The 57,671-nt window shown below is 33.8% G+C and carries 48 protein-coding genes, 2 tRNA genes and 3 rRNA genes (1 of these 53 running past the window's edge); 34 read left to right on the plus strand and 19 right to left on the minus strand.

Features of this window, described 5'->3' with window-relative positions; genetic code table 11:
• The first annotated feature begins 847 nt into the window (after positions 1–847).
• From ACEN92_RS00005 to rrf, 5 genes are all read left to right on the plus strand, one after another.
• A 16S ribosomal RNA gene (locus ACEN92_RS00005) occupies positions 848–2,361 on the plus strand.
• Positions 2,362–2,483: 122 nt separating this feature from the next.
• Positions 2,484–2,557 (plus strand) — tRNA-Ile (locus ACEN92_RS00010).
• A 137-nt stretch (positions 2,558–2,694) separates the two neighbouring features.
• Positions 2,695–2,768 (plus strand) — tRNA-Ala (locus ACEN92_RS00015).
• Positions 2,769–2,950: 182 nt separating this feature from the next.
• Positions 2,951–5,833 (plus strand): 23S ribosomal RNA (locus ACEN92_RS00020).
• 141 nt (positions 5,834–5,974) lie between these two features.
• A 5S ribosomal RNA gene (gene rrf, locus ACEN92_RS00025) occupies positions 5,975–6,084 on the plus strand.
• Together the 16S, 23S and 5S rRNA genes with 2 tRNA genes alongside form the textbook arrangement of a ribosomal RNA operon.
• Before the next feature lie 448 nt (positions 6,085–6,532).
• Here rrf and ACEN92_RS00030 read toward each other — a convergent pair.
• The 3 genes from ACEN92_RS00030 to htpG form a co-directional block, all read right to left on the minus strand.
• Positions 6,533–7,639, minus strand: a complete 1,107-nt coding sequence (locus tag ACEN92_RS00030) for a hypothetical protein (protein WP_495640324.1) — start codon at positions 7,637–7,639, stop codon at positions 6,533–6,535.
• Entirely contained in the window at positions 7,636–8,052 is a 417-nt protein-coding gene (locus ACEN92_RS00035; protein WP_495640325.1) for a hypothetical protein, read from the minus strand. The genes ACEN92_RS00030 and ACEN92_RS00035 overlap by 4 nt, the downstream gene beginning before the upstream one ends.
• A gap of 169 nt (positions 8,053–8,221) precedes the next feature.
• Complete coding sequence (gene htpG / locus ACEN92_RS00040) at positions 8,222–10,105, minus strand: molecular chaperone HtpG (protein ID WP_495640326.1); 1,884 nt, start codon at positions 10,103–10,105, stop codon at positions 8,222–8,224.
• A 182-nt stretch (positions 10,106–10,287) separates the two neighbouring features.
• Between htpG and ACEN92_RS00045 the strand changes: the two genes are divergently transcribed.
• The 3 genes from ACEN92_RS00045 (at position 10,288) to ACEN92_RS00055 (ending at position 12,548) form a co-directional block, all read left to right on the plus strand.
• Positions 10,288–10,788, plus strand: coding sequence for a hypothetical protein (locus ACEN92_RS00045; RefSeq protein ID WP_495640327.1), 501 nt, complete (start codon positions 10,288–10,290; stop codon positions 10,786–10,788).
• A 13-nt stretch (positions 10,789–10,801) separates the two neighbouring features.
• The gene (locus ACEN92_RS00050; RefSeq protein ID WP_495640328.1) at positions 10,802–11,497 is read left to right on the plus strand and encodes a YiaD family glycine zipper/OmpA-like lipoprotein; all 696 of its coding nucleotides are present in this window, start codon (positions 10,802–10,804) and stop codon (positions 11,495–11,497) included.
• Positions 11,498–11,600: 103 nt separating this feature from the next.
• On the plus strand, positions 11,601–12,548 hold the full coding sequence (locus ACEN92_RS00055) for an ABC transporter ATP-binding protein (protein WP_495640329.1): 948 nt from the start codon (positions 11,601–11,603) through the stop codon (positions 12,546–12,548).
• Here the strand turns inward: ACEN92_RS00055 and ACEN92_RS00060 are convergent.
• The 4 genes from ACEN92_RS00060 to ACEN92_RS00075 form a co-directional block, all read right to left on the minus strand.
• Positions 12,545–12,829 (minus strand): GNAT family N-acetyltransferase, encoded by a 285-nt coding sequence (locus ACEN92_RS00060; protein ID WP_495640330.1) that lies wholly within the window; start codon positions 12,827–12,829, stop codon positions 12,545–12,547. The genes ACEN92_RS00055 and ACEN92_RS00060 overlap by 4 nt on opposite strands.
• Before the next feature lie 6 nt (positions 12,830–12,835).
• Positions 12,836–13,231, minus strand: a complete 396-nt coding sequence (locus tag ACEN92_RS00065; protein WP_495640331.1) for an OsmC family protein — start codon at positions 13,229–13,231, stop codon at positions 12,836–12,838.
• Between the two features lie 3 nt (positions 13,232–13,234).
• On the minus strand, positions 13,235–14,116 hold the full coding sequence (locus ACEN92_RS00070; RefSeq protein WP_495640332.1) for a pirin family protein: 882 nt from the start codon (positions 14,114–14,116) through the stop codon (positions 13,235–13,237).
• A gap of 182 nt (positions 14,117–14,298) precedes the next feature.
• Positions 14,299–15,399: a DNA alkylation repair protein gene (locus tag ACEN92_RS00075; RefSeq protein ID WP_495640333.1), complete on the minus strand. Its 1,101-nt coding sequence runs from the start codon at positions 15,397–15,399 to the stop codon at positions 14,299–14,301.
• 193 nt (positions 15,400–15,592) lie between these two features.
• On the opposite strand from ACEN92_RS00075, the gene nadC reads away from it, so the two are divergent.
• Genes nadC through priA form a run of 5 tightly spaced genes read left to right on the plus strand, consistent with a single transcriptional unit; the run spans position 15,593 to position 21,086 of the window.
• Positions 15,593–16,450 (plus strand): carboxylating nicotinate-nucleotide diphosphorylase, encoded by an 858-nt coding sequence (gene nadC / locus ACEN92_RS00080; protein ID WP_495640334.1) that lies wholly within the window; start codon positions 15,593–15,595, stop codon positions 16,448–16,450.
• Positions 16,451–16,489: 39 nt separating this feature from the next.
• On the plus strand, positions 16,490–17,410 hold the full coding sequence (locus ACEN92_RS00085; RefSeq protein ID WP_495640335.1) for a YihY/virulence factor BrkB family protein: 921 nt from the start codon (positions 16,490–16,492) through the stop codon (positions 17,408–17,410).
• A gap of 5 nt (positions 17,411–17,415) precedes the next feature.
• On the plus strand, positions 17,416–17,847 hold the full coding sequence (locus ACEN92_RS00090) for a DUF2147 domain-containing protein (protein WP_495640336.1): 432 nt from the start codon (positions 17,416–17,418) through the stop codon (positions 17,845–17,847).
• 18 nt (positions 17,848–17,865) lie between these two features.
• Complete coding sequence (gene bla-B1-FLAV / locus ACEN92_RS00095) at positions 17,866–18,612, plus strand: subclass B1 metallo-beta-lactamase (RefSeq protein WP_495640337.1); 747 nt, start codon at positions 17,866–17,868, stop codon at positions 18,610–18,612.
• A 26-nt stretch (positions 18,613–18,638) separates the two neighbouring features.
• Positions 18,639–21,086: a replication restart helicase PriA gene (priA, locus tag ACEN92_RS00100; protein ID WP_495640338.1), complete on the plus strand. Its 2,448-nt coding sequence runs from the start codon at positions 18,639–18,641 to the stop codon at positions 21,084–21,086.
• A 5-nt stretch (positions 21,087–21,091) separates the two neighbouring features.
• Here the strand turns inward: priA and ACEN92_RS00105 are convergent, their stop codons facing one another.
• The gene (locus ACEN92_RS00105) at positions 21,092–21,790 is read right to left on the minus strand and encodes a LytR/AlgR family response regulator transcription factor (protein WP_495640339.1); all 699 of its coding nucleotides are present in this window, start codon (positions 21,788–21,790) and stop codon (positions 21,092–21,094) included.
• A 176-nt stretch (positions 21,791–21,966) separates the two neighbouring features.
• On the opposite strand from ACEN92_RS00105, the gene rpsF reads away from it, so the two are divergent.
• The 6 genes from rpsF (at position 21,967) to ACEN92_RS00135 (ending at position 26,647) form a co-directional block, all read left to right on the plus strand.
• Positions 21,967–22,308 (plus strand): 30S ribosomal protein S6, encoded by a 342-nt coding sequence (gene rpsF, locus ACEN92_RS00110; RefSeq protein WP_007810575.1) that lies wholly within the window; start codon positions 21,967–21,969, stop codon positions 22,306–22,308.
• Between the two features lie 5 nt (positions 22,309–22,313).
• Positions 22,314–22,610: a 30S ribosomal protein S18 gene (gene rpsR, locus ACEN92_RS00115; protein WP_007138295.1), complete on the plus strand. Its 297-nt coding sequence runs from the start codon at positions 22,314–22,316 to the stop codon at positions 22,608–22,610.
• A 66-nt stretch (positions 22,611–22,676) separates the two neighbouring features.
• Positions 22,677–23,117: a 50S ribosomal protein L9 gene (gene rplI / locus ACEN92_RS00120; protein ID WP_495640340.1), complete on the plus strand. Its 441-nt coding sequence runs from the start codon at positions 22,677–22,679 to the stop codon at positions 23,115–23,117.
• A 121-nt stretch (positions 23,118–23,238) separates the two neighbouring features.
• Entirely contained in the window at positions 23,239–23,712 is a 474-nt protein-coding gene (locus tag ACEN92_RS00125) for a DUF6495 family protein (RefSeq protein ID WP_495640341.1), read from the plus strand.
• A gap of 249 nt (positions 23,713–23,961) precedes the next feature.
• Complete coding sequence (ligA, locus tag ACEN92_RS00130) at positions 23,962–25,968, plus strand: NAD-dependent DNA ligase LigA (RefSeq protein WP_495640342.1); 2,007 nt, start codon at positions 23,962–23,964, stop codon at positions 25,966–25,968.
• Positions 25,955–26,647 carry a hypothetical protein gene (locus ACEN92_RS00135; RefSeq protein WP_495640343.1) on the plus strand — a complete coding sequence of 231 codons (693 nt, stop codon included), beginning with the start codon at positions 25,955–25,957 and terminating at the stop codon, positions 26,645–26,647. The genes ligA and ACEN92_RS00135 overlap by 14 nt, the downstream gene beginning before the upstream one ends.
• Here ACEN92_RS00135 and ACEN92_RS00140 read toward each other — a convergent pair.
• Positions 26,637–27,578, minus strand: a complete 942-nt coding sequence (locus ACEN92_RS00140) for a bifunctional metallophosphatase/5'-nucleotidase (protein ID WP_495640344.1) — start codon at positions 27,576–27,578, stop codon at positions 26,637–26,639. The two genes, ACEN92_RS00135 and ACEN92_RS00140, sit on opposite strands and share 11 nt — an antisense overlap.
• Positions 27,579–27,625: 47 nt before the next feature.
• Positions 27,626–28,405 carry a 5'-nucleotidase C-terminal domain-containing protein gene (locus tag ACEN92_RS00145; protein ID WP_495640345.1) on the minus strand — a complete coding sequence of 260 codons (780 nt, stop codon included), beginning with the start codon at positions 28,403–28,405 and terminating at the stop codon, positions 27,626–27,628.
• A gap of 46 nt (positions 28,406–28,451) precedes the next feature.
• Between ACEN92_RS00145 and ACEN92_RS00150 the strand changes: the two genes are divergently transcribed.
• From ACEN92_RS00150 to ACEN92_RS00210, 13 genes are all read left to right on the plus strand, one after another.
• Entirely contained in the window at positions 28,452–28,958 is a 507-nt protein-coding gene (locus ACEN92_RS00150) for a DUF6913 domain-containing protein (RefSeq protein ID WP_495640346.1), read from the plus strand.
• 16 nt (positions 28,959–28,974) lie between these two features.
• Positions 28,975–29,862, plus strand: a complete 888-nt coding sequence (gene dapA / locus ACEN92_RS00155; protein ID WP_495640347.1) for a 4-hydroxy-tetrahydrodipicolinate synthase — start codon at positions 28,975–28,977, stop codon at positions 29,860–29,862.
• Between the two features lie 130 nt (positions 29,863–29,992).
• Positions 29,993–30,787, plus strand: a complete 795-nt coding sequence (locus tag ACEN92_RS00160; RefSeq protein ID WP_495640348.1) for an outer membrane protein assembly factor BamD — start codon at positions 29,993–29,995, stop codon at positions 30,785–30,787.
• Between the two features lie 8 nt (positions 30,788–30,795).
• Positions 30,796–31,113 carry a DNA-directed RNA polymerase subunit omega gene (locus ACEN92_RS00165; protein WP_495640349.1) on the plus strand — a complete coding sequence of 106 codons (318 nt, stop codon included), beginning with the start codon at positions 30,796–30,798 and terminating at the stop codon, positions 31,111–31,113.
• Between the two features lie 9 nt (positions 31,114–31,122).
• Positions 31,123–32,334, plus strand: a complete 1,212-nt coding sequence (gene coaBC / locus ACEN92_RS00170; protein ID WP_495640350.1) for a bifunctional phosphopantothenoylcysteine decarboxylase/phosphopantothenate--cysteine ligase CoaBC — start codon at positions 31,123–31,125, stop codon at positions 32,332–32,334.
• Positions 32,327–33,211 (plus strand): type IX secretion system protein PorD, encoded by an 885-nt coding sequence (gene porD / locus ACEN92_RS00175; protein ID WP_495640351.1) that lies wholly within the window; start codon positions 32,327–32,329, stop codon positions 33,209–33,211. Before coaBC ends, porD begins: the two co-directional genes overlap by 8 nt.
• Positions 33,212–33,262: 51 nt before the next feature.
• A complete protein-coding gene (gene recN / locus ACEN92_RS00180; protein WP_495640352.1) occupies positions 33,263–34,915 on the plus strand; it encodes a DNA repair protein RecN in 1,653 nt (550 codons plus the stop codon).
• A 13-nt stretch (positions 34,916–34,928) separates the two neighbouring features.
• Positions 34,929–35,450: a hypothetical protein gene (locus ACEN92_RS00185; RefSeq protein WP_495640353.1), complete on the plus strand. Its 522-nt coding sequence runs from the start codon at positions 34,929–34,931 to the stop codon at positions 35,448–35,450.
• Positions 35,451–35,468: 18 nt separating this feature from the next.
• Positions 35,469–36,659 carry an enoyl-ACP reductase FabV gene (fabV, locus tag ACEN92_RS00190; RefSeq protein WP_495640354.1) on the plus strand — a complete coding sequence of 397 codons (1,191 nt, stop codon included), beginning with the start codon at positions 35,469–35,471 and terminating at the stop codon, positions 36,657–36,659.
• Between the two features lie 123 nt (positions 36,660–36,782).
• Positions 36,783–37,775, plus strand: a complete 993-nt coding sequence (locus ACEN92_RS00195) for a glycosyltransferase family 2 protein (RefSeq protein ID WP_495640355.1) — start codon at positions 36,783–36,785, stop codon at positions 37,773–37,775.
• Between the two features lie 4 nt (positions 37,776–37,779).
• Positions 37,780–38,376, plus strand: coding sequence for a dephospho-CoA kinase (gene coaE, locus ACEN92_RS00200; RefSeq protein ID WP_495640356.1), 597 nt, complete (start codon positions 37,780–37,782; stop codon positions 38,374–38,376).
• Positions 38,377–38,435: 59 nt separating this feature from the next.
• The gene (locus ACEN92_RS00205; RefSeq protein WP_495640357.1) at positions 38,436–40,022 is read left to right on the plus strand and encodes a sensor histidine kinase; all 1,587 of its coding nucleotides are present in this window, start codon (positions 38,436–38,438) and stop codon (positions 40,020–40,022) included.
• 4 nt (positions 40,023–40,026) lie between these two features.
• The gene (locus ACEN92_RS00210) at positions 40,027–40,746 is read left to right on the plus strand and encodes a response regulator transcription factor (RefSeq protein ID WP_495640358.1); all 720 of its coding nucleotides are present in this window, start codon (positions 40,027–40,029) and stop codon (positions 40,744–40,746) included.
• Positions 40,747–40,848: 102 nt separating this feature from the next.
• Here the strand turns inward: ACEN92_RS00210 and ACEN92_RS00215 are convergent, their stop codons facing one another.
• The 7 genes from ACEN92_RS00215 to ytxJ all read right to left on the minus strand — a co-directional run bounded on the left by ACEN92_RS00215 (position 40,849) and on the right by ytxJ (position 49,587).
• On the minus strand, positions 40,849–41,265 hold the full coding sequence (locus ACEN92_RS00215) for an OsmC family protein (RefSeq protein WP_495640359.1): 417 nt from the start codon (positions 41,263–41,265) through the stop codon (positions 40,849–40,851).
• Positions 41,266–41,454: 189 nt separating this feature from the next.
• Positions 41,455–43,437: a DUF349 domain-containing protein gene (locus ACEN92_RS00220; RefSeq protein WP_495640360.1), complete on the minus strand. Its 1,983-nt coding sequence runs from the start codon at positions 43,435–43,437 to the stop codon at positions 41,455–41,457.
• Between the two features lie 306 nt (positions 43,438–43,743).
• Positions 43,744–44,493, minus strand: a complete 750-nt coding sequence (locus ACEN92_RS00225; RefSeq protein WP_495640361.1) for a shikimate dehydrogenase family protein — start codon at positions 44,491–44,493, stop codon at positions 43,744–43,746.
• Entirely contained in the window at positions 44,493–45,890 is a 1,398-nt protein-coding gene (locus ACEN92_RS00230) for a tetratricopeptide repeat protein (RefSeq protein WP_495640362.1), read from the minus strand. Before ACEN92_RS00230 ends, ACEN92_RS00225 begins: the two co-directional genes overlap by 1 nt.
• Before the next feature lie 241 nt (positions 45,891–46,131).
• Positions 46,132–47,325: an aspartate aminotransferase family protein gene (locus tag ACEN92_RS00235; RefSeq protein WP_495640363.1), complete on the minus strand. Its 1,194-nt coding sequence runs from the start codon at positions 47,323–47,325 to the stop codon at positions 46,132–46,134.
• A gap of 48 nt (positions 47,326–47,373) precedes the next feature.
• Positions 47,374–49,065, minus strand: coding sequence for an OstA-like protein (locus tag ACEN92_RS00240; protein WP_495640364.1), 1,692 nt, complete (start codon positions 49,063–49,065; stop codon positions 47,374–47,376).
• Between the two features lie 132 nt (positions 49,066–49,197).
• Positions 49,198–49,587 (minus strand): bacillithiol system redox-active protein YtxJ, encoded by a 390-nt coding sequence (gene ytxJ, locus ACEN92_RS00245; protein WP_495640365.1) that lies wholly within the window; start codon positions 49,585–49,587, stop codon positions 49,198–49,200.
• A 212-nt stretch (positions 49,588–49,799) separates the two neighbouring features.
• Here ytxJ and clpB point away from each other — a divergent pair, with 212 nt between their 5' ends.
• Positions 49,800–52,400, plus strand: a complete 2,601-nt coding sequence (gene clpB / locus ACEN92_RS00250; protein ID WP_495640366.1) for an ATP-dependent chaperone ClpB — start codon at positions 49,800–49,802, stop codon at positions 52,398–52,400.
• 179 nt (positions 52,401–52,579) lie between these two features.
• Here the strand turns inward: clpB and ACEN92_RS00255 are convergent, their stop codons facing one another.
• Positions 52,580–55,192: a T9SS type A sorting domain-containing protein gene (locus ACEN92_RS00255; protein ID WP_495640367.1), complete on the minus strand. Its 2,613-nt coding sequence runs from the start codon at positions 55,190–55,192 to the stop codon at positions 52,580–52,582.
• Between the two features lie 642 nt (positions 55,193–55,834).
• Here ACEN92_RS00255 and ACEN92_RS00260 point away from each other — a divergent pair.
• Positions 55,835–56,716 (plus strand): DUF808 domain-containing protein, encoded by an 882-nt coding sequence (locus tag ACEN92_RS00260; protein ID WP_495640368.1) that lies wholly within the window; start codon positions 55,835–55,837, stop codon positions 56,714–56,716.
• Positions 56,717–56,784: 68 nt separating this feature from the next.
• On the opposite strand, the gene pheT is transcribed toward ACEN92_RS00260, so the two are convergent.
• Positions 56,785–57,671, minus strand: partial view of a phenylalanine--tRNA ligase subunit beta gene (gene pheT / locus ACEN92_RS00265; RefSeq protein ID WP_495640369.1) — the 3' portion only. The gene runs 1,534 nt beyond the window's last position; only the last 887 of its 2,421 coding nucleotides appear in the window; its start codon lies beyond the right edge, outside the window; its stop codon occupies positions 56,785–56,787.

Raw genomic sequence — 57,671 nt, forward strand, 5'->3', positions numbered from 1 at the left:
AGCAAAAGGATTTCCGTTTTCGATCGGGGCTATGGCGCTAGTTTCCAAAAGGAACCCCCGGTATGGCGGGAAACTCAGCGCCTTTAGGGGAACCAGGAAAACATAGCAAAAATCCGCCACAGCACCTTTTCGGGCACCATTTCAAAGATAAATCCCCAAAACCTGGCCTGATTGGCCCCGTGCAAGGCTCACAGAAAAGAAAGCGCTGCTGTGTGGAGTCCGTAAAAGCCGCACTTCCGATAGGGGCTGACTGCGGCAAGGACAGAGTGATGCTGAAAATTCCTATAAATGCCAAAAAAGAGGGAAGCGTAAGTTTTGTGTTATCAGCGAGTTAAGAAAAAGATTGAAAAAAGGTGGAAAATATATAATAAAAAGTCTTGCAAATGTAAATAAAGGTGCTACTTTTGCACCCGCAACAGCGACAGACGTTCCTTTAAATACTGACAAGCATACGAATTGATACTGAAAAATTTTTTCAAAAAAAGATTCAAAAAAGCTTGTGGGATTTGAAAACGGATGTTACCTTTGCACCCCGCAAAACATCGGAAGTTCCTTGATAGATTGGTGAGAATTATAAAGAAATGAGGCGAAAAAAAAGTTTCAAAAAAAACTTTAAAAAGTTCTTGCTAATTAAAAAAGAAGTTGTAGTTTTGCACCCGCTTTGAGGGATAAACGAAAAGCGAAACAAAAAAGAAATACACGTTCGTAGACATATTGAATTGACAGCCGTTTTGAGAGAGATTTCAAAACACAAGAATAAAGAGTAAGATAATCGAGAGATTGAAAAGAACCGATAGAGACTGATTCGAATAACAATACGATTTGATGCAAATCAAATCAACAATATACGATGAAGAGTTTGATCCTGGCTCAGGATGAACGCTAGCGGCAGGCTTAACACATGCAAGTCGAGGGGTATTTGTCTTCGGGCAGAGAGACCGGCGCACGGGTGCGTAACGCGTATGCAATCTACCTTTCACAGAGGGATAGCCCAGAGAAATTTGGATTAATACCTCATGGTATTATGAAATGGCATCATTTTATAATTAAAGTCACAACGGTGAAAGATGAGCATGCGTCCCATTAGCTAGTTGGTAAGGTAACGGCTTACCAAGGCTACGATGGGTAGGGGTCCTGAGAGGGAGATCCCCCACACTGGTACTGAGACACGGACCAGACTCCTACGGGAGGCAGCAGTGAGGAATATTGGACAATGGGCGCAAGCCTGATCCAGCCATGCCGCGTGCAGGATGACGGTCCTATGGATTGTAAACTGCTTTTATACGAGAAGAAACACTCCCTCGTGAGGGAGCTTGACGGTATCGTAAGAATAAGGATCGGCTAACTCCGTGCCAGCAGCCGCGGTAATACGGAGGATCCAAGCGTTATCCGGAATCATTGGGTTTAAAGGGTCCGTAGGCGGTTTGGTAAGTCAGTGGTGAAAGCCCATCGCTCAACGGTGGAACGGCCATTGATACTGCCAGACTTGAATTATTAGGAAGTAACTAGAATATGTAGTGTAGCGGTGAAATGCTTAGAGATTACATGGAATACCAATTGCGAAGGCAGGTTACTACTAATGGATTGACGCTGATGGACGAAAGCGTGGGTAGCGAACAGGATTAGATACCCTGGTAGTCCACGCCGTAAACGATGGATACTAGCTGTTGGGAGCAATCTCAGTGGCTAAGCGAAAGTGATAAGTATCCCACCTGGGGAGTACGTTCGCAAGAATGAAACTCAAAGGAATTGACGGGGGCCCGCACAAGCGGTGGAGCATGTGGTTTAATTCGATGATACGCGAGGAACCTTACCAAGGCTTAAATGTAGATTGACCGTTTTGGAAACAGAACTTTCGCAAGACAATTTACAAGGTGCTGCATGGTTGTCGTCAGCTCGTGCCGTGAGGTGTCAGGTTAAGTCCTATAACGAGCGCAACCCCTGTTGTTAGTTGCCAGCGAGTCAAGTCGGGAACTCTAACAAGACTGCCAGTGCAAACTGTGAGGAAGGTGGGGATGACGTCAAATCATCACGGCCCTTACGCCTTGGGCTACACACGTGCTACAATGGCCGGTACAGAGAGCAGCCACTGGGCGACCAGGAGCGAATCTACAAAACCGGTCACAGTTCGGATCGGAGTCTGCAACTCGACTCCGTGAAGCTGGAATCGCTAGTAATCGGATATCAGCCATGATCCGGTGAATACGTTCCCGGGCCTTGTACACACCGCCCGTCAAGCCATGGAAGCTGGGGGTGCCTGAAGTCGGTGACCGCAAGGAGCTGCCTAGGGTAAAACTGGTAACTAGGGCTAAGTCGTAACAAGGTAGCCGTACCGGAAGGTGCGGCTGGAACACCTCCTTTCTAGAGCCCCAATTGTTAGTGCTTGCACACGATGGGGAAAAAAGAAGAAGCTTTAAAGGTTTTGATTTTGAGAATATTTTACTCTTGCTGTTAGTTCAAATAATAAATTTTAAGTAAAACAGAGTCTCGTAGCTCAGCTGGTTAGAGTACTACACTGATAATGTAGGGGTCGGCAGTTCGAGTCTGCCCGGGACTACTATTTTAGCGTTATGAGTCATAAGTTATGAGTTATAAGTTAAAAAAGACTGTAAGCTTAAAAAAAAGGAAATTCTAGGGTTGAGACCTTATGAGCTGAAAATTCATAACTCATAACTAATAACTCATAAGAAAATTGGGGGATTAGCTCAGCTGGCTAGAGCGCCTGCCTTGCACGCAGGAGGTCAACGGTTCGACTCCGTTATTCTCCACAAAGGCCGTAAGCTATAAGCTGTAGGCCATAAGCTAAAAGCTTAAAGCGTATTGCTTAAAGCCTAAAGCTGTAAAGTTCATTGACATATTGAGATAAGAAAATAATAAAAAGTAGAAAGCGTTTTTTGCTATTTATAGCAAGAGACAAAAAAAACGGTCTTAATTAATTTTAAGATTGGTACAATAAGCAAAATAAGGGCGTATGGGGGATGCCTTGGCTCTCAGAGGCGATGAAGGGCGTGATAAGCTGCGAAAAGCTGCGGGGACAAGCACACATTGATTGATCCGCAGATACCCGAATGGGGCAACCCACTATGTTGAAGACATAGTACACCGATAGGTGGGCAAACCCGCTGAACTGAAACATCTAAGTAGGCGGAGGAGAAGAAAACAAAAGTGATTCCGTAAGTAGTGGCGAGCGAACGCGGATTAGCCCAAACCAGTGATGTTACGGCATGGCTGGGGTTGTAGGACCACGAGATTTTATGCACAAGGAACCGGAATTAGCTGGAAAGCTGAGCCATAGAGGGTGATAGCCCCGTATGGGTAACGAGTGTAATGGATAGTGGTATCCTGAGTAGGGCGGGGCACGTGAAACCCTGTCTGAATTTGGCGGGACCATCCGCTAAGGCTAAATACTCCTGAGAGACCGATAGTGAACCAGTACCGTGAGGGAAAGGTGAAAAGAACCGTGAATAACGGAGTGAAATAGATCCTGAAACCATACGCTTACAAGCGGTCGGAGCCCTTTCGTGGGGTGACGGCGTGCCTTTTGCATAATGAGCCTACGAGTTAACGTTGCTGGCAAGGTTAAGTGGTTAAGCCACGGATCCGTAGCGAAAGCGAGTCTGAATAGGGCGCTTTAGTCAGTAGTGTTAGACGCGAAACCGTGTGATCTACCCATGGGCAGGATGAAGCTGTGGTAACACACAGTGGAGGTCCGAACCGGTTGACGTTGAAAAGTCTTCGGATGACCTGTGGGTAGGGGTGAAAGGCCAATCAAACTCGGAAATAGCTCGTACTCCCCGAAATGCATTTAGGTGCAGCGCTGAATTTAAGTTATATAGAGGTAGAGCTACTGATTGGATGCGGGGGCTTCACCGCCTACCAATTCCTGACAAACTCCGAATGCTATATAATGTTTCTCAGCAGTGAGGGCTTGGGTGCTAAGGTCCAAGTCCGAGAGGGAAAGAACCCAGACCATCAGCTAAGGTCCCCAAATATACGCTAAGTTGAAAGAACGAGGTTTGTCTGCCCAGACAGCTAGGATGTTGGCTTGGAAGCAGCCATTCATTTAAAGAGTGCGTAACAGCTCACTAGTCGAGCGGACGAGCATGGATAATAATCGGGCATAAGCGTATTACCGAAGCTATGGATTTACAGTTTACTGTAAGTGGTAGGGGAGCATTCCAGCAGGGTTGAAGGTGTATCGTAAGGTATGCTGGACCGGCTGGAAAAGAAAATGTAGGCATAAGTAACGATAATGCGGGCGAGAAACCCGCACACCGAAAAACTAAGGTTTCCACAGCTATGCTAATCAGCTGTGGGTTAGTCTGGTCCTAAGGCGAACCCGAAAGGGACAGTCGATGGCCAACGGGTTAATATTCCCGTACTACTAATTACTGTGATGGGGTGACGGAGTGATGAAAGCGCCGCGAACTGACGGAATAGTTCGTTGAAGTACCTACCTATAAGCTGCGCAGGCAAATCCACGCGGCTTGGGGAAATACGATAGTACTCGGAGTCTTCGGACAAAGAGATAGTGCGCCTAAGGGCTTCCAAGAAAAACCTCTAAACTTCAGGTAATTAGTACCAGTACCGTAAACCGACACAGGTAGTTGAGGAGAGAATCCTAAGGTGCTCGAGAGATTCATGGCTAAGGAATTAGGCAAAATAGACCCGTAACTTCGGGAGAAGGGTCGCCAGCAGCAATGCTGGCCGCAGTGAAGAGGTCCAGGCGACTGTTTATCAAAAACACAGGGCTCTGCAAAATCGTAAGATGAAGTATAGGGCCTGACACCTGCCCGGTGCTGGAAGGTTAAGAGGAGATGTTATCTTCGGAGAAGCATTGAATTGAAGCCCCAGTAAACGGCGGCCGTAACTATAACGGTCCTAAGGTAGCGAAATTCCTTGTCGGGTAAGTTCCGACCTGCACGAATGGTGTAACGATCTGGACACTGTCTCAGCCATGAGCTCGGTGAAATTGTAGTAACGGTGAAGATGCCGTTTACCCGCAGTGGGACGAAAAGACCCTGTGCACCTTTACTATAGCTTAGTATTGACCTTGGATAAATGATGTGTAGGATAGGTTGGAGACTTTGAAGCGGCGTCGCCAGGCGTTGTGGAGTCATTGTTGAAATACAACCCTTTGTTTATCTGAGGCCTAACCCCGTTTTGCGGGGGACATTGCTTGGTGGGTAGTTTGACTGGGGTGGTCGCCTCCAAAAGAGTAACGGAGGCTTCTAAAGGTTCCCTCAGTACGCTTGGTAACCGTGCGTAGAGTGCAATGGCATAAGGGAGCTTGACTGAGAGACATACAGGTCGATCAGGTACGAAAGTAGAGCATAGTGATCCGGTGGTTCCGCATGGAAGGGCCATCGCTCAAAGGATAAAAGGTACGCCGGGGATAACAGGCTGATCTCCCCCAAGAGCTCATATCGACGGGGGGGTTTGGCACCTCGATGTCGGCTCGTCACATCCTGGGGCTGGAGAAGGTCCCAAGGGTTGGGCTGTTCGCCCATTAAAGTGGCACGCGAGCTGGGTTCAGAACGTCGTGAGACAGTTCGGTCTCTATCTACTGTGGGCGTTAGAAATTTGAGTGGATCTGATTCTAGTACGAGAGGACCGAATTGGACAAACCTCTGGTGTATCTGTTGTTCCGCCAGGAGCATCGCAGAGTAGCTACGTTTGGAAGGGATAAGCGCTGAAAGCATATAAGCGCGAAACCCACCACAAGATGAGATTTCTTTTAAGGATCGTGGAAGATGACCACGTTGATAGGCTATAGATGTAAAGGCAGTAATGTCATAGTCGAGTAGTACTAATAATCCGTAAGCTTATGTACACCCTTTTCTCCCCGGTGCAAACCGGGGGGAAGAAACTTTCTAAAATATAAAAACTTTCTTTATCTCAGTATGTTAAGATATTGTTTTAATTATCAATTGTCAATTGTCAATTAAAAAGTTACCTCAAGTAACAACGACCTTAAGGTGGTTATTGCGGCGGGGCTCACCTCTTCCCATCCCGAACAGAGTAGTTAAGCCCGCCTGCGCAGATGGTACTGCAGTTATGTGGGAGAGTATGTCGTCGCCTTTCTTTTAAGAATCCTCATCATGTATTTGATGGGGATTTTTTTTATTGGAACAACGTATTGGCCTAAACCAATCCGTCGTCACCTTGTTCCATAAAGCCTCAGGTCTTTTTGTTTATGAATCTTTTGGAATTTCAAAATGAGATATAGATATTTTATAGAATTAATTCCAAACTTATAGTATAAAAATTATGCATGATAATAAGTATAAAAGAAAGAATTTATATTTCTTACACCACTTAATTCGAACCTAAACGTTTTATTCTTGCATTGAAAAGAATTAACAGTTTGTTTGTTTATATAAGAAGAACTTGAATTCATTTTTATCAAATAATTCAAGATTGTTGATACTGTCAATCATAGCAAGGATAGAAACAGTATTTTTTTATATAACAATTTCAAAATGGATTTAGGAATGTTCTAAAAAGAAAATCGGATTATATTGTAAAAGAATTATTTTTCAACAATATCTAATTCATTATTAGCCGCTATACCCCAACTTATTCCTAAAAATGAGACCAGATTATCTGTTTTTTCAAAATTTTTACCAAACCCTCCGGTTATGGTAAACCTTTCATTTATCTTATATTTAAGATTACCAACTGATCTATAATTGTCCTTTTGATTCGTTCGATTAATATATTCGTAACCAATGGCAAAATCATTCAATTGTAATTCAATTTTTGCACCTATATCAAAGTTTTTTTCTTTTTTATAAGATAATAGATTGCTATTATAAGTCATTTCATCAATTAAATATCGGGAATATTGATAAATGTTAAGATAATTGTTATTGGTTTTACTTAATTTAAAATTTGCATTCAATGTAAGCCATGCGCCATATCGTCCAAATTTTCCGGATTTAAATTCATTTTTATCAAAAAAATGATTATAAGCCGTAGCAATGTCTGCAGTGAATATTGGTTTTAATGCTTCTAATGTATCAACTACAGCATAAATGTCAGTAGTCAGTTTTTTATATTCCTCCAGTTTTGATAATTTATTAATCTGATTTAAATTCCATTGATTGTACTCAGCTGTTCCGGATTCATATGGGTTTTGGTCAAGAGTTAATTTTTGATCTGTAATTTCCTTAAATCTTCCCAATTTCAAAAGTAACTTATCAATAGATTCCTGTCTCTCTTTTCTGTTTACCGTTAAAAGGTTGGCTCGGACCCCAATAGATACATTTTGAATTGTATCTTTTTTTACTGAAGCCAATGAAAACGAAAGATTCTTATAAGGCTTAGAATAACTTTTTTGATTTTCCTTAATGACATAATCAGTTAAATTTCTTCCTTTGTTGGCAAACACCCAATAAGGTGTAAATTCTAATGCATAATCGGTAGGGAATCCTTTACTTGAGTTGACACTATTAATTAAACTCAAGGTAAAAGCCTGAGTTGTAGATGGAGTACTTATAATAGTAGGTGAATAATCCAGTATTGTAAAAGCAGGAGCATTAGGTAACTCTAAATCAGTTATTTTAATAGTATTTGATTCTTGCGAAAAGATTTTTAAAGTAACTAAAAACAAGACTATTATTAATTTCGTTTTCATTTGATTTCAATTATTTTGGTTACTAACAGAATTGTTTTATCATCTGAAATAATGATTTCTTCTTTCACGCACTTGTATATTTTGCTGACATAAAAACTTCCGGGTTGGTCATCATCTTCCACCAAATGATAATGTATTTTTAATTTTTGTATAAAATCATCCGTATCTTTTACTTTCTGCAAATCAAAGTATGTTATTATGATGATTCTTTGTTTATCTTTAAAATCTATGGTTTTTCCAACTTCAAAAAAATTGATATTGCCATCACCAGGATTCGAATCATTTATAGTGGTTTTTTTCCATGTTCCAATTTTTTCCTTCTCTACCCAGGTTCGCGATAAATATTTATAATCAAAATTAACTTCTAAAAATAATTTTGATTGTTTGGCTTCTTTGGTTTCGAAAGTTTCCATGATGCTTAAATAAGATTTTACATGATTTTTATACAGAATAAAGTTACACAAATACTTCAAATTCAGTGCAGATACATGTAATTTATTTTTCAATTAATATGAAAATAATAATAACAAAAAACCTGCAAATTTGCATTTGCAGGTTTCATAAATCGCATAACAAAAATGTCTATTTAATCAAATCAAAACTTCTCTTTACGAAAGCAGTAAGTTCTTCTCCTTTTAATAGATTTTGAGATAATTTTGCCAAATCTAAAGCCTGTTTAACCAAACTTTCTTGTGTTGCCTTATCTTCGGTATTCAAAATATTAGATGCCAGATCTGAATTGGTATTTACAACCAGATTGTACATTTCCGGCATATTGCCCATTCCAAACATTCCGCCACCGCCTGATTGGCTCATTTCTTTCATTCTGCGCATGAATTCCGGCTGAGTGATGATAAATGGAGCAGCTTGACTATCCATGGCTTGCAATTGTACACTATAAGCTTTTGGAATATAAGCCTCTAATGAAGTTTTTAGACTTTCTTTTTCTTCATCTGATAATTTTGAAATGGTATTTTCGTCTTTTTTAATCAAGTTATCAATATGATCAGAATCGACACGAACAAAAGTCAAGTCTTTATTGTCACCTTCAATTTTTTGAATCAAATGCGAGATAATAGGAGAGTCTAAAAGTAATACTTCGTAACCTTTTTCTTTTGCTGTCTCAATATAAGAGTGCTGTGCATCTTTATTTCCTGCATATAAAACAACTAATTTTCCGTCTTTATCAGTTTGATTCTCTTTTATTTTCTCTTTTAATTCCTCAAGAGTAAAATAAGTATTGTCAACGGTTGGGTATAATACAAATGCACCCGCTTTTTCGTAGAATTTATCTTCTGAAAGCATTCCGTATTCCAAAACGATTTTAATATCATTCCATTTTTGTTCAAAATCAGTACGGTTTTCATTAAATAAAGCTTTCAATTTATCAGCTACTTTACGAGTGATATAGTTTGAAATTTTCTTAACTGCCCCATCAGCCTGTAAACCGGAACGAGAAACATTCAACGGAATATCCGGGGAATCGATAACACCTTTTAGCATTGTTAAAAATTCAGGGACGATTCCTTCTACGTTATCTGTAACGTAAACCTGGTTTTGGTACAATTGAATTTTATCTTTCTGAATTTGCATGTCAGAACCCAATTTTGGAAAATACAGGATACCAGTAAGATTAAAAGGGTAATCAACATTCAAATGAATATTAAACAATGGCTCTTCGAACTGCATTGGATACAATTCTCGGTAGAAGTTTTTGTAATCTTCATCAGATAATTCTGTTGGCTGTTTTGTCCACGCCGGGTTTGGATTATTGATGATATTATCTATTTCAACAGTTTCGTTTACATAATCCTCAGGAGCATCTTCCGGTTTCGGAAGTGTTTCTGTTCTTGTTCCGAATTTAATCGGAATAGGCATAAACTTGTTGTATTTATTTAATAGACTACTGATTTTAGAATCTTCCAGGAATTCAAGAGAATCTTCGGCAATATGAAGAATAATTTCAGTTCCGCGTGAAGTTTTGTCAGCTGGCTCTAAAGTAAATTCAGGGCTTCCGTCACATGTCCAGTATGCTGCAGGCTCGTCCTTGTATGATTTTGTAATGATTTCTACTTTTTCAGCAACCATAAATGCAGAATAGAAACCAAGACCAAAATGACCAATAATTCCCGAATCTTTGGCTGAATCTTTGTATTTGTCCAAAAATTCCTCAGCTCCTGAAAAAGCTACCTGATTAATGTATTTTTCTACTTCATCAGCTGTCATACCCAATCCCTGATCAATAATGTGGATTTTTTTGCCTTCTTTGTCAACCTTGATTTCGATAACGGGATTTCCGTATTCTACTTTTGCTTCGCCAATACTAATAAGGTGTTTTAATTTTAAAGTAGCATCAGTACCATTTGAAACCAACTCACGCAAGAAAATTTCGTGATCGCTGTATAAGAATTTTTTGATTAAAGGGAAGATGTTTTCTACCGAAACATTAATTTTACCTGTTGTCATATTTTAAAAATTTAGTTTAAAGTTATGCCTTTCAGTTGTTCAAATAGAGTACCATTTTTATAGAAGTGACAAATTGTCTTAAATGTTAATTTTGAAAGAAAAAATGTCAATTATAAAACAAATTTATTTTTTTGAATTGTACCTTTGTAAGAGTAATAATTCTAAAATTAATTGATAGAACAATGAAGAAAATTCTTTTTTTATGCATAATAGCCACATTGGTTTTTGCATGTAAGTCTGCATCCTCAAGCGCAGCAACCACTGACACGACAATTTCTAAAAAACTCGACAGACCAACTCAGGTAGCTATTAAAGGAAATTGGGTGATTACAAATGTATCGTATGCAGGATCAGATTATATCAAAGTAAATTCTTTTGATATTGCCGATTCTAAATGTTTTATTGGAAGTACATGGAATTTTATTTCGAATAACAATAAAGGAACAATGACTTTAACTTCTTCAAATTGTCCGGCTTTTAGTTCGCCAATTGTTTGGAGTATAAATAAGGAAGGACTTTTTGTTCTTAAGATTGTTGAAGCAGGAACGAAATCTAAAAATATTAGAGAAGGTTACTTATTAAAAGTTGCCGGATTGACTGAAAACTCTTTTCAGCTGATCGATAATATTTCAGTAGGAGGACAAACTAAAGACGTAACATACCAATTTCAAAGAGCTAATTAATAATAAAAAAAAGATGAAAAAGATAACAGTTTTAGGATTAAGCAGCTTACTTGTATTAGTTAGTTTTTTTGCAAGTTGCGATTCAGTAAAAAATGCAAATAATACCCAAAAAGGTGCCGGAATTGGCGCAGTAGCCGGTGGTGTTATTGGAGGTATTTTAGGGAATAATTTGGGTAAAGGTGGAAATACAGCTTTAGGTGCTGCTATTGGTGCTGCCGTAGGTGGTGGAACAGGAGCTCTTATTGGAAACAGAATGGACAAGCAGGCTCGTGAAATTGATCAGGCTTTACCAGGTGCAGAAGTAGAAAGAGTGGGAGAAGGAATCAAATTAACATTGAATGAAAACGCGGTTCGGTTTGATACAAACAAATCAACTTTGACTTCTCAGGCTAAAGCCAATCTGGATAAATTAGTTCCTGTATTTAACGAATATGCAGATACTGATATTAATATTTACGGTTATACGGACAGCACAGGAAAAGCAGAATATAACTTAAATCTTTCTGCACAAAGAGCAGCATCTGTAAAAAATTACTTAGTATCTAAAGGTTTAAAATCGTCCAGATTTAAAACTACAGGATTAGGAATTGCTGATCCGATTGCTTCAAATGATACTGCTGAAGGAAGAACTCAAAACCGTCGTGTTGAATTTGCTATTACGGCAAATGACAAAATGGTAAATGACGCTAAAGCTGAAGCTGCAAAATAATTTTTGGCACAATATAATTTTAAGAAAGCTGTTTCGTAATTGAAGCAGCTTTTTTTTTGCTTTCGAAATTAAAGATTGTAAATTTGACATTCAATTAAGACTCATGCTTGACATTCAAAATATTTCATTTTCGTATACCGAAAAACCTGTTATCAATAACGTATCATTTACAATAAATAAAGGCCAGAATATTGCTATTATTGGTGAAAGTGGTTGTGGGAAAAGCACACTTCTTAAACTTATATATGGTTTGTATGATTTAGATGAAGGTAAGATTTTTTATGAAGAAAAGCCTGTTTTGGGACCCAAACATAATTTGATTCCGGGAATGCCTTATATGAAATACCTGGCACAGGATTTTGATTTATCTCCTTATGAAACCGTTGCAGAAAATGTTGGAAAGTTCCTTTCTAATGGTTTTGCCAATATGAAAAAGCTTCGTGTTCAGGAATTACTTGAAATGGTAGAGATGGAACAATTTGCTAATGTAAAAGCGAAATTTTTAAGTGGGGGACAACAGCAAAGAGTGGCTTTGGTTCGGGTTTTAGCTTTAGAACCAGAATTGATCTTACTGGATGAGCCTTTTAGTCAAATTGACGCTTTTCGTAAAAATGCTTTACGACGAAATTTATTCAGATATCTGAAGCAAAAAAAAATTACCTGTATTCTTGCCACACATGACAGTACAGATGCTTTGTCATTTGCAGATGAAGCTATTGTAATGAGAAATGGAGAAGTCATTATAAAAGGTAATCCTACAGTAATTTATAACAATCCTCCTTCTAAATATGTGGCTTCACTATTTGGTGAAGTAAACGAAATTCCGACTCATTTATTAAAACTTACTGATGATCAAAACGAAAAATTATTAGTATATCCCCATCAGTTAATTATGGTTGAAAACTCTGATTTAGAAGTCAAAATCAGAAGAACCTACTTCAGGGGAAATCATTATTTAATAGAATCTGTTTACAAAAGACAATTGATATTTTTTGAAAGTGAATTTGATTTGCCTTTGGAAATTTCAGTTTTTATAGGACTTAATTCTTAATGAAATAATACATCGTGAATCTCTTTCTTTTTGTCAAAAACACTTTTTGCAAAAGGACAAAGCGGAATGATTTTTAAATTATTGTTTCGGGCATATTCAACAGCTGCCATTACCAGTTTTTTACCAACACCTTTTCCGTTAAAATCTTCATTTACTTCGGTATGATCGATAATAAATTTTGAATCTCCGGCCCAGGTATAGGTCATTTTCCCAGCTTGTTTTTCATCTTCAGTTGCTTGAAAGTATCCTTTTCTTATGTCGTTAATTTGTTGTATTTCCATGATAAATTATATTAATGTAGTTTGTATTTCTATTGAATGGGTTAATATTTTATGAATTGGGCAGCTGTTTGCAATCGTTTCTAATCGTTGTTTTTGAATTTCGTCAATTTTGCCGATGATTTCTATTTTTCGGGTAAATAAAGAAACGTTTTGTTCTGCGTCTCTTTGAAAATCAATTTTAATATTAATTTCGGAAACCTCCCACTGCTTACGGTTAATGTACATTCGTAAAGTAATCAGCGTACATGACGCCAATGACGATGCCAAAAGCTCAGAGGGACTGAATCCTAAATTTTTACCTCCAATGTCCTGAGGTTCGTCTGCAATTACAATATTACCGCTGGCTGATATTATTTCGGTGCGATACAAACGTGTATCAATTTGTGCTGATATAGTGTTCATAAATTATCTTATTTTAGGCTCTGGTAAAGAAACAAATTCAGTTTCTCCGGGAACCTTTGGGAAAGTTTGTGCTGTCCAGTCTTTTTTTGCTTTTTCGATTAATTCTTTGTCTGAAGAAACAAAATTCCAAAAGATAAAATGTTCTTCAGGGAAAGGCATTCCACCAAAAATATAAACGGTAGAATTTGCAGTAATTTCGAACTCACAAAGGGTACTGTCGTTAGTAATCAGAATTTGTTTCGGATCGTAAATATGTTCTCCGTTTTTAATGCTTCCTTCCAAAATATATAAGCCGCTTTCTCCAAATAAATGATTTCCGATATTTATTTTTTGAGATGTTTCGCTTTTAATTTCAATAAAATACAACGGGCTATAAACCGGAACAGGTGATTTTTTACCAAAAGCTTCTCCTGCAATTAATTTATAAGAAACACCGTTTTCTTCCCAACCCGGAATATCGTCAGCCTCAACATGAGTGAAATTCGGATCCATTTGTTCCAATTCTTTTGGAAGAGCAACCCAAATTTGTAATCCGTGAAGCATTTTATCAGAACTTCTTAAATATTCCGGCGTTCTTTCAGAATGTACAATTCCTTTTCCTGCTGTCATCCAGTTTACAGCACCCGGTTTTATTTCTAATTCGGTTCCTAAACTGTCACGGTGCATTATACTTCCTTCAAATAAAAAAGTCAGTGTAGAAAGTCCTATATGCGGGTGAGGAGGAACGTCCATATTTTGATATTGGTTTAAATGTGCCGGTCCCATATGGTCGATAAACACAAAAGGCCCAACAGCTCTTTTTTCACGGAAAGGAAGTAATCTCCCTACCATAAAATTGCCAATATTGGCGGCACGTTCTTCGATAATTAAGCTAATGTTTGACATGATATATTGTATTTGAAAACAAAATTACAGTTGTGGTCTCAATCTGTAACTTAATTTAGATTAAGAAAAATCGTTTTGGTAATATATATAAAAGTAAGGAATCAAATTTTAATCATTCCAGGTAGAATTCAAAATATAACATGAATTGCACAAATTTTCACCAATCAATTGGTGTCAATATATTACCTGATTAATTCAAATTCTAAAGTTTCGCTCTCAGTTCCATTAATGATAATTGATAATCCATGAATTCCGGTATGGAAGACACGAGTGGTAATTATTTTGAAAGATTGATTTCTCTCAATTTTAATTAATTGGTTTGAAGGATATGTTTTTTCACTGATTTTAAAGACCTTTTTAGCTAAATGCCCTTTTGCCTTTTTATAATGAACAGCATACTCTAAACGAACTGTTTTTGCTTCGTCATTTTTATTGTTTAAATGAAATTCAAACTGTAAATAATTTCCAATCTTTACTATTGGTGTTTTAATTTTAAAAGACGAAAGCTCAATATTAGTGCTTTCTAATCGATAATGACCCAGAATTTCAGGATGTCCCTGTTTTAATAAAGTTCGACAGCCATGTTTAATAATTTCATCAGTTTCTTTGCTGAATCCTTTCCATTTTGCGGCAATTTCCAGTACAATTCCCGGATTATCTTTAGCAATATCATTTAAATTATTAGCAACACTTCTCCTGACATATTCTGATGAGTCATTTTTAAGATTTTCTAAAATTGGTAAAATTGAAACCGGATCTTTTTTCAGGAACGGAATTGCCATTGCCCACGGTAATCTCGGCCGGCTGCCTTCGCTGGCTAACCGGCGGACTTTAGGGCTTTCGTGTAATGACCATTTTACCATTTCATCAATCATTTTTTCTTTATATTTTAAAATGAAAGGACGGACCGCAAATTCACAGCTAATGAATTGTGTGATCGAAACAAAAGCTTTCATTGAAGTTTTAAAATCATTTAAGCCATACATTTCAATATAATCGGCAAAAAAGATAAAAGCCAGATTGTCATCCGTAAATTTGTTCTTTCTGAGATTCTCAATGATTTTATCAATTAATTGTACTGCTTCCGGAAAATTTTCAGGCATAAACTTATGAAAAACGACTGTTGTATGTTTCATCCGGTCTTTCCATTCCTTTTGAGCAAAATCACCTTCATAAATAGTATCGATAAATTTTTGTTTATTGAATGCCGGATGCACTTCGGCTACAGCCTGACTGAATTTTTCGTAGAAAGCAACAGAGTATATATCTTTAATTAATCCCATAATTTTGTTTGAATGAACTTCAAAGATATTTAATGTTCCTTAATTTTTTGAGTCATAAAAGCATTAATTTAATTAAGAAATAAATCCGGATTTTTTATAAATTACTGAATGTCTTATAATTTTTAAAATCCAATCGAAACTTTCAAATACACAAAATATATCCTATTTTAGCATCTTATAAAATTTAGAGAAAATGATTAGCGAAGTACAATTTCAATCCGAATTACAATTATTAATTAGCAATGCAATTCGGGAAGATGTAGGCACAGGTGATTATAGTTCATTAGCTTGTATCCCTGAATCGGCACACGGACAAGCTAAATTATTAGTTAAAGATCAGGGAATTATTGCAGGTGTTGCGCTTGCAAAAATGATTTTTGAATATGTGGATCCTGCATTAAAGATTAAAACTTTTACTGAAGATGGATCACACGTAGAATACGGAGAAGTTGTTTTTGAAGTCTCAGGAAGCTCTCAGGCTATTTTAAAGGCAGAAAGAGTGGTTTTGAACACAATGCAAAGAATGTCGGCAATTGCAACAAAAACAAATCATTACGTTCAGCTTCTGGAAGGAACCGGAGCAAAAATATTAGATACACGCAAAACAACTCCAAATTTTAGAGCAGCTGAAAAATGGGCAGTGAAAATTGGAGGTGGTGAAAATCATCGGTTTGCACTTTATGATATGGTAATGTTAAAAGATAATCATATTGATTTTGCCGGTGGAATTACGCTTGCAATAAAGAAAACCAAAGAGTACCTGAAAAATAATAATTTAGATTTGAAGATTATTGTTGAAGCCAGAAATCTGGATGAAATTCGTGAAATTTTGCTAAGTGACGGAGTTCACAGAATTTTGATAGACAATTTTAATTATGAAGATACCAAAACGGCAGTGCAATTAATCGGCGGGAAATGCCAGACAGAATCTTCAGGAAATATCAACGAAAAAACTATTCGTGAATATGCTTTATGTGGTGTAAATTACATTTCTTCAGGAGCCCTTACTCATTCAGTTAATAACATGGATTTAAGCTTAAAGGCTTTTTAATTTAAATCCAAAGAATAATCTAAGTCTAAAAAATCAAGTATGTCTCAAGAGATAGAAGATCGGATTGATAAAATTCCATTATTACGTTATGTGGCGCATTTACTTAAAAAGATAAAATTGCCATGGCTGGAAGGTTTTTCGTTATACGATTTGCTTGAAATGTATGTTCTTGGAATTCTGGAAGGAGCTTTTTCATATCATGCAAGTGCTGTTTCCTTCAGCTTTTTTATGGCCTTGTTTCCTTTTGCCTTGTTTATCTTAAACTTAATTCCATTTATTCCAATTGAAGGATTTCAGGCAGATTTTCTACAATTTGTCCAGCAAGGTGTTCCGCCCAATACCTATGATGCGATTAGTAAAATTATCAGTGATATTTTAAATAACAGTCACTCGGGCTTGTTATCATCAGGTTTTTTGCTTTCTATTTTTTTGATGGCAAATGGTATTAACGGAATTCTTAGCGGTTTCGAATCGTCTAAACATGTTTTTGATAAACGGGGTTTTTTTAGTCAATATTTGGTAGCAATAGCAATATCACTTGTCATGACAATTATATTGTTTGTTACAGTTGCCACTATTGTTGTATTTGAGGTTTTTATTCAAAAAACAATCATTCAGGATGTGCTTAGTGACAGAATACCACTTATTATTTTAGGCAGGTATTTGTTTGTAATGTTAATGATTTTGATAACTTCTTCAATATTATTACGTTATGGAACCAGACAATATAATAAAGTGCCATTTATTAGTATAGGATCTGTTTTTACAACCGTCTTAATTGTTATATCTTCGTTCTTTTTTGGGATTTGGGTTATAAAATTTTCAAAATACAATGAACTTTATGGCTCTATTGGCACATTATTAATTCTAATGTTTTATATTTGGATTAACTGTATGATTCTGCTTTTGGGATTTGAACTGAATGCCACTATCAGGAAATTAAGACAAAAAAATAAATAAAAATTATGAAAAATTGGATATTAACGATTGGGATATTTTTTCTGACATTAGGCACTATTCAAAGCCAAAGTGTTATAGGCAAATGGAAAACGATTGATGATGAAACAGGTCAGGCAAAATCAATTGTTGAAATCTATGAGAAATCAGGAATATTATATGGTAAAGTGGTAGCAATCCTCAGGGCAGATCACAAAAAAGATATATGTACAGAATGTGATGGCGCAGAAAAAAACAAACCAATTTTAGGTATGGTAATTATCAACGGATTAAAAAAAGAAGGTAATGAGTATAGTGGAGGTACAATTTTAGATCCGACAAACGGGAAAAAATATAAATGTTACATTACATTAGACTCTCCGGATAAGCTAAAACTTAGAGGATTTGTTGGAATTGCCATTATGGGAAGAACTCAATATTGGACAAGAGTAAAAAAATAATTTTTTTTGTAATTCAATATGCAAAAATTAGCATCGATAATTTTACTCTTAACAATACTATCTAATAGTTTTGGACAATCTAAGAATTCGGAATTACCAATAAGTCATCTCACAGGTGACTTTTATATTTATAAAACCTTTCATGATTATAAAGGAACCCGAATTTCTGCAAATGCTATGTATCTTGTTACTGATAAAGGTGTTGTGATGTTTGATGCTCCCTGGGATAAAGCACAATTTCAGCCATTATTAGATAGTATAAAAGCAAAACATAATAAAGAAGTTATAATGTATTTTGCAACACATTCTCATGAGGACAGGGCAGGTGGTATTGGATTTTATAAACAAAAAGGAATTAAAACCTATACTGCAAAGCTTACTGATGAAATTTTAAAGAAAAATAAGGAACCAAGAGCCGGATATGTAATTCCGAATGACACGATTTTTAATGTCGGACAACATGCTTTCGAAGTATATTATCCCGGAAAAGGACATGCTCCTGACAATATTGTGGTTTGGTTTGAAAAGAAAAAAATACTTTACGGAGGTTGTTTTATAAAAAGTACTGAAGCAGAAGATTTAGGTTATTTAGGAGATGCTGATGTAAAAGAATGGGAGCAATCTATTAAAAAAGTGAAGTCAAAATTTAAAAATCCAAAATATAGTATTCCCGGTCATGAAGATTGGAAAGATCCAACCTCTTTACAACATACTTTGAAATTGGTTCAGGATTATAATGCTGAAGAACTTTCGAAAAAAAAGTAATTCTCTCAATCCCATAAAAAAATCACATGTTTTTTGTCGAAGTTATTTTACCACTTTCCTTAGTTAAACCTCTTACTTATCGTGTTTCTGAGGCTGAATTCCATTTTATTAAAAAAGGAATGAGGGTGGCAGTGCCTATTAAAAGTAAAATCTATACAGGACTTGTTTTAGATATTCATGAAAATGCTCCGAACTTATATAAAGCCAAAGAGATTCATCAAATATTAGACGAAAAACCAATTGCTACAGAAACGCAGATCAAACATTGGCTTTGGGTGGCAAATTACTATATGTGTAGTATTGGAGATGTTTACAGAGGGGCCTTTCCCAGTGGGTTATTATTGGAAAGTGAAACGATTATTTCGCATAAAACAGATATTTCTGTAAACCAGAATGAACTCTCTGATGAAGAGTTTTTGATTTATGAAGCTTTGCAGCAACAGAGTTCTTTGAAAGTTCAGGATATTATTTCAATTTTAAGCAAGAAAAATATTTTTCCGATACTTCAAAAAATGATGACAAAAGATATCATTGTTTTAGAAGAAGAAATAAAAGAAAATTATAAACCAAAATTGATTCGATATGTGAAATTACATTCTAAATACGATTCTGATCAAGGTTTAGGAGAATTATTGGAAGTGTTGAAAAATGCCACTAAACAAAAGGAGATTGTTCTGGCTTATTTTCAGATTTCAGCTTCCGAAAAAAAGCCAATAACAGTCAAAAAACTCGTTGAAGTTTCAAATTCATCTTCAACAACAGTAAAATCTTTGATCGAAAAAGAAATTTTTGAAGAATACTATTTGCAGCACGACAGGGTTTCTTTTGAAGGAAAAGCTTCTGAAAAACAATTACAATTAAGTGAAGCCCAGAAAATAGCTTTTGCAGAAATTAAAGGAAACTTCATTGAAAAAGAAGTTTGCCTTCTTCATGGTGTAACGTCAAGCGGCAAAACTGAAATTTATATAAAGCTGATTGAAGAATATTTAGCATTAGGAAAACAAGTTTTGTATTTGTTGCCGGAAATTGCACTTACAACACAATTGGTTTCTCGTTTGCGACTTCATTTTGGCGATAAAATAGCTGTTTTTCATTCCAAATATAGTAACAACGAAAGAGTAGAAGTCTGGAAACAAACACTTGAAAATGCTGATAAAGCACAGATTGTGATAGGGGCAAGGTCGGCTTTGTTTCTGCCGTTTGCTAATTTAGGATTGCTGATTGTAGATGAAGAACACGAACAGACTTTTAAGCAGGTTGACCCGGCTCCGAGATACCATGCTCGTGACTCGGCAATAGTTTTAGCCAGTCTTCATAAAGCTAAAGTACTTTTGGGATCGGCAACACCAAGTATAGAGACTTATTTTAATACCCAAACGGATAAATATGGTTTGGTATCGCTTTCTGAGCGTTACAATAATGTTCGAATGCCTGAAATTATTTTGGTTGATTTAAAAGACAAACATTTCAGAAAAAGAATGACAGGTCATTTTAGTGATCTTTTAATTGAAGAAATTGCCGAAGCCTTATCGTTAGGTGAACAAGTGATTTTGTTTCAAAACAGAAGAGGATATTCGCCTATAATAGAATGTATGACTTGTGGTCATGTACCTCATTGCCAGCAATGCGATGTAAGTTTGACTTTTCATAAGCATAAAAATCAATTGCGATGCCATTATTGCGGCTATGCAATTGCAAAACCCACACATTGTCATAGCTGTTCGAGCATTGATCTGACAACAAAAGGTTTTGGAACCGAACAGATTGAACAAGAATTAGGATCACTTTTTCCGAAAGCAAAAACAGGAAGAATGGATCAGGATACGACTCGCGGAAAATTTGGTTTTGAAAAGATTATAGATTCTTTCAAAAACAGAGAAATTGATATTTTGGTAGGAACACAAATGCTCGCAAAAGGTTTAGATTTTGATAATGTGAGCCTGGTTGGGATCATGAATGCTGATAATATGCTGCATCATCCTGATTTTAGAGCTTTTGAACGCAGTTTTCAGATGATGACACAAGTTGCAGGAAGAGCGGGAAGGGCTGAAAAACAAGGAAAAGTTGTGATTCAGACTTATAATCCAAACCATAATACTATTCAACAAGTTACAACCCATAATTATATAGGTATGTATAAGGAGCAATTATATGATCGTCAGATTTATAAGTATCCTCCTTATTTCAGGATTATTAAGCTGACTTTAAAGCATAAAGATTTTGATAAATTGAAAGAAGGCTCAATGTGGCTGTATCAGGTTTTGAGTCAAAACTTAAATATGCCTGTTCTTGGTCCGGAAGAACCGGCTATAAGCAGAATCAGAAATGAATATTTACGTACGATATTAATTAAGATTCCGCAAAATCTGCCATTAGGAAGTACAAAAAAAACTATTCAGAAAATGCTGAATAGTTTTGAGGCTGTAGCTCAATATAGAGCTATAAAAGTTATTGTTAATGTAGATTTTTATTAAACACATTAAGGAGATGTCGATAATGCTCTTACCAAATCTTCTTTTTTATTTCTGCTTAAAGGAATTTTAGTAATCCCAATTTCTGCAAATTTGCTATTAAAACGTTCTACTTTATCAATATTGATAATATAAGATTTGTGAACACGAATAAATTTGTCTTTGGATAAATCATTTTCAAAAGATTTCATTGTTGATAAAACTAAATTGCTGTCATCTTCTGTAACGACTCTTACATAGTCTCCAAAAGCTTCAATCCATTTAATTTTTGCAGTGAAAATTTTAAGTTTTTTCAGATTGCTTTTTATAAAAATGTGTTCTCCTTCTTCTTCTTTAATATCTTTTTTAAGTAAATGCATGTCAATTGCTCTTTTTACAGAAGCGTTAAAACGATCAACAGCTATAGGTTTTTGAAGATAATCCGTAGCATCATAATCAAAAGCTTTTAAGGCATATTCAGCTTTAGAGGTGATAAATATAATTTGAGGCTTTGATTTTAGACCATCCAGAAAATCAAATCCATTAATAACAGGCATTTCGATATCTAAAAATATCAAATCGATATTGTTTAAAGAGATACAGCTTTTTGCTTCGATTGCATTCGAAAAGTCTCCAACTAGGTGTAAACCAGGGTGGTTGTTGGCTAATTTTGCAATAATCGCTCTCTGTATAGAACTATCATCTACAACAACACAGTTTAGTTTCATAACAGTTTAAATTTTAATAAATCAGGATAGTATAAGTAAATGTATCATTTTTTTGGAAAAAAAACTAAAAAGAAAGACTGTTTTTTGCTTTTCAACGAATAAATGAAAAAATATGTTGATTATTTAAAAATTATGGTTACTTTTGCACCCAATTTTAACAAATAAATATTGTATTTATGAATCATTATGAAACTGTTTTCATTTTAAATCCCGTTTTATCTGAAGTTCAGGTAAAGGAAACAGTAACGAAATTTGAAGAATTTCTTACTAGTAGAGGAGCTGAAATGGTATCAAAAGAGGATTGGGGTCTGAAAAAAATGGCTTACGAAATCCAAAACAAAAAAAGTGGTTTTTATCACTTATTTGAGTTCAAAGTAGCTGGAGAAGTTCTGATTGCTTTTGAAACTGAATTTAGACGTGACGAAAGAGTTATGCGTTTCTTAACTGTAAGTCTTGACAAACATGCTATTTCTTGGGCTGAAAGAAGAAGAGCAAAACTTAAATCTACAAAAGCTTAATTATCATGGCAACATTACAACAATCTGCTTCAGGAAAAAAAGACGGGGATATCAGATATCTTACGCCTTTAAATATTGAAACTAACAAAACTAAAAAGTATTGTCGTTTCAAAAAATCAGGAATCAAATATATTGATTATAAAGATGCTGATTTCTTATTGAAATTTGTTAATGAGCAAGGAAAAATTCTTCCTCGTCGTTTAACAGGAACTTCTTTAAAATACCAAAGAAAAGTGTCTGTAGCTGTAAAAAGAGCTCGTCACTTGGCTTTAATGCCATACGTGGCCGATTTATTAAAATAATATAAAATTAATAGTTGTTGGTTTTCGGTCAAATGAAACCTAACTTCTCAAATAAAGGACAACAACATGGAACTTATTTTAAAACAAGACGTACAAAACTTAGGTTTTAAAGATGATGTCGTATCAGTTAAAGCTGGTTACGGTCGTAACTTTTTAATTCCTCAGGGGTTTGCACAATTAGCTACACCTTCTGCAAAGAAAGTATTGGCTGAAAACTTAAAACAAAGAGCACATAAAGAGGCTAAAGTTGTTGCTGATGCTAAAGCATTAGCTGATACTTTAAAATCGCTTGAAATTAAACTTACTGCAAAAGCTGGTGGAGAGAAACTTTTTGGTTCTATCACGAACATTGACATTGCTGAAGCTTTGGAGAAATCAGGTAACGCTATCGATAGAAAATTCATCACTAGCGGTATCGTAAAACGTACTGGAAAATATTCTGCAAGCATCCGTTTACACAGAGATGTTATTGTTGATTTACCATACGAAATTGTTGCTGAAAAGTAATAGTTTTAATTGCAATATAAAATCCCGATGAGAATCGGGATTTTTTTGTTTAAAGGAATAATTATAAAACTTAATGTTATTTGCTTATGGCTTATAGCATAAGGCATAAAGCTTATGAAAAATGAAATATGCAAGATTAACGAAAGAGCAATTTGATGAATTGCATACAGAATTTACTAATTTTTTAGCTGCTCAGGCAATTGATAAAGCAGAATGGGATTCTATAAAAGTAAATAAACCGGAAGTTGCCGAACAGGAATTGGATGTTTTTTCAGATTTAATTTGGGAAGGTGTTTTATCGAGAGCTGAATTTCTGGAGCATTTTTCTAAAAACCATATTTTTTTGTTTAAATGTTTTGAAACACATGTTCAATCAATAGTTTTGAAATCATTAGTTCCTGAAACAGATTTTTTGACCCAGACCGGTTTACAATGGTTGAGTGATAATATGTTTACGGAAACAATTGAAATGAAGGTCGGAAAAAAAGTTTTTACTGAAGATCGTAATTCTTGTATTTTTGAATTGATCCGACAAGGAGCTTTTTTGAGCGATGGGCAATTGTTTAAACAAATAAATACAATTATAGAGTCATAATTTTTTAAAAATATATTTAAAGGTAAAATGCTAGTATCTAGTTTTTTACCTTTTTTATTTGCTTTTTGTTTGTGCTTCTATTTTTTACCCTGTTCTTTAAAAAAAATACTGCACAGAAAATCAAGTTTATACACAGGTAAGTGATTTTGATTTTTAAATCTTTAGGTTTTTACTGTTTTTTCAATAAAAATAATCCTAATTTTGATATTCAGTTATTCTAAATTACAATCCGAATCATTTTAATATTTTATGAGTATTCAAGAAACAATTCAGGCTTTACGAAACGAACTTAATCAACACAATTACAATTATTATGTACTTGATAACGCCACAATTTCAGACTATGATTTTGATATTAAACTAAAACAACTTCAGGATTTAGAAGATAAAAACCCTGAGTTTTTTGATGAAAATTCGCCAACACAGCGAGTAGGGGGAACAGTTACTAAAAATTTTAAAACGATTCCGCACCAGTCCAGAATGTATTCTTTAGACAATTCTTATTCTAAAGATGATTTATTGGATTGGGAAATCCGAATTCAGAGAGTTCTTGGGAATGTTGATTTGCAATATACTTGTGAACTAAAATACGATGGGGCTTCAATAAGTATTACATACGAAAACGGAAAACTGGTTCAGGCTTTAACACGCGGAGATGGATTTCAGGGTGATGAGGTTACGAATAATATTAAAACAATCAGATCTGTTCCATTACAATTAAAAGAGAATTATCCTGATAAATTTGATATTAGAGGCGAAATTATTTTGCCTTTAAAAGGATTCGAAAAAATGAATCAGGATTTAATTGAAATTGGCGAAACTCCATATTCAAATCCAAGAAATACAGCTTCCGGAAGTTTAAAACTACAGGATAGTGCTGAGGTTGCCAAACGTCCGTTAGAATGTTTATTGTATTCTGTAACAGGTAATAACCTGCCTTTTTCTTCTCAGTACGAAGGATTGGAAGCTGCCAGAAAATGGGGATTTAAGGTGCCGAATGAAGCCAAATTAGTCAATAATATGCAGGAGGTTTTCGACTTCATTGATTATTGGGATGTGCACCGTCATAAATTGCTTTATGAAACTGATGGGGTAGTAATAAAAGTAAACAGTATTCAGCATCAGCAAGAGTTAGGGTACACGGCAAAATCACCTCGTTGGGCAATAGCCTATAAGTTTAAGTCAGAACAGGTTTCGACGAAATTAAAGTCAATCACCTATCAGGTTGGGCGTACAGGCGCAATTACGCCAGTTGCAAATTTAGAGCCGGTACAATTGGCAGGAACAATTGTAAAAAGAGCATCTTTACATAATGCCGATCAAATTGAGAAATTAGATATTAGAATTAACGATACTGTTTTTGTTGAAAAAGGAGGTGAAATTATACCTAAGATTATCGCTGTAGATTTAGATAAACGCCCGGAAAATTCAGAAAAAACACACTATATTTCCTATTGCCCTGAATGCCATACTGAATTGGTAAGAAATGTTGGTGAAGCAAATCATTATTGCCCTAATTTTTATGGTTGTCCTCCACAAATTATTGGACGAATTCAGCATTATATTTCAAGAAAAGCAATGGATATTGAAGGTCTTGGTGGCGAAACAGTTGCTTTGCTTTTTAAAAATGGTTTAGTTCATAATTATGCCGATTTATACGAACTAAAAGTAGAAGATATTTTGCATTTAGAGAGAATGGCACAAAAATCTGCTGAAAATCTGGTAAATGGCGTTGAAAAATCAAAAGAGATTCCGTTTGAAAGTGTTTTATTTGCTTTGGGAATTCGTTTTGTCGGGGAAACTGTGGCAAAAAAACTGGCAAAACATTATAAAAATATTGATGCATTAAGTCAGGCTTCTTTAATGGAGCTAATTTTAGTTGATGAAATTGGTGAAAGAATTGCCAGGAGTGTCATTGAGTTTTTTGAGAATGAAGAAAACAAAAAAATTATTGAACGTTTAAAAAGTTATGGCGTTCAGTTTCAAATTGTAGAAAAAATCAATCCGCATGCAACCGAAAAATTCATTGGAAAAACGTTTGTTGTTTCCGGTGTTTTTACTCAGTTTTCAAGAGACGAATTAAAGAAAACCATTGAAGATAATGGTGGAAAAGTTGGAAGTTCAATTTCTGCTAAAACAGATTTTGTGATTGCCGGAGATAACATGGGACCAGCCAAATTAGAAAAAGCCAATAAATTAAATATCCCGATATTATCTGAGGAGGATTTTATAAACAAACTCAATGAAAGCGAATAGACCTTCACTGATTTTATATTTTACGGCACTTTTTTTTACAATTTTGTTTGATATATTTCAATATGATTATCTCACAATTTGTATGAAATCAATTGTGGTGCCTTCTATTTTCTTTTATTTTTATTCTTCAAATAATTTTAGAATTAATAAAATCCAAATCCTGGTTTTTGCTTTGTGTTTTACAGGCGAAGTTTTTCATCTTATGAATGTAGAAATTTCAGATTTAGGAGCTATGTTATGCTTTTTGCTGGTGCATTTAACATTGCTCAAAATGATTGTCATTGATGAAAAGAAAAAAATAAAGTTTAAAAGAAATGATGTATTACCAATTAGTCTGGTTATATTGCTGATCGTATATTTATTATTTTCCGTTTTGAGTTTACAGTTTGATAAAATGCGGGATTTCCATTTTATTTATGGTTTATATGGGATTGTTTTAAGTGGATTAGGAATTATTTGTTATGCAAAATATATAACCAGAGGAACTTATTTAAGCCTGATGCTTACATTGATGGTGACCTGTTTTATATTTTCGGATATCTTTTTTATTTTTAATGAATATTTTTCTTATTCTTTAGTATTAATTTTGATTCGGGATATAACCCAAATTTTATCCTATTTTTTTATGGCTAAATACTTTGTTTTATGCTCAAAAGGGAAGAGAAGTTCTAAACTATAATTGACTTTGCTTCATTAGTATGTGATTTGCTTTTGTCGAAGTAAAAATCTATTCGGCCTAAATTTATTCCATAGCAGCCAACCTGATTTACTAATACATTTTCACCTGCTTTATTTTTTACTATGGTTGGTTTGTCCAAAAAAGTATGGGTATGTCCGCCAATAATCAGATTAATGTCCTGTGTTAATTCGGCTAATTTTAAATCACAAATCTTAGAATCATCTTCTTTATATTTGTATCCTAAATGTGAAAGGCAAATAACCAAGTCGCATTTTTCTTCTTTTTTTAATAATTGAGTCATATCCTGTGCTATTTCCACAGGATTATTATAAACTGTTTCCTTGTAATTTTTTTTGTCAACCAATCCATCAAGTTCGATTCCTAATCCAAAAACACCAATTTTAATTCCGTTTTTGTTAAAGATTTTATAAGGTTTTACAAGTCCATTCATGATTGTATTTTTAAAATCATAATTAGAACTGATAAATTCGAAACTTGCGTGAGGCATTTGAGCATACAATCCATCAAGACCATTGTCAAAATCATGATTTCCAATTGTAGAAGCATCATATTTCATCATGCTCATTAATTTAAATTCAAGTTCTCCACCGTAATAATTAAAGTATGGGGTTCCCTGAAAAATATCGCCGGCATCTAATAAAAGTACATTTGGATTCTCTTTCCGAATGCTTTCTATAAGCGCTGCACGACGAGATACTCCGCCTTTATTAGGATTACGGGGATCATCAGCAGGAAACGGATCTATATGGCTATGAACATCGTTGGTATGTAAAATAGTCAGATGTTTAATGTTGTCAGTTTCAAAACTGCTTAGCGATACCCGAGGCGCAGCCGAACAGAGCGGAGCTAAACCTAAACTTAATAAGGCAGTGCCTGCAGCTGTTTTTTCTATGAATTCTCTTCTTTTCATTGCGTATATTTTATGAGAAACCGTCTGTCTTTTTTAGATTCAATAGCTTATTCTTCTGTAATTCGGATGTCCTTAACAACCGGAATTGTGTCCACTTCTTTAAAATAATCAATCAATACATTTCGGAGCTTATAATTCACATCAAATTCCTGAATGTTTTTTAAGAAAAAATTCATGCTGTCACCACCATTTGCCAAATAATCATTAGTAGCAACATAATAAATTTTGTTATTATCAAGAGGTTTCCCCTGAATCAGAATATTTTTTGCAGTGTTGTCTTTTGTAATAGTAAAGGTCATTCCTGACAATGGATGTGGCTTTTTTTCTTTAATAATATAAGATGTCATTTCTAAAATCTGTTTCCCTTTTAAAGCAAGTACAACCAAATTATTTTCAAAAGGCATAATTTCAAAAGCCGTTCTGGTGGTTACATTCCCTTTTGGTAAAATCGCTCTGATACCTCCATGATTTAGGAAACATAAATCGATATCTTTGTTTTCTCTGGCTTTAAAAACAAGATTTCCTCTTTGTAAGCATACATTAGCCAGTAAATTACCAATATTGGTTTGCCATTTCCCTATACTTTTATCTAGAGTTTCAGGGCAATATGCTAATATGCTGTCTAAATCTTTATTAATATGATTGCGATAAGGGGCAATAAAATTTTCAATTTCAGGAGTTTGAGTATTGTTTTCAGTTATTTGAATTTCCTTTCCTTCGATCTTAGTTAGAGTGTAATTTTTTTGGCTGCAAGAAATTATAAAAAAAAGTGTTAAGAATATAACAAAAAGTTTTAAAAATCCGTTATACTTTTTTAGTTTTACCATCTTAAATGCATCTTAAATAATTAATTTTGTAATTGGTAAAAGTACTATGTTTTTAAATTATCTAAAGTATTTTTTTATAAAAAAAACATTAAAAAATAATTTACTTAGTGTAAAGAATGAGGTTTTTACGAGCAACATTCAGACTGTAGGATTGCTGATTGACGAAAGTAATTTTCGATATTCAGAAGAACTCAGGAAAGAATTAGTTTCTAATGGAATTTCCGAGATAGAAATTGTTGTATACAGAAGTAAATTTAAAAACAAAGAAACATATCCGCTTCCGACCTTTGGGAAAAAGCATATAGACTGGAAAGGAGATATTACAATAGATTTTCTGACTGACTTTGCAGAAACAGAATTTGATCTTCTGATTAGTTATTATGATATTCAGAAACCGGTTTTGAAGTTGGTAACAAGTAAGTCAAAAGCTAAATTTAAAGTTGGATTTGCATCAATTGATAAAAATTTAAATCATTGGATGATAGATACTTCTTTAGAAAATTATAAACTTTTTGCTTCAGAATTATTTAAGTATTTAAAAAGAATAAAATAAAAATATAAATTAGAATATGCAATCATTAATAGGAACTGGTGTTGCTCTTGTCACTCCATTTAAAAGCGATTACTCAATTGATATCGAAGCATTACAGCGAATTGTTAATTTTTCGATTGACGGGGGGATTGAATATCTTGTTGTTATGGGGACAACTGCAGAAAATGCAACCCTTACACAAGCCGAAAAAGAATTAGTTATTACTACAGTAATTAAAGTTAATAACGGAAGGCTGCCTTTGGTTCTTGGAGTTGGAGGCAATAATACGATGCAGATTGTTGAAGAGTTAAAGACCAGGGATTTTTCAGCATTTGAAGCTATTCTTTCTGTTTCTCCATACTATAATAAACCAACACAAGAAGGTATTTATCAGCATTTTAAAGCAATTTCTGAAGCTTCTCCAATTCCGGTAATCTTATATAATGTTCCTGGAAGAACGTCAAGTAACATGTTGCCGGAGACAGTGATTCGTCTGGCAAATGAATTTGATAATATTGTAGCCATAAAAGAAGCTGCAGGTGATATGGCTCAGGCGCTGCAATTAATTAAAAACGCACCAAAAGACTTTTTGGTTATTTCCGGTGATGATATGATTGCTTTACCAATAGTTTTGGCCGGTGGAGCAGGAGTAATTTCTGTGATTGGACAAGGTTTTCCTAAAGAATTTTCAGAAATGATTCGTTTAGGTTTAAACAGAAAGGTGAATGAAGCTTTCAAGATGCAATACTTTTTATCAGATTGTATTGATATGATTTTTGAGCAGGGTAATCCGGCAGGAATCAAGCATGTATTTCAATCCCTTGGTATTGCTGATAATACAGTGCGTTTGCCATTGGTTTCAGTTGATGAATCATTAGCAGGCAAGATCGATAAATTTGTAAAAAGCAGCATTAAATCAGAGTAAAAGCACCGGTATTTTATTATACCAAAAAATATTTTGTAGTAGCTAAATTAATAACTAAATTTGCCACCGAAACTTCGGTGTGATTTTGCTTTGGCATAATTGTCTAAGAAATCATAATAAAAGTAAGAAAATGAAAAAAATAGTATCTCTATTAATTGTTGTTGTCCTTTTTTGTTCTTGTAGTGATTACCAAAAAGCATTGAAAAACGAAGATGTTGCGGCAAAATTTGAAATTGCAACAAAAATGTATGATGCCGGAAAGTATAACAAAGCAATCAGACTTTTTGAGCAATTAGCACCAACATACAGAGGTAAGCCTCAGGCAGAGAAATTATTTTATATGTTCTCGCAATCGTATTATAAAACAAAACAGTATTATTTAGCAGGATATCAATTTGAAAGTTTCGTTTCGGGTTATCCACGAAGTGAAAAAGTTCAGGAAGCTGCTTTTCTTGGGGCTTACAGTTATTCAAAATTGTCACCTGTTTATAGTTTAGATCAGGCGGATACGGTTAAAGCTCTTGATAAACTTCAGGCGTTTATAGATAATTACCCAAATTCAGAATACCTTGCCCAGGCTAATGAAGTAGTGAAGAAACTAACCGAAAAGCTGGAGAAAAAAGCATACGAGAATGCAAAAGGATATAATACTATTTCAGATTATAAATCAGCACTTGTTGCTTTTGATAATTTTATTGCGGATTATCCGGGTACATCTTTTAAAGAAGATGCCTTATTTTACAAATACGATTCTGCATATCAATTAGCTATAAACAGCGTTCCGTCTAAAATGGAAGAACGTTTAAATGTAGCCAAAGTAGCTTATAATAATTTATTGAAGTTTAAAAGCGACACCAAATACAAAAAACAGGCAGACGAAATGAATGCCCGCGTTGAAACAGATTTACAAAAATTTACTAAATAAATAAAGTCATGGATTTAAAAAAGACGAATGCTCCTGTAAATACAATAACTTACAATAAAACAGTTATTGAAGAGCCAACAGGAAATGTGTATGAGGCAATTACCATTATGGCTAAAAGAGCAAACCAAATTAATTCTGAAATCAAAAAAGAATTAACAGAGAAATTAGAAGAGTTTGCTACTTATAATGACAGTCTTGAAGAAGTTTTTGAAAATAAAGAACAAATTGAAGTTTCTAAATTTTACGAAAAATTACCAAAACCACATGCATTAGCCGTTCAGGAATGGTTAGAAGGTAAAACATACCACAGAGGTTCAAATAAATAATATAGTATAATGTCAGTTTTAAACGGAAAAAAGATTTTACTGGGTGTTTCCGGTGGAATTGCAGCGTATAAAACAGCATCATTAGTACGACTCTTTATAAAAGCAGGTGCGCATGTCCAAGTGATAATGACACCTGCTTCTAAGGATTTTGTAACTCCACTTACTTTATCTACGTTATCAAAAAATCCTGTACACTCCACTTTCTTTAATCAGGATGATCAGGATGCGGTTTGGAACAATCATGTTGAATTAGGTCTTTGGGCCGATTTAATGCTAATTGCTCCTGCAACTGCCAATACATTGTCTAAAATGGCTAATGGAAATTGTGATAATCTTTTAATCGCAACTTATTTATCAGCTAAATGTCCTGTTTATTTTGCACCTGCAATGGATCTGGATATGTACAAACATCCTTCTACAATTGCCAGTTTTTCTGCTTTAAAGCAATTTGGAAATATCATGATTCCTGCAGAAAATGGTGAATTAGCAAGCGGTTTATCCGGTGAAGGAAGAATGGCAGAACCTGAAAATATAATTGCATTCTTAGAAGCCGATTTAGAAAGTAAATTACCATTAAAAGGAAAAAAAATTCTAATTACTGCTGGCCCAACATACGAAGCTATAGATCCTGTGCGTTTTATAGGAAATCATTCCTCAGGAAAAATGGGATTTGATATTGCAAATGAAGCAGCTAACTTAGGAGCATCGGTTATATTGGTTTCCGGGCCAACAAATTTTAAAGTCAGGAATACTTCGATTGAGGTTGTTAATGTAGTAACTGCTCAGGAAATGTTTGATGCTTGTCATTTGTATTTTAATGACGTTGATGTGGCTATTGCAGCCGCTGCAGTTGCAGATTATAAACCAAAAGAAGTGGCTTTGCAAAAAATAAAGAAGACCTCACAAGAGTTTTCAATTGAATTAGAGAAGACAAAAGACATATTATTATCGTTAGGTGAAATCAAAAAAAAACAGTTTTTAATTGGTTTTGCTTTGGAGACTGAAAATGAAATTGAAAACGCCAAGCTGAAAATTCAGAAAAAAAACTTAGATTTGATTGTTTTAAATTCTTTACAAGATAAAGGGGCTGGTTTTAAAATGCCAACAAATAAAGTTACTTTTATAAGTAAAGATTTTAAAATTGAACCAATGGACTTAAAATCGAAAGAATCTGTTGCAGTTGATATTTTAAATAAAGTTATAGAACATTTTTATGCGTAAATTAGTTGTCTTTTTAGCATTTTTAATTTTTAGTTTTGCACAAGCACAACAGTTAAGCTGTACAGTAACAATTAATACCGAGAGATTGCCAAATCCAAATCAGCAGGTTTACAAAACACTTCAGTCATCATTGTCTGAATTTGTTAATAAAACGGATTGGAATGGGGCAATTTTAAAACAAAACGAGCGCATTAACTGCTCGATGTATATTACGCTTTTTACAAATAGTTCAGACCAGTTTAGCGGAACGATTCAAATACAATCATCAAGATTAATTTATAATTCAACCTATTCTTCACCTGTTTTCAATTTTAATGATAAAGATTTTAATTTCAGATATACAGAGTTTGAACCTTTATTATACAATCCAACCTCTTTCGAGTCTAATTTAGTTTCTGTGATATCATTTTACAGTTATATGATTTTAGGTATTGATGCAGATACATTTCAATTTGGGGGAGGAACTCCTTATTTTGAAACTGCTCAAAACATTGCCAATATAGCCCAACAAGGTGGCTCTAAAGGATGGACTCAGTCTGATGGTGTTCAAAATCGTTATTTTCTGATAAATGATATGGTTTCTCCAACTTATTCTGATTTGAGACAAACAGCTTTTGCTTATCATGCAGGATTAGATATAATGAATCAGGATCTAAAAGGGGCAAAAGAAAAAATCAAATCTTCCTTAATGTTAATAGGCAAATTGAATTCGGTTAAACCAAATGCTTTTTTGACCAGGGTTTTTTTTGATGCAAAATCAGACGAAATAGTTTCTATTTTTTCTGGAGGACCAAGTATTACAATTACAGATTTAACAGAGACTTTAAACAGAGTTTCACCGTTAAATTCTACCAAATGGTCACAAATTAAGTATTAATTGATTTAATCAATTTTATTACTACTTCAATAATTTTACTTTTAAAACTATATGATTACTTCGCTGTCAATTAAAAACTATGCACTGATTGAAAAACTAACAATAGATTTTTCGAAAGGTTTTTCTATAATCACAGGAGAAACAGGTGCTGGTAAATCAATTATTTTGGGAGCTTTAGGATTGGTTTTAGGAAAAAGAGCCGATTTGACCTCTCTTAAAAATAAAGAAGAGAAATGTGTGATTGAGGCACAATTTGAAATTTCCAAATATAATTTAAAAGAATTTTTTGAGGCAAATGATCTGGATTATGAGGATGAAACTATTATTAGGCGTGAAATTCTTCCTTCCGGAAAGTCACGTGCCTTTATTAATGATAGCCCGGTAAACCTTCAGGAATTACAGGATTTGAGTCTTTTTTTGATTGATATTCATTCACAGCAGCAAACTCAGGAACTTTCAGACGAAAGTGTTCAATTTAAAATTATCGATGCTATTGCAAATAATTTCGAAACAATTTCATCTTATCAAAAATTGCTTAAGACATATAAATCAGATAAGTCTAAATTGAATGCTTTGCTAAAAAAACAAAGTGATTCAGGAAAAGAACAGGAATACAATACTTTTTTGTTAAATGAATTGGTTGCGGCTAAATTAAAATCAGGAGAACAGGAAGAATTAGAAGCTGATTTTGAAAAACTGAATAATGTTGAAATCATAAAAGAGTCAATTGATAAATCTTTGGTAATTGCCAATGAAGAACAATTTGGAGTTTTTCATAACCTGAATGAAATTAAAACTTCATTGCAAAAAATAACTTCTTTTTCGCCGGAATATCAAAGTTTATTTGAAAGAATTACAAGCATAGCAATCGAATTTGATGATATTTCCGGAGAGTTACAAAATGCTTCTGAAAAATTATTAAATGATCCTGAGAAGCTGGAATTGACAAATCAAAAATTACAATTGATTTATAATCTTCAAAAAAAGCATCAGGTAATTTCAGTTGATGAGTTACTTCAGATTCAGGCTGATTTAGAAAGTGCTGTTATTGAACTTGGCAATATTGAAGAAGAGATAGTTTTATTATCACAATCAATAGAACAAAAAACAGAAGAACTGGATGCTTTTTCTGCAGCAATTCATCAAAACAGAGAGAATGCAATTCCGGTTTTAACAAATCAATTGATTTCAATTCTTGAGACTTTAGGAATGCCGAATGTTCGTTTTAAAATAGAACTCTTGCCGTCTGAAACTTATTTCCAAAACGGAAAAGACGAATTGCAGTTTTTGTTTTCTGCCAACAAAGGAACTGATTTCGGATTGCTCAAAAAAGTAGCTTCAGGCGGAGAGATGTCACGTATTATGTTGGCAGTCAAAGCAATTTTGGCAAAATATTCAAAACTTCCGACATTAATATTTGATGAGATCGATACAGGTGTTTCTGGTGAAATTGCCATCAGAATGGGAGAAATTATGAAGGGAATGAGTAATAATATGCAAATATTTGCGATTACGCATTTGCCTCAGATAGCTGCAAAAGGTGATTCACACTTCAAAGTTTTCAAATCTACAGTTGATGATGATACACAATCAGAGCTAAAGCTGTTGTCTCAGGAGGAAAGAGTTTTGGAAATTGCTCAGATGCTTTCAGGGGCAAATATCTCTGATTCAGCATTAAATCACGCAAAAGAATTACTAAATTAACATAACTTCGAATATGGAAAGTTTAAGTTTTTATGAAAATCAGTTTATTAAAGCTGATTCATTAATTTCTGACGGAAATATTGCCGACGGAAAAGAAATGCTTGAAGAAATATTATCTCAATATCCTGATTTTGGGAAGGCTCATAATCATCTGGGATGGATTTATTATAATAAGTTAAGTAATTATGATAAAGGGATTTATCATTATAAACTGGCTATGAAATTCGAGCCAAAATATCCTGCTCCTTATTTAAATTATACTTATCTGCTTATTGATATTGGACGATATGCCGAGGCAAAAGAGCATATTAATTTTACAATGCAAAATTTAGAAAATGTTGATCACTCTTCTTTTAATAGTGAATTAGGGAGAATGGCAGAGTATGAAAGTCAATATACAGCAGCTTATAATTATTATAAACTAGCGAAGAAAAATGCCCTGAATCCAAATTTTATAGACAATATGGATGCCAACATGAAAAGGGTTAAGGATAAAATGTCTATTTTTGAAAAATTAAAACTCAAATTGAATTAATACAATAAAAATTACAAGATGATTATAGAACCTAGAATGAGAGGATTTATTTGTTTGACATCCCACCCAAAAGGATGCGAGCAAAATGTAAAAAATCAAATAGAATATATAAAATCAAAAGGTCCAATAAACGGAGCAAAAAAAGTACTGGTTATTGGTGCTTCAACAGGTTTCGGATTGGCTTCAAGGATAACAAGTGCTTTCGGTTCTGATGCAGCTACAATTGGTGTATTTTTTGAAAAACCACCGGTTGAAGGTAAAACTGCTTCTCCGGGATGGTACAACTCAGCAGCTTTTGAAACTGAAGCTCATAAAGCAGGTTTATATGCAAAAAGTATTAATGGAGATGCTTTTTCTAACGAAATAAAAAGACAAACCTTAGATTTAATTAAAGCTGATTTAGGTCAAATTGATCTTGTAATTTACAGTTTGGCTTCGCCAGTTCGTCAGCATCCGACTACGGGAGTTCTACACCGTTCAGTTTTAAAACCTATCGGACAAATATTTACAAACAAAACAGTAGATTTTCATACCGGAAATGTTACAGAAGTTTCTATAGCACCTGCGAATGATGAAGATATCACAAATACTGTTGCAGTAATGGGTGGTGAAGACTGGGCTATGTGGATGGATGCTTTAAAAAGTGAAAATTTATTAGCAGAAGGAGCTACAACAGTTGCTTATTCTTATATCGGACCATCATTGACAGAAGCTGTTTACCGTAAAGGTACAATTGGCCGTGCAAAAGATGATTTAGAAGCGACTGCATTTACTATTACCGATAGTTTAAAATCAATAGGAGGAAAAGCCTATGTTTCTGTAAATAAAGCTTTGGTAACTCAGGCAAGTTCTGCAATTCCTGTTATTCCTTTATATATTTCTCTTTTATATAAAATTATGAAGGAAGAAGGAATCCATGAAGGGTGTATCGAACAGATTCAGCGTTTGTTTCAGGATAGATTATATAACGGATCAGAAGTGCCCGTAGATGAAAAAGGAAGAATCAGAATCGATGATTGGGAAATGCGTGATGATGTTCAGGAAAAGGTAGCTAAACTTTGGTTGGAAGCAGCAACAGAAACATTGCCTGGAATTGGAGATTTAGCAGGATACAAAAATGACTTTTTAAACCTTTTTGGATTTGAATTTGCAGGAGTAGATTATAAAGCTGATGCCAATGAGGTAGTTGAAATAGAAAGTATCAACTAAATATTTGTAGTATTATAATGAAAACCATCAACCCAAAGTTGATGGTTTTTTTGTGAATATAGCCTATCTTTGCACAAAATTTGAAATTTATAAAATTGTCATTTTAATACAGCAAATTCTCCTATGATTTTTTCTTTAATTATACCCGTGTATAATCGCCCAGATGAAGTTGATGAGCTTTTAGAAAGCTTATCGAAATCTGATTATAATGAAGCTTTTGAAATTGTTCTTGTTGAAGACGGATCGTCAATTCCGTGTAAAGAAGTGGTGAAAACTTATCAGGGGAAACTAAATATATCCTATTATTTCAAGCCTAATTCAGGGCCGGGAGATTCAAGAAACTTCGGGATGCTAAAAGCCGTAGGTGACTACTTTATTATTTTTGATTCGGATTGTATTATTCCGTCTAATTATTTAACGGAAGTCCGAAAAGAATTAAATAAGAAATATGTAGATTGTTTTGGAGGGCCGGATAAAGCCCTGGACAGTTTTTCGGATATTCAAAAGGCAATTAATTTTGCAATGACTTCTTTTCTTACAACAGGAGGTATTCGTGGCGGTTCTGAGAAGATTGGTAAATTTCAGCCAAGAAGTTTTAATATGGGAATTTCAAAGAAAGCTTTTGAAGCGTCAAAAGGTTTTGGTAATATCCACCCCGGGGAGGATCCGGATTTATCAATCAGATTATGGAATTTAGGTTTTGAAACCAGATTATTTCCAAATGCATTTGTTTACCATAAACGTAGAATTGATTGGGAGAAATTTTCTGTTCAGGTTAATAAATTTGGCTTAGCAAGACCAATTTTAAACAGTTGGTATCCAGAACATAATAAACTGACTTTTTTCTTTCCTACTTTTTTTATATTGGGTTTATTATTAGCTTTTTTACTGTTAATTTTTAATTTCGATCTTTTGTTACAATTATATTTTGTATATTTCGTTATAATTTTTCTTACATCAAGTGTTCAAAATAAAAGCCTTAAAATTGGATATCTATCTATAATTGCTGTTTGGAAACAATTTTATGGCTATGGAACGGGATTTTTAGAATCTTTTATAAAAATTATTCTTTTGAAGAAAAAACCACAAGAGGCTTTTCCTCGTATGTTTTTTTAATGGTATGACAAAAATTATTGGCTTAACAGGCGGAATAGGAAGTGGTAAAACGACCATAGCAAACTATTTTAAGGAAATGGGCGTTCCTGTTTATATAGCAGACGATGAAGCCAGAAAATTAATGCAATCAAAATTCATAATCGAAGAAATCAAGAAAACATTTGGTGATTCTTTATTTGATGATGGTATTTTAAACAGAGCAAAACTGGCGGAAATTGTTTTTAATAACAGCGGCAAGCTCGATCAATTGAATGCTATTGTACATCCTGCAGTAAAAAAGGATTTTAAGACATGGCTGGAAACAAATAAAAATTGTCCTTATGTGATTTATGAAGCAGCAATTTTGTTTGAAAGCGGAAGGTATAAAGATTGTGATATAGTTATAACGGTTACTGCACCTGAAGAAATAAGAATTGAGCGAGTTATAAAACGTGATAAAACTAATAGGGAACAGGTTTTAAACAGAATGAAAATGCAATGGAAAGATGAAGAACGTATTTCTAAAAGCGATTTTATTATTTTAAATGATAATCTTAAAAAAGCTAAAGAAGAAGTTGTTAAAATTCTTAAAATTTTAAATATTAAACAAAATCAGTCTTAAATGTTAATATTTGGTTAATGTATTATTTAGTATATTGTTAAAATATTAATTTTGTCTCGATGAATAAATTTTTTTTTAGAATACTTGTTTTACTTATGAGTCTATCCTTGATAGGGATAATTTTGGTTCAGGTATATTGGTTTAATTCTTCATTAGAAAATAATGATGAACAATTTAAATATCATGTCACTCAGGTAATCAGTAATGTTTCTGATAAACTTGAACAGCAGGAAGAGTATAGTTTTTATGATAAAATCAACCATATAAAAGATAGTACGGGTAAAATCCCTCAAAAAGAAGACTTATTAGAAATTTTATTTGTTCAGAGAAATACTAAGACGAATAAAACTATAGTTTATAAAAATAGCATTACATCTGAGAAATTCAATATTAACAGTCCGCTGTTTAATAAAAAATTCAATTCAGATGGATTTAAAAGTTTCAGTTCTAAAAGGTTAACGGAGATATATAACAATAATAATATTATTGATAATTCAGTCTTGAATCAAAGTACCATTCCGGATATAAAAATTGAAAAAGACGGAAACCTTGATATTTTAAATAAGGCTCAATTACAAATTTCATATAAAGATTATGCTTCAGCATTACCTATAGACGAAAGAATTACAAAAGAGAAATTGAGAAACCTCTTGAAAAAAGAACTCGTTGAACATGGAGTCAAAACCAAATTTGAATTTGGGATTTATAATAATCAAATCCCGACAAAAATCAAATCAGATGGTTTTCATTACGATAAAGATGCAACTTATAATATCCCTGTTTTTGCCGATAATGAAGGTAATAGCAAATATCAGTTATTAGTAACATTTCCACATAAAAAGAAATTTTTATTGTCACAGCTTGTAAGTATTACAATATTATCTATAATTTTTACACTAATTATAATTATTGCTTATACGAGTGCTTTAAACCAATTAATACGTCAAAAGCAAATATCTGAAATAAAAACAGATTTCATAAACAATATGACGCATGAGTTTAAAACTCCAATAGCTACAATAAATTTAGCTCTTGATGCAATTAGAAACCCTAAAATTATCGAGGATAAGGAAAAGGTATTTCGATATCTTCAAATGATCAGGGATGAGAATAAAAGGATGCATGCTCAGGTTGAAAATGTCCTTAGAATTTCCAAACTGGAGAAAAAAGAACTTGATATTAGTAAAGAGCCTACTGCTATTCATGATGTAATTGAGGATGCAATTGAACATGTGAATTTAATTCTTGAAGATAAGCATGGTACAATTGTAAAACATTTAAATGCGGCAAGAACAACTTGTTTAATTAATGAAGTACATTTTACCAATGTTTTGGTTAATATATTAGAAAATGCAATTAAATATTCGCCGGATGTTCCTGAAATTGAAGTTTTTACCGAGAATATTAAAGATATGATCCTTGTAAAAATAAAAGATAACGGTTTAGGAATGAGTAAAGTGGCTCAAAAAAGAGTTTTTGAAAAGTTTTACAGGGAACATACAGGAGATCTTCATAATGTAAAAGGGCATGGTTTAGGTCTTGCTTATGTAAAAAGAATTGTTGAAGACCATAATGGTCAGGTTTACGTAGAAAGTGAAAAAGGAAAGGGTAGTACCTTTATAATAAAAATACCACTAATAAATTAAAAATATGGAAAATATTAATAAGAGAATACTTTTGGTAGAAGATGACCTTAATTTTGGTGCAGTCCTTAAAGATTATTTAATGCTAAATGACTTTGAAGTTACTTTAGCAAAAAATGGTATGGAAGGTTTCGAGAAATTCAAAAAGGATGTTTACGATTTATGCATTCTTGATGTAATGATGCCTTATAAAGATGGTTATACACTGGCAAAAGAAATCCGAGAAAAGAATAGTGAAGTGCCAATAATTTTTTTAACAGCAAAATCTATGAAAGAAGATGTGTTAAAAGGATATAAAGCAGGTGCTGACGATTATTTGAATAAACCTTTTGATTCTGAGGTTTTATTGATGAAAATTAAAGCTATTATTCAAAGAAAATCTTCTGATACAAAAGCAGAACAAGTTCAATTTGAATTTAATATAGGTAAGTTTCATCTAAATTCAAAACTTAGATTTTTGACATTTGAAAATGATGAGCCAATAAAACTTTCTCCAAAAGAGAATGAGTTGCTTAAAATGCTGATTTTGCATGAAAATGATTTAATGCCAAGAGAATTAGCTTTGACAAAAATCTGGAGAGATGATAATTATTTTACTTCAAGAAGTATGGATGTTTATATTGCCAAACTTAGAAAATATTTAAAAGCAGATGAAGATGTTGAAATTTTAAACATCCATGGAGAAGGTTTTAGATTAGTAGTAAAAACTAAAGCAGTATCTGAATAAACAAAAAAGCACTTTGAAATATAAAAAAGCCTCCAAAAAACATCTAACTTTTTGGAGGCTTTTTTACAGCAATTATTTGAATGTTAATACTTCAGAGACTATCTAAACCAGATTAGCACTTAATGTAATTTCAGTTTTCAATAACTTCGAAATTGGACAAATTTCTTTAGCTTTAGTTGCAATTTCAGTAAATTTTTCAGCAGTTATAGAAGGCACTTTTCCACTTAATTCTAAATGAATTAGAGTAATTGTCCCATCTTCAAAAGTAACTGACGCTTCAGTAGATAAATCATCAGCAGTAAATCCTCCTTCATTTAATAAGAAACTTAATTGCATCGTAAAACAGCCTGAATGTGCCGCTGCAATAAGTTCTTCGGGATTTGTTCCAACTCCATCAGCAAATCTTGTTTTGAATGATAATTGAGCGTTATCCAATGTTGTACTTTGCGTACTGATTGTTCCCTTTCCTTCCATACCGGTTCCTTTCCAGTTGGCATTTGCTTTTCTTGTAAATTTCATTTTCTAAATTATAAAAGTTAATAAAAGTATCTGTTTCTAATATCTGAAAATCAATACTTGATTACTGTCAAATATAAGAAATATTTTATATTAATCGTTTTATTAATTTGTTACCATAAAAGTTAAACACAAAAAAAAAGGTATAATAAATAATTTTATTATACCCTTAAGATTTTAATTCTATAAACTTTATTCCTGATTTAAATTTCGCAATTGTTTTAGTTTGTCTTTCCAAACAGCAAGGCTTTCTTTGTGAATAGCAATGTTTTTACGAACTTCAAGAACTATTGAATTCTCTTTTTTGGCATTTTTTGTATTGGTGAAAAACTGGATATTGTTTTCAAGCTGAAAAATTTCGTTTTGCACTTCTTCAATTTTACGCATTAGGAAAATCTTTTCGTTGTCTAGTTTTCTTGAATCATTACTTTCAGATAATGAATCAATTCTATTAGAAAAACGCATCATATCAGTTTCTTTTTTACTTAGGCTTAATTTGTCAAAAAGTGCGTCAAGGATTTTATTGAATTTTCCTTCTATATGGCGTCTGGTAAAAGGAACTTTTCCAAATCCTTTCCAGGTTTCAATATGCAGTTTAATAGCATCCAGATCTGTTTTGTGATCACCAGTCAGCTGATAATTTCTCAAAGTGTCCAAGTATGCTTTTTTATTATCAAATGCAGCAACTTCATCAACGTTTTCTTCTGATTTATGTTCTTTTAGTTTGTCGAAATAATGATTGCAGGCGTCCTTAAATTCTTTCCAGATTTTGTCTGAATACTTTTTAGGTACATGTCCAATTTGCTTCCATTCTTCCTGAATTTGTTTCATGATGGGAGTAGTGGCAGCAAAATCGGTACTTTCCTGTAATTCTTTAGCTTTTGAAACAAGAGCCATTTTTTTATTTAAATTGTCATTCTGATCTTTTTTAATGTCTTTATAAAATGAATTTTTAAAAGAATTAAAATTTCTAACGGCAGTCTTAAATGCAGCCCAGGTTTCCTCATTAACTTCAGACGGTACCTTTCCGGCAGCGAAAAACTCATTTCTAAGCTCTTCTACTTTTTGTATCTGAACGAGCCATTGCGAATGAGAGTTTACTTTTTCAGTACCTAAAACTTCAATTTTTGCAATAATTTCTTTTTTAACTTCAAGATTCTGTTGTTCATTAGCTCTTTGGCTTTCAAATAAAACTTCCCTTTTGTCATGGATTTTTTTAGTCAGTTCACTAAATCTGTTCCAGATTGCGTCACGATGCTCTTTAGAAACAGGTCCAATATCTTCTTTCCAAATTCTGTGCAGATCTTGAAGTTCTCTAAATGATTTAGCAATATCTGTTTCGTCGACTAAAGCTTCAACATGTGAAATTATTTTTTGTTTTTGTTCCAGATTATATTTAAAATCTAAATCTCTGGCTTCACGATCTAAATGAAGATAATCATAAAAATTCTCTACGTGAAAGTGGTAGTTATTCCAGACATGGTTGTATTTGTCCTTTGGTATAGCCCCTGCATTTCTCCATCTGTCTCTTAAATCATTAAAATGTTTAAGTGTATCCTTGATGTTTTCCTGAGGGTTTATAAGTTCTTTTAGTTCCTCAACTATGGCAAGTCGATTTTCTAAATTTGATTTTAAATTCGTTTGCAGATTCTTAAAATGTGCATTTCTTTTTTCTCTAAATACATTATAGTACTCGTCAAATTTAGATTTTAACGGAGAATGATATTCAAATTCTTCATTCGGATCTTGGTTTGAAGCGTTAAATTCTTCTTTTTTCTCCTCTAAAAGATGGTTATAATGTAATAAGAACGCCTTTTTAATTTCTTCAATATGATCTTTTACAGACATTACTTTATCTGTATTAATCAGCTTTTTCAATTCGTCTACAAGTTCATCCAATGAAAACGTATTATAATCCTGCATAGGAATATCATTACGCTCTTTAAGCGTTTCATCTTCGCTTTCTTCTGCGTTAGAATTGGCTATGGCATCTAAGGCAACCTGATGACTGTTATCAGCATTTTCAATATCATTTTCTTCAACAGTAATCGCATTTTCAGGTGCTGTTTCTAAATCTGAACTTTCAGTTGATACATCGGTTTGTGTAGAATCAATTGCATTGATTTCTAATTTTCCGTCTGCTTCTTGCAGGTTATCATTCTTTTCTTCTAACATTTTTAAATGTATAAGGTTTTTATTTTAAACAATGCGAAAGATAGTAAAGGCGTTTCTAAATACAAAATAAATCGTTTGTTTATCCTGTTTTTGATTTAAAAATCTTACTTATTAATTGATTTTGAAAACATAAAAAGCAGTTTAACTCTCAGGTAATAACAAAATTATGAAAATTATTTTTTAAGTTGCTCTTCTGGATTAAATTGAGGTATATTTTTTTTAGAATGATTTTATTTTAAATTTAATTAAAATAAAAAAGGCTACACGTTTAATGTAGCCCAAAAATCTTAATTATTTAAGATGTTCTTATTTATTCCAAATTTTCCATGCTTTCTCTGCCTGAAAAATTAACATGTCATATCCGTTTTTTATTATAGCACTATTTTCTTTGGCTGTTTTTAGAAATGTGGTTTCCGCAGGATTATAAATTAAATCGTATGCAATATGTTTGTTTGTAAAAAACTCGTACGGAATATTCGGTGAAGCCTCTATGTTAGGGCTTGTACCTATAGGAGTACAATTAATGATAATTTGATAATTATCAAAAGTAGTTGCATTAATTAAACTATAGTCAATAATATTTTCTTTGGCTTCTCTGGAAACTAAAGTATAAGGAATATCAAGTTCATCTAAAGCAAAAGCGACCCCTTTTGAAGCTCCTCCGGTACCTAAAATAAGTGCTTTTTTATGATGTGGTTCCAGTAATGGTTTTAATGATTTTTTGAAACCGTAATAATCTGTATTGTATCCTTTTAATTTTCCTTTTTTGGTAAACTTAATAGTGTTTACTGCACCAATTAAAGCTGCTTTTTTTGAAAGTTTATCTAAAAAAGGAATTACCTGTTCTTTGTATGGAATCGTAACATTAAGACCTTTTAGATCGGGATTGTTTTTTACTAATTCAGTAAAATAATTAATTTCCGAAATATCGAAATTTTCATAACTGTTGCCTGCGAAAACTTGATCACTAAATTTTTCAGTAAAATATCCTTTTGAAAATGAGTAACTAATATTACGGCCTAATAAGCCAAAACGCCTTCTTAAAATATCAATCATTATTGTTTTCTATGTTTTTCAATATAATTTTTTACTATTTTTTTGGCCCACACAACCGGGAATAAATCTTCGATTAAGATATAATTATCAAAGTTTAAACGTAATCCGTTGCTTAAATGGAATTTAGCTTTGGTATTGTCCTGAATCATAAAATACAATCCGGCAAGACGATACTCAATTTCGTTTTCCTCCGGGAAATATTCAGAAGCCTGTAGTAAAGTTTGAACAGCACTATCAAATTCACCTAAAAATTGCAAAATATCGACCCAAAATAACCAGGTATCTAGTGCATAATCGCCAAATTCCACAGCTTTTCTATAACCAAATTCAGCTTCTTCAAAAAAATTCATTTGTTTATTAATGGTTGCATAACGTTTCCAATACAAACGGTTTTGATTATCAATTGCCAATGCTTTATTGACAAAAAATAATGCTTTTTGGAAGTTTTTCTGGCGAACATAAAAATCAGTTATGGCAATCCATCCTTTGTCTAAAAGAGGATCTTCATGAACAGTCTGATTGAAATATTTTAAGGCTAAAACGGTATTACCCAGTTTTTCATAACATTTACCAATTCGTAAAAGAGCATAGGAAGTTGCATCGTCCAACTCGATTGTACGGTTGTAGCTTTCAATAGCTTCCGTATATTTTTTTAGACGTTCATAAGCTTTTGCTTTTTCCATGAAAGCGCCTAAAAATTCATCGTCAACGAGTGTAGCATAGTCAAATGCACGAATCGCATTTTCATATTCTTTTACGCCATAATGTAAACGACCAAGCTGATGCCAGGCAATTTCACTGTAAGGGTTTTTATTAATATAATCATTAAGATATAAAATAGCTTTTTGGTTCTGATCTAAAAATTCAAAACAATAAACCACATTATACAAAGCTGACTGATCTTCTAAATCTTCTTCAAGGCATTTTATGAAACTGTCTTTTGCCATCTCGAGGTTATCCATAAAAAGATATTCCATTCCGATTAAGTTGTACACATCAGCGTAATCATCAGTATATTGCAAGGCAATTTTAAGTAATTCAACCGCTTTTTCGTGTTGGTCTCTTTTAGAACAGATATTGGCTTTCTGGATGTAGATTTCCTCGTTGTTAGGTTCAATTGCATACAACTCGTTTAAAAGCTTTTCGGCAATATCGAGTTTGTCGTCATAAACCAGCATTTCTACTTGTACTAATTTTAAGCCTGTAGATTTTGGATGTTGGTCTAATGCAAGTTTTAAGGCTTTTTTTGCTAAATTCGCCTTACCTATATCTAAATAATGAAGAATAATTTCTTCAAATTCTTCAGAATCAAAAAAGAGTACTTTGTTAGTTTTTAACATCGACTCAAATTTGGATAGGGATAGGTTATAATCTTCTTCTTCGTTGCTTAATTGCATACTTTTTTTATTTGAAATTAGCCTGTTATAAATTTAGGCAACCATATTCTTTTGAGCGGAAAGGAAATTAATTGTTTTGAACAATTTAATTAACAATATGGATAGAATTTCTATTCTTTTTTATGTTTAATCTTTTGATTTGTAAAAAATTATTTGATTCTTAATTCTAATTTGTTTTTTTCTGAAAAAACAAAGATGTAATAGATTACTTGTTTTGTTTCCTGGAATTAGTTCCAAATTCTTATTGTGCTTTTTCTTTTAGGATTCCATCCATAACGCTTAAAATAAGGGCACAGCCTTCTTTTATTTCTTCTTCTGAAATGGTTAATGGCGGTGTTATCCGTATGGCACATCCTTCAAACAACAGCCAGAATAAAATAAGCCCTTTGTCCTGACAGTTTAAAATTACCTGATTGGTTATCTCGGCGGTTTCTGTCATCGCGGCCAGCATTAATCCTTTTCCTCTAATTTCTTTTATCAAAGGGTGTACCAAAAGTGATCTGAAGAGTTTTTCTTTAGCTAAAGTTTCTTGTATTAAATTTGTTTCAGTTAATTCTTTCAATGTCGCCAAGCAGGCTGACGCAATGACAGGATGACCTCCAAAAGTAGTGATATGCCCTAGTTTGGGATTTTCTGTTAAAAGATCCATCTTTTCAGCTGAAGCAGTAAAAGCACCAACCGGCATTCCGCCCCCCATACCTTTTCCCATTACGACAATATCAGGGATGACATCGTAATTTTGAAAGCCGAAAAGCTTTCCGGTTCTTCCGAAACCCGGCTGAATTTCATCAACAATCATCATGGCTCCAACTTCGTCACAACGGTTACGGACTTTTTGCAGAAAATTATTCTCCGGCTGGATAAATCCGGCACCTCCCTGAATGGTCTCTAAAAGAATTGCTGCAGTTCTGGATGTTATTTTTTTTAAATCGGCTTCATTATTAAAAGTGATAAAATCGATGTCCGGAAGCAGGGGGCGAAAAGCTTGTTTACGCTCTTCAAATCCCATAACACTCATCGAGCCCATTGTATTGCCATGATATGCATTGTGGCACGAAATAAGCTGACTTCTTCCGGTTGTTCTTTTTGCTAATTTCAGGGCTCCTTCAATTGCTTCTGTCCCGGAATTTACCAAATAGGTTTTGTTTAAAGATTCAGGCAGGAGCGAAGCCAGTAATTTGCAATATTCAACGGCGGGACTTTGTGAATATTCACCATAAACCATTACGTGCGAATATTTATCCAGCTGATCTTTTATGGCCTGATTGACTCTTGGGTGCTGATGTCCAAGTGTGCAGGCTGAAACTCCGGCTACAAAATCTAAGTATTTTTTATTATTTGTATCGTAGATATAAGAGCCAATGGCATGTGAAACTTCCATTCCGAGTGGATATGGGGAAGTTTGCGCCTGGTATTTTATAAAATCTGGATTCATTTTTTGAGGTTCTGAGTTTAAAGCTGGCTGAAAACTGTGACAGAGAACTTATTTCTTTGTTTTCTCTCTTTCAGCATCTTTTTCTGCGGCTTTTGGTGCTCCCTTCGCTTTAGCTTTCGGGTTCTTTTTATCGTAATTTAAAGTTTCCTTCCTGATTTTCATCGGAACATTTTCTTTGGCATTTTCGTCTTTTCCTTCTTTGATTAATTTATCGTTGAGTTCGTTTTCTTCCGCAGAAAATATATCATCTTTAGATTTTATTCGCTCATCTCCACGCCAGACAAATCCTTTTAATTTACGTGCATTTTCGGGTAAATCGGCTTCTGGATAAATATCGCCATCAACATTGTTGAAAAAAGTAATGGTTTCGACAGCATTATTCTCTAAAATAAGATTGATTTTACTGCTTACATTTTTATTTATTCCGATGAGTTCATTGACGTCATTCCGCATATAATAAATAACTTCGGTGTTTTTTACCACATCTACATCATGCAATTTCCCTTCTCTGAATTTTCCGTATAAATTGAGCCCTTTCACCTGATTATATCCTGTTCCCAGAGTATCTTTGGAGACGAGAAAAGTATTATTGAGTACTTTGAGGGAATCTAATTTTCGAGTAGTGTTATCGCCAATTAAGTGCATTAAATCACCTGTAATCTGGCTTTCTCCATTCCATATAATCGGGTGTCCAATTAATTTGGTTAATGCTATTCTGGTACTGGAATGCAATGAATCACATTTACCGCTCATGTCGGTTTTGTAAAAACGGACATTATTAAAAGCCCTGATAATTCTGTCGCCTTCCTTGCCTGTAACCATCAATTTTTTTCCGTGAATATAAACAGAATCATTTTCAACAAAGTTTACAGCAACAGCTCTCTTGGTTACAAACATAGAGTCTTTTAGTTTGTATATTTCAGCATAATGGCCTTTCACTATTCCACGATTAATTGAATCGGTAATTTTTACATTTCGCGTTGCCGAAGCAAATTCTGTATTCCGATTATAAAACAAACTGTCACCTTCAATTAGTCTGTCATCATATTTTATATAGGATTTCCGGAGGAAATGCGCAACATTTTTTTTGGTATCATAAAAGCCTTTTTCGGTATAAATATAATTGGACTTACTCGTAATGGTAGATGGGCCAAATAAATAACTGTGACCTGAATTGCTGTAATAATCTAAATGATTTGATTTTATGACGTATTTTGGGTTGGTAATTGTAACTTCCGTCAAAAAATTAAATTTCTTTTGCGCTACATAATATCTGCCTGATTTACTTACTAAAATATTGTCTTTGTTGACAATCGTACCTTTAGTGTTGTAAAAAACTTCCTGAACATTTCGGTCAAAATTAATAGTATCGGTTTGTAAAGTTGCATCGGGAGAGGTCATAACTGCATTTCCCGTGGCAAATGCTTTCTTTACATTTCCGCTATATTCGGCATATTTACTGTTTAAAAATAAAGTATCTCCTTGTACAAGTTGTACATTTCCGAAGGCTTTGATGTAATTTTCTTTCTGAAAGAAATAGGCTTTATTACAAGTAAGAACCACACCATCATGATTTATTTTTACATTTCCGGTTAGCAAAAGCGCACCGGGAATTTCTGTTTCGTTGACATCTGAAAAGTCTGAATTTTCGACGATTATTTTTTTAGGTGCCTGTGCAAAAATGCTTTGTACACTTAATAAAAGCAAACAATAAGATATGAAAAAGAGTGATTTCTTCAATTGATTTAATTTTTGTCAAATTTATGAAAAAGGTTAGAACCTTAACCGATATTAAGATTTATTTATAATGCTAAAAATTAGTATCGGTATAAAAATTAAAAATTGATAATTGCAGTTTTTTTGAAAAAAGTATTAAATTTTACTTTTCAGTACTTCAGCGTCAATATCGCTGTGTGAAACATCGTAAATCGCTTTTCCGTCTTTAATTAATATCAATTGAGGTGATTCGTGATAAACGTTAAATTTGTTTGCAATTTCGTTGGATACATCACGATGTGCAATTAAATCCAGAAAAAAAGCATCAACAGTTTCGTCTAAATCGTATTCTTTTTCAAATTGTTTCAAAGCCATTCGGCTAATGCTGCATCTTGTACTATGCTTAAAAATTACAATAGGCTTAACATTAGACATACTCTCTATATCATTTAACTGTGTTAAATTTGTAAGAGGAATCCAATTTATATTACTTTTTTGAGAATCCGAATTATCCGTATTTCCGAAAATTGAATTAAAAAAACTCATGTTTTTGACTGTTTTTATGACTTTTTGACATTAAAATTAAGTTTAATCTTAATTTTTAACGTCATTTTGTCTGTGTTTTTACTGTGGAATATAATTTGAACATCGCAACGCAACAAAGTTATATCATTTAAAATTAAATTTTAACGTTATAAATTCAAATTTTGATGATATCGGATATTTAATAATTGAAATAAAACCTAAATCATACAGAAATGAATATAAATAAATTTACGACTAAATCTCAGGAAGCCATTCAGCTATCACAGCAACTGGCTCAGCGATATGGGCAACAACAAATAGAAAACGAACACATTTTTAAGGCTATTTTTGAGGTTGACGAAAATGTAGCGCCTTTTATTTTGAAAAAGCTCAACGTGAACGTGCCCTTGTTTTTACAAATTTTAGACAGTACAATTCAGAGCTTTCCAAAAGTTTCAGGAGGTGATATCATGCTTTCCAGAGATGCAAATAAAGCTTTGAATGAAGCTGAAATTATTGCACAAAAAATGAACGACGAATATGTTTCGATCGAGCATTTAATTTTGGCCATTTTTGATTCAAAAAGTAAGGTTGCGCAAATTTTAAAAGATCAGGGTGTAACCGGAAAAGGCTTAAAAGCTACTATTGAAGAACTTAGAAAAGGCGAAAGAGTAACATCGGCTTCAGCTGAAGAAACTTATAATGCCTTAAATAAATATGCTAAGAACCTAAACGAGTTAGCAAGTACAGGAAAACTGGATCCGGTTATCGGGCGTGATGAAGAAATCCGTCGTGTGTTACAGATTTTGACCCGCAGAACAAAAAATAATCCAATGTTAGTGGGTGAACCCGGAGTTGGTAAAACTGCCATCGCTGAAGGTTTGGCGCACAGAATTGTGGACGGTGATGTGCCTGAAAACCTGAAAGACAAAATTGTTTTCTCTTTGGATATGGGGGCATTGATTGCCGGAGCAAAATACAAAGGAGAATTCGAAGAAAGATTAAAATCGGTAGTAAAAGAAGTAACAGCTGCTGAAGGTGATATTGTTTTATTTATTGATGAGATCCATACGCTCGTAGGCGCGGGTGGAGGTGAAGGTGCAATGGATGCGGCAAACATTTTAAAGCCGGCTTTGGCTCGTGGAGAATTAAGAGCAATTGGAGCAACAACTTTAGATGAATATCAAAAATATTTTGAGAAAGATAAAGCTTTGGAACGTCGTTTTCAAAAGGTTTTAATTGATGAACCGGATACTGAAAGTGCCATTTCGATTTTACGTGGAATCAAGGAAAAATACGAAACACATCATAAAGTTCAAATTAAAGATGAGGCCATTATTGCAGCGGTTGAACTTTCGCAACGTTATATTACGAATCGTTTTTTACCGGATAAGGCTATCGATTTGATGGACGAAGCGGCTTCTAAATTACGTATGGAAATCAATTCAAAACCAGAAGAATTAGATGTTTTGGATCGCAAAATCATGCAGCTGGAAATTGAAATTGAAGCCATTAAACGTGAAAAAGAAGAGAGCAAGCTTAAAATCCTGCACATGGATTTGGCTAATCTGAAAGAAGAACGCAACGAAATTTACACCAAATGGAAATCAGAGAAAGATGTTGTTGACGGAATTCAGGCTGTAAAACAAGAAATTGAAGACTTTAAATACGAAGCTGAACGTGCAGAACGCGATGGTGATTATGGAAAAGTAGCGGAAATTCGTTACGGAAAAATCAAAGAAGCGCAGGAACGTTTAGATGTTTTATTAAAACAATTGCAGGAATATCAATCCGGAACTTCATTGATTAAAGAAGAAGTAACCCGTGAAGATATTGCAGAAGTGGTTGCAAAATGGACCGGAATTCCGGTAATGAAAATGCTTCAGACAGAAAGAGAAAAACTCTTGCATCTGGAGGATGAATTGCACAAACGTGTTGTCGGTCAGGAAGAGGCGATAGAGGCTGTAAGTGATGCTGTACGCAGAAGCCGTGCCGGTTTGCAGGATGTAAAAAAACCTGTTGGAACGTTCTTGTTTTTAGGAACAACCGGGGTTGGTAAAACAGAGTTGGCAAAAGCTTTGGCAGAATATCTTTTTGATGACGAAAATTCCATGACCCGTATCGACATGAGCGAGTATCAGGAGCGTCATAGTGTGAGCCGTTTAGTTGGTGCGCCTCCGGGATATGTTGGTTATGACGAAGGCGGACAATTGACGGAAGCTGTTCGTAGAAAACCATATTCTGTGATTTTGTTAGATGAGATAGAAAAGGCACATCCGGATACGTTCAATATTTTATTGCAGGTTTTAGATGAAGGCCGATTGACGGATAATAAAGGACGTCTGGCTGATTTCAAAAACACGATTATCATCATGACATCGAATATGGGAAGTCATATTATTCAGGAAAAATTCGATAATTTAAAAGGAGGAATTGAAGCTGCTACCGAGGCTGCAAAAGTTGAAGTTTTAGGTTTACTGAAACAAACAGTTCGGCCGGAATTTATAAATCGTATTGATGAGATTGTATTGTTTACACCTCTGACTGTTGAAAATATTTCTAAAATTGTAAGCCTGCAGCTTAAAAGTGTGACTAAAATGCTGGCTTCGCAAGGTATCACAATGGATGCAACTCCAGAGGCAATTCAATACCTGTCAGACAAAGGTTATGATACTCAATTTGGTGCAAGACCTGTAAAACGTGTTATTCAAAGAGAGGTATTGAATCAGTTGTCAAAAGAAATTCTGGCTAACAATATTACAACCGATAGTATCATTTTGATAGATGCTTTCGATGGAAAATTGGTTTTTAGAAATCAAACTCATAAAGTTTAATGATTTTTGTTTAGTTAATTATTAAAATGAAAGAACATCAGTCGAAAGACTGATGTTCTTTTTTGATATCTATGATAGTGGAGTGTAACAACCAGGGAGAAGAAGGGGGCAACTTTAATTAAAAAGCCAACCTCTCTTAATTTTAAACTTACACACGCATTATTTCGATTATATATTTTTTATTTTACAATAATCTTTTTTGTTTGTTTGAAATTTTGGGATTCTATAGTTACAAAATAAATACCTTGTGATAAGCCTCCTGTGTAATATTGTTCTTCGGGATTATAATTTTCTTTTTCGAATATTATTTGCCCCTGAATATTGGTTATTTTTAAACCGAATGTACCAGAGGCTGTATTTGGCAGTTTAATGTTAATTAAAGAAGAAACGTTTGTTGGGTTTGGATAAATAATAAAGTTTGAAGCTGAACCTGAATTGTCAGCAACTGAAAGATTTTCGGAAATTGTAGCTTTCCAATCCCACCAATTTTTATTTACGCTGGCCGTACTTATAGCTCCTTCTCCAAGTTTAATTTTATAATTAAACTTAGCAGTACGAGTAGATTCTCCCTGAAAAATATAATCTGAATTACAGATTACTGCAAATATAACACCATTTGCCGGCTGACCTTGCCCGAAAGAGATTGCGCAGTCTCCTGCATACACTGGCTGAGAATAAATGGTTTTTCCTTCTTTGGTACGATAGCATAATTGTAGTGACATGTTTTTTCCCAAAGGCTGAAAAAATACAGTAGCTTGATTTCCTTCAACATGAATTGGAATAAAGTTAGCTCCTGACCAGCCAGGCAGAGTTTTTTCTTCCGGTATTAGATAGTCGTTCTCATCTGTTGTAGTTGTAGCATAAGGCGTGGCTGTCCATTTCTCTACATTTATAAGAGCTGGTTGTTCAGGGCCTAGTTCACGCCCCATATTATTGCGATACAAATTTAAAATCGGTTGTTCGAATTTTCCAAAATCAGCCAATGCCAGTCTGGCTCTATATTCCTGAACCATTTTGCGCATTTTAGTATCTCCAATACCATTAACGGTTCCATTGCCATTAGCTATGCCTTCCAGTACGCGGCCTTCACAATAATTCCATACCCATGGTAGACTTTTTTCACCTACAATTTCCCCTAAGAATGTTGGAAATACAGAACTATATTGAACACCTCCAATAATATCCCGAGTCAGTCTTAAAGTAACTCCATTCGCATCCTGAACTCCAGAATTTACACCTTCGGCAGACGGTCCTCCGAAAGTTCCGTCCTGAAGCCATCCGCTATAGCATTCTATTGGAATAAACGGGGCAATAACAGAACCTGCACTTAACCATCCTAAATCAACATTGCTATAGTCTTGGCTCCCGGATTTTTTGATGTCTAATACTGTTTGCAACCAAACGTTAGAACCTTCGTGAAACCAGGCAGAATTTCTGCATCCAGGCAAAGAGGCATATATGGCATGAATACCTTCATGTGTACAAGCACCGGTTTGATATTTGGCATCTGGAAAAGTGGTATTAGGATCAAAACTGGCAACAGGATAATAGGACAAAAGAACCATCGGCCAGCTTTGCCCATCTGGAGTGCCAACACCACTTTGCCAGCCTCCTAAATCTGTATTTGATGCAGTATCGGTACATAACCCTGAACCATACAAATATACCGAACTGCGATATCCTTCTCTATATAATTTGTCTGGAGGCCAGCCCATATTATCTCTCAGGAAAGTGAAATCCCCATCTAGGCGTTTTAGCAGTGCGTCTACAGCAGCATCAGTCACCAGTGGGTTTGCATTAGGTCCTTTAACAAAGGTCCATGAACCATAATTTCGTGACGAAGCACCATTACAGCCGTCATATCCAGGGTAGTCATCCTCTAAATTTTTTAATGGTTTTGGAAAATCCGGATAATCGCTTTTAAAATCGTAATGAAGTGTAGTGTCGTAGGCAGGCCAGAAAGTAAAATCGCTATCTTCACCTTTGATTGTTAAGTAAAAATCGATGGAACTCTCGGTGCCACAACTATTAACATATAAAAAGGTATAAGTTCCTGAGTTTACTTCCTGTAAATTTGATAAAGTGATATTTTGATCCAAAGATTCAAAATTATTGGGACCAGTCCATTTCATTTTGGCACCGGCTTCATTACTTGGTACAGTCGCTTTGAACTGCACGCTTTCCCCTGAAGAAATGACGGCATAATTTAGGTTTTTTTCTTGTCCATTGTTTACTATGACACTAGAGGTTAATGAAGTAGCATTACATTCAGTAGTCTCAGTTCCAAAAGCTTGAAATTCAGTTACGCCCGTTGCTGTTGCACTTTTCATGTAAATTCTTAATTTCCTGGATTTAAAACTTAAATTTTCGACAGTATTGAATTGATTTAAAGCCAATCCAATAGTACCGCCATTGATCCAATTAATTCCGTCCCAATATTGAATATATGCATCTGTAGGTTGTCCAATACCGCCATAATCGGTAAACCAATACACTCCCACAGAATTTATCGCATGAGCAAAATCCCATTCATATTCAATCCAATTATAAGTATTGTAAGCACCCTCTCCGTCCCAGTTTCCATAAACAGGGTTGGTTCTGTCTTCCGAACTAATCGGTACAAAACCATCATTCACAGCATTAAGGCTTTCCCAGGGAGAAATATGGGAGGTAGTAACCTTTGTTGAATTTAGCATAGCTAAATTGGTCTGAGCATTTAATTCTCCTACAAGTAGCATAACGACGCTAAAAAATAGAAATGGCAGAAAGTGGGATAGTTTTTTTTCTTTCATTGTGAAAAATTTTGGTTGTTAATTTTTTGAAATAAAATCTTTGGTACTGTATGAATAAGTATTTTTAAATCTCTTTCTGTTTATTATGAGAAATGTTTTTAAATAACTTACTAATTTTTAACTTTCATTGATAAAGCAAGTTAGGAGTATTTTTAATTTATTAATAGGTACGTAATTACCTAATAATTAGTAAAAGTTATCCAGTATTAATTTTGTAGTAATAAGAATCTTCCTGATATAACCGATTTTTCTGTAACCTAAAAAAATGTAGCCTTTTTTAATTCAGAGCAGAAGTGCCAATCATATTTTTTTTAAATCCGTAAATCATGAAACTTTTCTCCAAAGTAATATAAACCGTATCATTAATTAATTTCTGAAATTTACTAACTAACTTAAAACATAAGATTATGAACAACATATTTAGAGGATTGATAGCGGGTTACGGTGCGAAAAAACTTGGAGGAGGATGTTTTGGAACTATTTTAGTTTTCGTAATTATCTGGTTGCTTTTAGGACAATGCAGTTAAATTTAGAAAAACATTTGGTAAAAAAGTAGTAGATTCGCACCTATAAAAAAATGACATGTATAGATAAATTTGGCACTATTGCTAATGGCTTATGCATTCTTAAATAAAATTTATAATGGCATCAGGTTTTTTCGTACTATTAGATGATATCGCAGCAATCATGGATGATGTTGCAGTAATGAGTAAAATTGCAGCAAAAAAAACTGCGGGTATTTTAGGAGATGATTTAGCCGTTAATGCCGAAAAGGCTTCAGGATTTGCTTCTTCAAGAGAACTGCCTGTTTTATGGGCAATCAGCAAAGGTTCGCTGCTTAATAAGATCATTATTTTACCAATTGCATTTTTATTGAGTGCTTTTTATCCCTTTGCTATCATTATAGTTTTAGTACTTGGCGGTCTTTTCCTGGCTTACGAAGGAGCTGAGAAAATATATGAATTTATATTTCCACACAGTCACGAAGAATCAGAAGGAATAACAGAAGAAACCTTTACTGAAGAAGAAATTCTGGCAATGGAAAAAGGGAAAATAAAATCGGCAATCATAACTGATTTTATATTATCTGTAGAAATTGTAATTATCGCTTTAGGTACTGTAATTGAAGAGCCTTTAATGCAGCAAATCGTTGTAACTTCAATAATTGCATTAATTGCAACTATTGGTGTTTACGGGATTGTTGCTCTTATTGTTAGAATGGATGAAGCAGGTTACAAGCTTATTAAATTCAGTAAAAGAGAAAAAAGTATTTCAAAATTTATTGGTAATATTTTGGTAAAAGCCCTTCCGTTGGTTATAAAAAGTTTAACTGTAATTGGTACAATTGCGTTATTATTAGTTGCCGGAGGTATCTTTGTGCATTACATTCCATTTTTCCATCATTTAGCGCCTAAAATACACATCCCTTCAATTATAAAAGAGTTTGTTGTAGGTTTAGTATTAGGAGGTATAGTTTTAGGGATCGTGAATTTGTTTAAAAAACTGTTTAAAAAGGCTAATTAAGAATAACTCTTCAGAATAATAAAAAAAAATACCAGCAATTGCTGGTATTTTTTTATCTTAAAAAGTTTTTATCTTAAACTTGCTCCAAGCTCAGTCTCAAATGTTTGTTGCAGTTTTGACATAATTTTGTCAATTTGAGAATCCGTAAGTGTTTTTGTGTTGTCCTGAATGGTAAAACTCAAAGCATATGATTTTTTACCTTCCGGAAGATTTTTGCCTTCGTAAACGTCAAATAAATTGACATCTTTCAAAAATGCTTTCTCTGTTTGTCTGGCCAGTTTATAAATACTTTCGTAAGTTGTGTTTTGGTCAATTAACAAAGCCAAATCTCTGCGTACCTCAGGATATTTTGGAATTTCGGTATATTTAATTTTTCCGGTAATGGTTTTTAAAATCAAATCCCAGTTAAAATCAGCATAATAAACATCTTGTTTTATTCCGAAATGTTTTAAAATCGATTTTTTAATAACCCCCATTTCAACTAATGTATCGTTGTTGTAACATATTGATGTCCCCTCAGAAAAAACATCAGATTGTACCGGAGCATTTGATATTTTATCGACTCCTAAACGGGATAAAATTGCTTTTGCATATCCTTTCAATAAAAAGAAATCAGTAGGTTTTTGTGGATTTGTCCAGCTTTCTTTATTTCTGTCTCCGGAAATTGACAAAGTCAAGTGTTTGTGTTCTTCATAACCGTTAAGATATTTATGATATGTTTTTCCGAATTCAAATAGCTTTAAATCAGAATTTTTTCTGTTGATATTATATGAAATCGCTTCTAAGGCAGAGAACAATAAAGACTGGCGCATTGTTGCCAAATCACCACTTAAAGGATTAAGCATCGTAACATTATGTTCTTCCTTAAGAACAGTTGATAATTTTGCGTAAGCAGCCGTAGTCAAAGAATTGGCCATCATTTCATGAAAACCTTGTGAGTTTAATTGTGAAGCGA

The sequence above is a fragment of the Flavobacterium sp. Flavsp81 genome, from assembly GCF_059491325.1.

Bases quoted from the DNA above. Each gene is read 5' to 3' on its own strand.
- ACEN92_RS00050 (WP_495640328.1), top strand. From the start codon at position 10,802: ATGAAAAAGATAACAGTTTTAGGATTAAGCAGCTTACTTGTATTAGTT.
- rpsF (WP_007810575.1), top strand. From the start codon at position 21,967: ATGAATCATTATGAAACTGTTTTCATTTTAAATCCCGTTTTATCTGAA.
- ACEN92_RS00225 (WP_495640361.1), bottom strand. From the start codon at position 44,493: ATGATTGATATTTTAAGAAGGCGTTTTGGCTTATTAGGCCGTAATATT.
- porD (WP_495640351.1), top strand. From the start codon at position 32,327: ATGCGTAAATTAGTTGTCTTTTTAGCATTTTTAATTTTTAGTTTTGCA.
- ACEN92_RS00065 (WP_495640331.1), bottom strand. From the start codon at position 13,231: ATGAACACTATATCAGCACAAATTGATACACGTTTGTATCGCACCGAA.
- rpsR (WP_007138295.1), top strand. From the start codon at position 22,314: ATGGCAACATTACAACAATCTGCTTCAGGAAAAAAAGACGGGGATATC.
- dapA (WP_495640347.1), top strand. From the start codon at position 28,975: ATGCAATCATTAATAGGAACTGGTGTTGCTCTTGTCACTCCATTTAAA.
- coaBC (WP_495640350.1), top strand. From the start codon at position 31,123: ATGTCAGTTTTAAACGGAAAAAAGATTTTACTGGGTGTTTCCGGTGGA.
- ACEN92_RS00260 (WP_495640368.1), top strand. From the start codon at position 55,835: ATGGCATCAGGTTTTTTCGTACTATTAGATGATATCGCAGCAATCATG.
- ACEN92_RS00235 (WP_495640363.1), bottom strand. From the start codon at position 47,325: ATGAATCCAGATTTTATAAAATACCAGGCGCAAACTTCCCCATATCCA.
- fabV (WP_495640354.1), top strand. From the start codon at position 35,469: ATGATTATAGAACCTAGAATGAGAGGATTTATTTGTTTGACATCCCAC.
- ACEN92_RS00055 (WP_495640329.1), top strand. From the start codon at position 11,601: ATGCTTGACATTCAAAATATTTCATTTTCGTATACCGAAAAACCTGTT.
- ACEN92_RS00255 (WP_495640367.1), bottom strand. From the start codon at position 55,192: ATGAAAGAAAAAAAACTATCCCACTTTCTGCCATTTCTATTTTTTAGC.
- ligA (WP_495640342.1), top strand. From the start codon at position 23,962: ATGAGTATTCAAGAAACAATTCAGGCTTTACGAAACGAACTTAATCAA.
- ACEN92_RS00150 (WP_495640346.1), top strand. From the start codon at position 28,452: ATGTTTTTAAATTATCTAAAGTATTTTTTTATAAAAAAAACATTAAAA.
- ACEN92_RS00070 (WP_495640332.1), bottom strand. From the start codon at position 14,116: ATGTCAAACATTAGCTTAATTATCGAAGAACGTGCCGCCAATATTGGC.
- ACEN92_RS00140 (WP_495640344.1), bottom strand. From the start codon at position 27,578: ATGAAAAGAAGAGAATTCATAGAAAAAACAGCTGCAGGCACTGCCTTA.
- ACEN92_RS00085 (WP_495640335.1), top strand. From the start codon at position 16,490: ATGTCTCAAGAGATAGAAGATCGGATTGATAAAATTCCATTATTACGT.
- htpG (WP_495640326.1), bottom strand. From the start codon at position 10,105: ATGACAACAGGTAAAATTAATGTTTCGGTAGAAAACATCTTCCCTTTA.
- ACEN92_RS00145 (WP_495640345.1), bottom strand. From the start codon at position 28,405: ATGGTAAAACTAAAAAAGTATAACGGATTTTTAAAACTTTTTGTTATA.
- priA (WP_495640338.1), top strand. From the start codon at position 18,639: ATGTTTTTTGTCGAAGTTATTTTACCACTTTCCTTAGTTAAACCTCTT.
- ACEN92_RS00060 (WP_495640330.1), bottom strand. From the start codon at position 12,829: ATGGAAATACAACAAATTAACGACATAAGAAAAGGATACTTTCAAGCA.
- nadC (WP_495640334.1), top strand. From the start codon at position 15,593: ATGATTAGCGAAGTACAATTTCAATCCGAATTACAATTATTAATTAGC.
- ACEN92_RS00105 (WP_495640339.1), bottom strand. From the start codon at position 21,790: ATGAAACTAAACTGTGTTGTTGTAGATGATAGTTCTATACAGAGAGCG.
- ACEN92_RS00205 (WP_495640357.1), top strand. From the start codon at position 38,436: ATGAATAAATTTTTTTTTAGAATACTTGTTTTACTTATGAGTCTATCC.
- ACEN92_RS00030 (WP_495640324.1), bottom strand. From the start codon at position 7,639: ATGAAAACGAAATTAATAATAGTCTTGTTTTTAGTTACTTTAAAAATC.
- ACEN92_RS00160 (WP_495640348.1), top strand. From the start codon at position 29,993: ATGAAAAAAATAGTATCTCTATTAATTGTTGTTGTCCTTTTTTGTTCT.
- ACEN92_RS00165 (WP_495640349.1), top strand. From the start codon at position 30,796: ATGGATTTAAAAAAGACGAATGCTCCTGTAAATACAATAACTTACAAT.
- ACEN92_RS00220 (WP_495640360.1), bottom strand. From the start codon at position 43,437: ATGTTAGAAGAAAAGAATGATAACCTGCAAGAAGCAGACGGAAAATTA.
- bla-B1-FLAV (WP_495640337.1), top strand. From the start codon at position 17,866: ATGCAAAAATTAGCATCGATAATTTTACTCTTAACAATACTATCTAAT.
- ACEN92_RS00075 (WP_495640333.1), bottom strand. From the start codon at position 15,399: ATGGGATTAATTAAAGATATATACTCTGTTGCTTTCTACGAAAAATTC.
- recN (WP_495640352.1), top strand. From the start codon at position 33,263: ATGATTACTTCGCTGTCAATTAAAAACTATGCACTGATTGAAAAACTA.
- rplI (WP_495640340.1), top strand. From the start codon at position 22,677: ATGGAACTTATTTTAAAACAAGACGTACAAAACTTAGGTTTTAAAGAT.
- ACEN92_RS00230 (WP_495640362.1), bottom strand. From the start codon at position 45,890: ATGCAATTAAGCAACGAAGAAGAAGATTATAACCTATCCCTATCCAAA.
- ACEN92_RS00125 (WP_495640341.1), top strand. From the start codon at position 23,239: ATGAAATATGCAAGATTAACGAAAGAGCAATTTGATGAATTGCATACA.
- ACEN92_RS00090 (WP_495640336.1), top strand. From the start codon at position 17,416: ATGAAAAATTGGATATTAACGATTGGGATATTTTTTCTGACATTAGGC.
- ACEN92_RS00210 (WP_495640358.1), top strand. From the start codon at position 40,027: ATGGAAAATATTAATAAGAGAATACTTTTGGTAGAAGATGACCTTAAT.
- ACEN92_RS00195 (WP_495640355.1), top strand. From the start codon at position 36,783: ATGATTTTTTCTTTAATTATACCCGTGTATAATCGCCCAGATGAAGTT.
- ACEN92_RS00035 (WP_495640325.1), bottom strand. From the start codon at position 8,052: ATGGAAACTTTCGAAACCAAAGAAGCCAAACAATCAAAATTATTTTTA.
- coaE (WP_495640356.1), top strand. From the start codon at position 37,780: ATGACAAAAATTATTGGCTTAACAGGCGGAATAGGAAGTGGTAAAACG.
- ACEN92_RS00185 (WP_495640353.1), top strand. From the start codon at position 34,929: ATGGAAAGTTTAAGTTTTTATGAAAATCAGTTTATTAAAGCTGATTCA.
- ACEN92_RS00135 (WP_495640343.1), top strand. From the start codon at position 25,955: ATGAAAGCGAATAGACCTTCACTGATTTTATATTTTACGGCACTTTTT.
- clpB (WP_495640366.1), top strand. From the start codon at position 49,800: ATGAATATAAATAAATTTACGACTAAATCTCAGGAAGCCATTCAGCTA.
- ACEN92_RS00215 (WP_495640359.1), bottom strand. From the start codon at position 41,265: ATGAAATTTACAAGAAAAGCAAATGCCAACTGGAAAGGAACCGGTATG.
- ytxJ (WP_495640365.1), bottom strand. From the start codon at position 49,587: ATGAGTTTTTTTAATTCAATTTTCGGAAATACGGATAATTCGGATTCT.
- ACEN92_RS00045 (WP_495640327.1), top strand. From the start codon at position 10,288: ATGAAGAAAATTCTTTTTTTATGCATAATAGCCACATTGGTTTTTGCA.